We start from the raw sequence: 57,450 nt of genomic DNA on the forward strand, positions 1-57,450 counted from the left end.
GGTGGCTACGACGGGATTCGAACCTGTGACCCCATCATTATGAGTGATGTGCTCTAACCAGCTGAGCTACGTAGCCAAAACCATATTTTTTGCTCTCAACGCTTTGTTGCCTTGTCGTTGGGAACGGCGCGCATTATGCGAAGTTGAGTGAGATCCGTCAACAGTTTTTTTTAATAAATTTCGGAAAAAACCTCGTTCGCTTCCTTTTTAAACAAAGAGGCGTGTTTATGATCTAAAACTGGAAATAAATTAGCTCGCAGTTAGGTGATTTATTTTTGCTCATTTACTTAAGGTATTAAAAAAGCCAGCTTAGCAGCTGGCTTTTAGTGTGAATGAAGTGTTTAAAATTCATTCATTTAATTAAACATTGAAGCGGAAGTGTACAACATCACCATCTTTTACGATGTAGTCTTTACCTTCTAGACGCCATTTACCTGCGTCTTTTGCGCCATTTTCACCATTGAATTGGATGAAATCGTCGTAACCGACTACTTCTGCACGAATAAAGCCTTTCTCGAAGTCAGTGTGGATCTTACCTGCCGCCTGAGGCGCAGTTGCACCAACAGGGATTGTCCACGCACGTACTTCTTTAACACCTGCCGTGAAGTAGGTGTGTAGAGTCAGTAGCTCGTAACCAGAGCGAATAACACGGTTCAGCCCCGGTTCTTCGATCCCCATATCCGCTAGGAATTCTTCGCGATCTTCATCTTCTAGTTCAGATAGTTCAGATTCGATAGCTGCACATACAGGTACAACGACGTTGTTTTCTTTTTCTGCGAACTCGCGAACCGCATCTAGATATGGGTTATTTTCGAAACCATCTTCGTTTACGTTTGCAATGTACATAGTTGGCTTCAGTGTAAGGAAGTTTAGGTAGCCGATTGCTGCTAACTCTTCTTTAGATAGCTCAACTGTGCGTGCCATGCCGCCTTCAGTTAGTACTGGTAACAGTTTTTCTAGTACTGTTAGTTCAAATTTTGCGTCTTTATCGCCGCCTTTTGCCTTCTTCGCGTTACGTTGAATCGCGCGCTCACAAGAATCAAGGTCAGCCATTGCAAGTTCAAGGTTGATCACTTCGATATCTTCGATAGGTGAAACTTTACCTGAAACATGAACAATGTTTTCGTTTTCAAAACAACGTACAACGTGGCCAATCGCGTCTGTTTCACGGATGTTAGCTAGGAATTTGTTACCTAAACCTTCACCACGTGATGCACCAGCAACAAGACCAGCGATGTCCACGAACTCCATCGTCGTTGGAAGAACTCTCTGTGGGTTAACGATCTTAGCTAGTGCGTCTAGACGTAGATCTGGCACAGGAACCACACCAGTGTTTGGTTCAATGGTACAGAACGGGAAGTTTGCTGCTTCGATACCCGCTTTAGTTAGTGCGTTGAACAGAGTTGATTTACCTACGTTAGGTAGACCAACGATGCCACATTTAAAACCCATGATAGTAACCTTATTCAGCTTTGAACGTGTGGAGGCGATTTTGTGCTTTAGATAGGCCATCCTTAATCAGGATATCTAGACAACGAACAGCCTCATCAGCTGCTGCATCTAAAAGCTCTTGCTCTTTAGCTGGCGCTTTACCTAATACAAAACCCGCCACTTTATCTTTGTGTCCCGGATGACCAATGCCAATGCGAAGACGATAAAAATCTTTGTTATTGCCCAGTTTGCTAATGGTGTCACGCAGACCGTTGTGTCCACCGTGACCCCCACCTTTTTTAAACTTAGCGACACCTGGCGGTAAGTCTAGCTCGTCATGAGCGACCATGATCTCTTCAGGTTTAATTTGATAAAATTTCGCAAGCGCTGCGATCGATTTACCTGATAGATTCATGAAGGTGGTTGGGATAAGCAAACGGAGATCCTGGCCATTGACCATAATGCGTCCTGTTAGACCAAAAAACTTTGGTTCGTTCTTCAGTGTAACGTTGTGAACGCGTGCTAATTCTTCTACAACCCAAGCGCCCGCATTGTGACGAGTTCTGGCGTATTCTGGTCCTGGATTAGCAAGACCAACAAGAAGTTTGATTTGTTGACTCAAGGTTAGGATCTCTCTGGAATCTCAAAAAGCGCAGTATGATAGCACAGAATTCTCGCAGTGGGCGACCAAGGGATTTTCTGGTTATCAGTACAAATAAAAAAACACCCCAAAGAGGGGTGCTTTTGAAATCAGTGTAACTGAAATGTTCGGATTAGTTGAACATTGCAGAGATTGACTCTTCGTTACTGATACGACGAATCGCTTCAGCTAGCATGCGAGATAGGCTTAGTGTTGTCACTTTGCCTGTTGCAGCCATCTCTTTAGATAGAGAGATAGAGTCAGTTACGATAACTTGGTCAAGAACTGAGTTCTTGATGTTGTCCGCAGCGTTGCCTGAGAATACAGCGTGAGTAGCGTAAGCGAATACACGCTTAGCACCGCGCTCTTTTAGTGCTTCAGCTGCTTTACATAGTGTGCCACCTGTGTCGATCATGTCATCAACGATCACACAGTCACGACCTTCAACATCACCGATTAGGTTCATTACTTCAGAAACGTTTGCACGTGGACGACGCTTATCTACGATTGCGATGTCGATGTCGCCTAGTGCTTTTGCTGTTGCGCGAGCACGAACAACGCCACCTAGGTCAGGAGATACCACAACAGGGTTATCTAGACCGCGAGCCTGCATATCTTCAAGTAGCACTGGCGTGCCGAAGATGTTGTCTACAGGTACATCGAAGAAGCCTTGAATTTGCTCTGCGTGTAGGTCGATAGTTAGAACGCGGTCAACACCAACGTTAGATAGGAAATCAGCAACAACTTTTGCAGTAATTGGCACACGCGCAGAACGTACACGACGGTCTTGGCGAGCGTAGCCGAAGTAAGGGATAACTGCAGTGATACGGCCTGCTGAAGCACGGCGCATTGCATCAATCATAACAACCAATTCCATTAGGTTGTCGTTAGTCGGTGCACAAGTGGATTGAATGATGAAAACATCGCTACCACGAACATTCTCATTGATTTGAACTGCAACTTCGCCATCAGAAAAGCGAGAAACAGATGCATCACCAAGAGAGATGTAAAGACGATCAGCAATACGTTGGGCTAGTTCAGGTGTTGCGTTACCAGCAAATAGCTTCATATCAGGCACGGTGGAAACCTCGGGTTTGCGTCCAGTTTAAATAGGTCGGTGTGAGGCTGATTGGTATTCAGCCAAAGTCTCTTTTAATGGCGAAATATTGCGCCCTTGAGCGACAAATGCCGAGACTTTATCAGAGAGTTGTGCAAGGATAGTTTCTGCTTCAGATTTGCTCGAAAATTCAGCAAAAACGCAAGATCCTGTCCCCGTCAATCTTGACGGCGCGTATTGTAGCAGCCAAGAAAGTTGCTTATCAACCTCTGGGTAGAGCATTCGTACAATTTTTTCGCAATCGTTTACGCTTGGCGTATTTAAAAGTGTTTCTAGATCTCGTTTTGGGGTGTTTCGCGTTAGATCTGGATGACAAAAAACGTCGACGGTTGCGATAGAAACATTCGGTCTGACGACTAAATACCACTTTTCTTCTGGATAAGCGGGGGAGAGTTTCTCGCCAACACCTTCAGCGAAAGCTGCAAATCCGCGCACAAATACGGGCACGTCTGCGCCCAACTTTAAACCAATTTCAGCCAGTTCATCGTCAGTTAGATTCAGTTGCCACAAATAGTTCAGTGCCACTAGTGCTGTAGCCGCGTTCGATGAGCCCCCACCAATGCCCCCACCCATAGGCAGCACTTTCTGTAGCTCAATATGCGCGCCAAAAGGGCAGTTTGAGTAAGCTTGAAGCGCGGTTGCTGCTTTCCATATTAGGTTGTCTTTTCGCGGAACGCCTTCGATTTCAGGGGAAATGGTGATCTCGCCAGACTCGTTGGCTTTTATGGTCAGTTCATCGCCGTGATCGACGAATTGGAATAAGGTTTGTAACTCGTGGTAGCCATTTTCTGTGCGACCGTTGATGTATAGAAAGAGATTCAATTTCGCTGGTGATGGCCAGCGGGTTGAAAGTTCGATCATTGGGTGATGTTCCATTTTGTGATCACTAGATTTATTTTGACGTCAGCAGTGGTGAGTTTCAGCTTATTTGGCAGTGGTAGAGACTGCTCATGCCATTGAACATCGCCATACCGTTGATAAGCAATACGCCAATCATTTAAACCAATTTGTTTGTTTAACGCTTGCAGTGTATTGGTTGGGGACAATTGGAATTTGTCGGCATCGGTCGGTAGGCCTAATAGCCAGTCAGGCATGTGTTCAACGGGCATCATTAACCCCGTAAGACGGTAAATTAGCTGGTTTGCACTGCGAGAGGAAAGGACCTGATCGTCGTAAGTTTCTACTGTGGCACCTTGTGGGGTGATGGTGAGCTTTAATGCCGTTTGTCCGAGAATCGTAGTTAAACGCAACTGGCTTAGTGCTGAAGAATGTTTCCAGTAGAAATTTAAATTTTGTCTTTGGTCTGGGCCAATATAACCAAGTTTTCCCGTTGCTTGAAAATCTTGGATGGTCTCGAGTCGTTGCTCATGAGCTTGCCATTCAACGCTGGTAACACTTTCAGGAACGGAGGAACAACCAGCGAGCAGTAAGCTCGACAAGAAAAAAAGAATAAAGGAGCGTAACGTCATGTTTGATGGCTTATTAATCAGTTTCGTCGGGAATCGCTCACAACTATAGCATTGAAAAGTCGCAGTTAGGAAAACAAATCCGGCTTACCCTTTCAATAAATGCGTGCTTACAGTAAAATTCTGGACCTATTTTATAACCTATCCCAGAGATACCACGTTAGATGTCCTTGCTTGCTATTGGAATCAATCACAATACAGCGTCTGTCGACTTGCGAGAGAAGGTGGCGTTTGGTCCGGATAAACTCGGCCCTGCACTCGAGCAACTTAGAGAGCACGAAGCGGTTAACGGCAGTGTGATTGTTTCAACCTGTAACCGAACTGAGTTGTACTGCGATGTTAAGCAAGGAGCGCGAAATAAGTTAATCGATTGGCTTGCTCAGTTTCATCAAGTGAGCCGCGAAGATTTAATGCCGAGTTTGTATGTGCATGAAGAACAAGCCGCAATTAAGCATTTGATGCGCGTATCATGCGGGCTAGATTCTCTGGTGTTGGGTGAGCCTCAAATTTTGGGGCAGGTAAAACAAGCATTTTCTGACTCGCGAGATCATCAAGCCGTCGATGCTTCAATTGATAAACTGTTTCAAAAGACGTTCTCAGTCGCCAAGCGTGTGAGAACAGAAACAGATATCGGCGGTAATGCTGTGTCCGTGGCTTATGCCGCATGTACATTGGCAAAACATATTTTTGAGTCGTTATCTGATTCAACCGTGCTTTTGGTTGGTGCGGGAGAGACGATTGAACTGGTCGCAAAGCATTTAGCATCCAACGGCTGCACAAAAATGATTGTCGCGAACCGCACTAAAGAGCGTGCGCAAGGCTTAGCGGATCAATTTGGCGCAGAAGTGATCAGTTTGAACGAAATTCCTGAACATTTGGCGAAAGCGGATATCGTGATTAGCTCAACGGCGAGCCCATTGCCTATTATTGGCAAAGGTATGGTCGAAACGGCTCTGAAGCAGCGCCGACATCAACCTATCTTGTTAGTCGATATTGCGGTGCCGCGAGATGTAGAGTCGGAAGTCGGTGAACTGAACGACGCATATTTGTATTCGGTTGATGACTTGCAATCTATCATCGACAGCAACATTGAGCAGCGTAAAGTCGAAGCGATTCAAGCCGAAGCGATTGTTAGTGAAGAAAGCGCTGCGTTTATGACATGGTTGCGTTCACTGCAAGCCGTCGATAGTATTCGCGACTATCGCAAATCAGCCAACGAAATTCGTGAAGAGTTACTGAGCAAAAGTTTGCAATCTTTAGCGGCAGGCGCAGATCCGGAGAAAGTGCTGCGCGAGCTGAGTAATAAACTCACCAACAAACTGATTCACGCTCCAACTCGCGCATTGCAAAGTGCAGCAGAGCAAGGCGAACCAGCAAAATTAACGATTATCCGCCAAACACTTGGCTTGGATGATCTATAACTCACGCTTTTTATTAAGAAAACGACACTATGAAAGCCTCTATTCTGACTAAGCTAGAAACGCTAGTAGAACGTTACGAAGAAGTTCAACATCTTCTTGGTGATCCTGATGTTATTGGAGATCAGGACAAATTCCGTGCTCTATCAAGAGAGTACTCTCAGCTAGAAGAAGTAACCAAGTGCTTCCAAGCTTATCAACAAGCGCAAGAAGATCTTGTCGCCGCTGAAGAGATGGCAAACGAAGACGACGAAGAAATGCGTGAAATGGCGCAAGAAGAAATCAAAGAAGCGAAAGCGACTATTGAGCGTCTTACTGATGAGCTACAGATTCTTCTTCTGCCAAAAGATCCGAACGATGATCGTAACTGTTTCCTAGAAATTCGCGCAGGTGCGGGTGGCGACGAAGCGGGTATTTTCGCGGGTGACTTATTCCGTATGTACAGCAAGTACGCAGAAAAGCGTGGCTGGCGCATCGAAGTGATGTCTTCAAACGAAGCTGAACACGGTGGTTACAAAGAGATGATCGCAAAAGTGAGCGGCGACGGTGCGTACGGCGTACTGAAGTTTGAGTCTGGCGGTCACCGTGTACAGCGTGTTCCTGCAACTGAATCCCAAGGCCGTGTGCATACTTCTGCATGTACCGTAGCGGTGATGGCGGAAATCCCAGAGGCGGATCTGCCAGAAATCAAAGCAGCAGACCTGAAAATCGATACGTTCCGTGCATCTGGCGCGGGTGGTCAGCACGTTAACACCACGGATTCTGCAATCCGTATTACCCACTTACCAACGGGTACGGTGGTAGAGTGTCAGGACGAGCGTTCACAGCACAAGAACAAAGCGAAAGCGATGGCGGTTCTTGCTGCTCGTATCGTTCAAGCGGAAGAAGAGCGTCGTGCCGCAGAAGTGTCTGATACACGTCGTAACCTTCTAGGTTCTGGTGACCGTAGTGACCGTATTCGTACATACAACTACCCACAAGGTCGTGTGTCTGATCACCGCATCAACCTGACCATCTACCGTTTGAACGAAGTGATGGAAGGTGACCTGCAGAGCTTGATTGATCCTGTGATTCAAGAGCACCAAGCAGACCAACTTGCGGCGCTCGCAGAGAACGGCTAATCGATGAGCCAAGTTCAATCAATTGAGCAAGCACTGAAAAGTGCGACGGCGAAACTGGCAGAAGGCGGCAAAGAGTCGCCTTCTCTCGATGCAGCTGTACTCCTCTGCCATATCCTTGGCAAACCACGAACTTATCTACTGACCTGGCCAGAAAAAGCATTAGAAGCAGAGCAACAAGCAAAATTCGACGCTCTACTTGAACGACGTTTAACTGGTGAACCCGTCGCTTATATTATTGGTGAACGAGAGTTTTGGTCTCTACCGTTCAAAGTTTCTCCCTCCACCTTGATCCCAAGACCGGATACAGAACGTTTGGTCGAAGTTGCACTCGATAAGACCTATGAGCAAACAGGACCTATTTTAGATCTTGGAACGGGGACGGGGGCAATTGCTATCGCACTCGCATCTGAAATGCCAAAACGTCAAGTGATGGGCGTAGATCTCAAGCAAGAAGCGAAAGCACTTGCAGAGTACAATGCTGAGCAGCTAAACATCAAAAATGTGACCTTTGCTCAAGGCAGTTGGTTCGAGCCTATTGCAGAGGGTACGAAGTTTGCTTTAATTGTCTCCAATCCGCCGTATATTGATGAAAAAGATCCACATTTATCCCAAGGTGATGTGCGCTTTGAGCCAAAATCTGCATTAGTTGCTAAGGAGAATGGTTTAGCCGATATCCGCCATATCTCGGATCTTGCTCGTCAGTATCTTGAAGTGGGCGGTTGGCTGGCATTCGAACATGGTTATGATCAGGGTGATGCCGTACGTGAGATAATGCGTGGTTTTGGTTACCAACAAGTTGCCACGGAAAAAGATTACGGCGGTAACGATCGAGTAACGCTCGGTTGTTTTGCCTGTTAATCACGGAAGTCAGCAAACACTAACTAAAAAGAGAAGAAAAATGTACGTAGCTCTAAAACACATACACTTAGTGACGATTGCGCTCAGCGCGACACTATTATCGATCCGATTCGTGTTAATGATGATGAACTCACCGAAGCGAAATAATCGCTTTTTGAAAGTGTTTCCCCACATCGTTGATACTGCATTGCTAGTGTCAGGTATCGCGCTTATTTTCATTACTGGTTTCATCCCGTTTACTGATGCCGCACCGTGGTTAACAAACAAAATCACCTGCGTACTGGCGTACATTGCACTCGGTTTCTTCTCGTTGAAGCTTGCGAAAAACAACCTACTGAAGATATTTGGCTTTTTCGGCGCATTAGGTTGGTTGGTCATGGCTGCGAATATTGCTGTGTCTAAGAGCCCTACGTTATTTGGATAAGACGTCATGTTAGAGTTTTTTGACGAAGATTTTGACAATATACCGTTGGTGGAAGGTGCGCTTGAGCTAAACAAAGCGATCAACCCAGAAACCAAAGTACATTGGGCGAAACAAGAGTTAGAGCGTTTTTACAAAGATGCAGAAGCCACGCTGGTTCATGAAACCGATGAAGAGCAGCGATTTGATGCATTCCTACGACTGTTTTTCCATGAGTGGGGATTCAAAGGCGACGAGCAGGAATACTTTATTTCGGACAACAGCTTTATCGATAAAGTGTTGGAGCGCCGAAAAGGTATCCCAGTTAGTTTAGGTTCGATTTTATTATATCTAGGTAAAAAGCTGGGTTTCCCGTTGAAGGGAGTCACTTTCCCTACTCAGTTTCTGCTAAAAGTCGATTGGATGCATAAAAAGCCAGACTACATTAACCCATTTAATGGTGAGTATGTGGGGGAAAGAATTCTCCAAGCTTGGCTTATTGGGCAAGAAGGGCCGTTGGCTCAGTTAAAGCCAGAACACTTTGAAGAAGCTGACAATCCAACCATTATTGGTCGCTGGTTAGCGTTGATCAAAAGCGCGATGTTACGTGAAGAGCACTACACGCTGGCGTTGCGTTGTACGAACCTTGCGTTAACCTTTGTGCCAGATGACCCATACGAGATTCGTGACCGTGGTTTTATTTTCCAACAGCTAGAGTGCCCTCAAGTAGCGGTGTCAGATTTTCAGTACTTTATTGACCAATGCCCTGACGATCCGGCTTCTGAGCTACTAAAATCACAAGTTAATGTGATGAGTGAAACGCACGTCACACTTCACTAATTTTATCGATGTGCCGAACTGTGGCGTATCGTGGACAGAAAAAGAGAATCAAAATGGAACAGAAAATCGTTAATATCGGCGACATTCAGGTTGCTAACGACAAGCCATTCACCCTATTTGCAGGCATGAACGTTCTTGAGTCTCGTGATCTTGCGATGCAGATCTGTGAGCACTACGTAAAAGTAACGGAAAAACTTGGCATTCCTTACGTATTTAAGGCGTCGTTTGACAAAGCAAACCGCAGTTCTGTTCATTCATACCGTGGCCCAGGCCTTGAAGAAGGTATGAAAATCTTCCAAGAGCTAAAAGACACATTTGGTGTGAAGATCATCACTGACGTTCACACTGAAGCGCAAGCTCAACCTGTCGCGGATGTGGTAGACGTTATTCAGCTTCCTGCATTCCTAGCTCGTCAAACTGACCTTGTTGAAGCAATGGCAAAAACAGGTGCGGTTATCAACGTGAAGAAACCTCAATTTATGAGCCCAGGTCAAGTGGGTAACATCGTTGAGAAGTTCGCGGAATGTGGTAACGACAAGATCATCCTATGTGAGCGCGGCTCATGTCACGGTTACGATAACCTAGTCGTAGACATGCTTGGCTTTGGTGTGATGAAAAATGCATCGAAAGGCAGCCCAATCATCTTTGACGTAACGCACTCACTACAGATGCGTGATCCGTCAGGTGCGGCATCTGGCGGTCGTCGTGAGCAGACAGTTGAACTTGCGAAAGCGGGTCTAGCAACAGGCATCGCAGGTCTATTTATCGAGGCGCATCCAAACCCAGACCAAGCACGCTGTGATGGCCCATCTGCACTGCCGCTAGACAAGTTAGAACCGTTCCTAGCGCAAATGAAATCTCTTGATGATCTGATCAAGAGCTTTGCAGATATCGATATCAAGTAAACGCCAGATGACTGGTGATCAAATGCAATAGCCAACCTCGTGTTGGCTATTTTTTTATCAGATGGCGCATCATTCTCAGCTTCTTGCTGTAAAGGCTCTAGGCCGCTGGGAATGTGCATCAGTGACTCCCAATAAGAAAAAAGGTAAATAAATGAAGCAGCGTCTGATTATTAAAACTGCGTTGAGTGCCGCTATTTTGGCCTCGTTAGCTGGGTGTGCTACGCAACCTGCACCAGAATGGAATGCAGATACAACCTATAAATTGACCGTGCTACACACTAACGATCATCACGGTCGTTTTTGGCAAAATCGATACGGCGAGTACGGTATGGCGGCACGTAAAACGTTAATAGATGATTTGCGTGAAGAAATACAAGCAGAGGGGGGCAGTGTGTTACTGCTTTCTGGTGGAGACATCAACACTGGAGTACCTGAGTCTGATTTACAAGATGCCGAGCCAGATTTTAAAGGCATGAGCAAAATTGGTTACGATGCGATGGCGCTAGGTAATCATGAGTTTGATAATCCATTGGATGTGCTTTTCAAGCAGCAAGAGTGGGCAAGTTTTCCGATGTTGTCTGCCAATATTTACGATAAAAATACTGGCAAGCGCCTATTCCAACCGTACGCGATGTTTAAAAAACAGGGTATTAAGATTGCAGTAATTGGTCTTACAACCGAAGATACAGCGAAACTTGGCAACCCTGAATTCATTGAACAAATTGACTTCCGTGACCCAAAAGAAGAAGCCAAGAACCTAATTGCTGAGCTGAAAGAAACGGAGTACCCAGACCTTATTTTTGCTGTCACACATATGGGACACTATGAGAATGGCAATAGAGGCATCAATGCACCTGGTGATGTAGCGTTAGCTCGTTATTTGAATGAAGGTGATCTGGATATGATTGTTGGTGGTCACTCACAAGAGCCGGTTTGCATGGAAGGTCCAAACGTCATCAAAAAGAGCTTTCAACCGGGTGATGAATGTCAGCCTGATCAACAAAATGGTGCTTATATTGTTCAGGCACATGAGTGGGGGAAATATGTGGGACGCGCCGATTACGAGTTTCGTAATGGTGAACTCTCGATGGTGAGCTACGATCTGATCCCAGTAAACTTGAAAAAGAAAATTAAAGTTGATGGTCAGTCGCAACGAGTTTTGATCCAAGAAGAGATTGAACAAGACGAAGCGATGCTTGAGTTTCTTCGTCCTTATCAAGAAAAAGGTCAGGGCAAGCTAAACGTGAAGATTGCAGAATCTAACGGTAAGCTTGAGGGTGACCGCAATGTGGTGCGTTACCAGCAAACTAACTTAGGTCGATTGATTGCAACGGCTCATATGGAACGTGCAAAAGCAGATTTCGCCGTAATGAATTCTGGCGGCGTTCGTGATTCGATTGCAGCAGGTGACATTACCTACAAAGATGTGCTGACTGTTCAGCCATTTGGCAATATGGTCTCTTACGTTGATATGACGGGCAAAGAAGTATTGGATTACCTAAATGTCGTTGCAACTAAGCCTGTCGACTCTGGAGCTTACGCGCAGTTTGCGGGTATTGCGATGAGTATCAATAATGGTGAGGTAACCAATGTGTTCATTGGGAATAAACAACTTCGCTTAGATGGTAATTACCGCTTTACCGTACCAAGCTATAATGCCGCTGGTGGTGATGGTTACCCTAAAATCGACGATCATCCAGGGTATGTAAATACAGGTTTTACCGATGCTGAGGTTTTGAAGGATTATTTAGAAACACACAGCCCTATTGATGTTAATGAGTATGCCCCTTCAGGTGAAATCACGTATTTAGTTGATACGGCGATTGATCAGTAACCCAACAGATAAAAAGCGATTGACTCAAACTCGCTGATATCATTAACTAAAAGCGCAGATCCAATTCAATCTGCGCTTTTTGTTTTTATGAGGAGAATCTTGATGACTCCGGCCATTAATCTTGCGAAAAAGAAAAAAATTCCACACACGATTCATCAGTATGAGCACGACCCTAGAGCCGATAGTTATGGCTTGGAGGCTGCTGAAGTACTGGGGCAGGATCCGAAAACAGTATTTAAAACCTTGCTGTTCTGCTTGAACGGCGAGCCAAAGAACCTTGCGGTTGCGATTATCCCTGCTGATCAAAAGCTGAACCTAAAACTGGCAGCGAAAGCAGCGAAGGGCAAAAAGGCCGATATGGCTGATCCGGAAATCGCGCAAAAGACCACAGGTTATGTTGTTGGTGGGATTAGCCCACTGGGGCAGAAGAAAGCTTTACCTACTTTTTTGCACGAAAGCGCAGCAGAGCAAGACACCATCTGTGTGAGTGCAGGTAAACGTGGTTTAGAAATCGAGTTAGCCCCGAGAGATTTGCTGAGCTTAACTCGCGGTCAGTTTGCACCTCTTTGTTTGTAAACTCATGACAAATAAAAAGGACGCTCATGAGCGTCCTTTTTTGATCTTGCCTGTTAGTGAAGCGTTACTTCTTCAGACTCAATGTACCACCGGTGCGTTGAGCTGGTTTGCTTGGCTTCGCGGCATTTGGGTTCATGTAATGCTGCTTAGGCTTACTCGGTGATTGAGGCTTGTTTACTGAGTGCTTATTGCTCGATGCATCTGGTTTACGGTGCGATTTTCCATGCTCGCCTTGCGGTCTGCTACGTTCACCTTGTGGTTTCACTTTGTAATGTTCTTTAGCTGGACGTCCGCCTTCATCGTCACGCTGACGACGCTTTTGTTGACCTTTTTTCGAGTTTGGTGCATGACGGAATTCATCAGCATTGTTACCACGGAAAGTTCTTGTCTTCTGGTTACGACGAGCAGTAGAGTCTTGATTTTCTTCACGGCTATCAAACAGCTTCGCATCAGTCGCTTTACGAATATTACGACCTCTAGAGTCTGTTTTTGATGCCTCTTCTGTACCCACCGAACCATCGCACATAGCAAGAATCTCAGCGACTTCATCGTCAGTTAAGTAACGCCATTTTCCGTTCGGAATACCGTCAAGAGAGATATTCATGATTCGAACACGACGAAGCTTAAAGACTTCGTAACCTAGTGCTTCACACATACGACGGATTTGGCGGTTAAGTCCTTGAGTGAGCACAATACGGAAAGAGAACTTAGTCTCTTTCGTTACCTTACAAGGTAGAGTGACGGTATCGAGAATTTTAACGCCGCTCGACATCTGTTTGAGAAACTCACCTGTAATCGGTTTGTCCACGCGCACAACGTACTCTTTTTCGTGGCTGTTGCCAGCACGGAGGATTTTGTTGACGATATCGCCATCGTTGGTCAAAAAAATCAGACCATCAGAGGGTTTATCCAAGCGGCCGATCGGAAAGATACGTTTTTTGTGACCGATAAAATCAACGATGTTTCCAGGTACATCTCGTTCTGTTGTACAGGTGATGCCTGTTGGTTTATTGAGAGCGATATAAATCGGCTTCTCTTTTGCTGCAACTGGCTTACCATCCACACAAACATCATCACCAGGTAGCACTTTTGTTCCCATTTCAGGCTTGTTTCCATTAATGGTGACACGACCTTGTTCAATTAGTCTGTCTGCCTCACGGCGTGAACAAAAGCCCGTTTCACTGATGAATTTATTTAATCGTTTAGCGTTGTCTTGTGACATTTTTGTCTCCTAACGTTTCACAACGGCGAATGAAGTTTCCTTCCCGTGAAAGGGAAGGAAGAATAAGGGCGGGCATTCTAGCATTAGGGTGAAATTTAGCCCAACCGTTTTTGGTGACGTTCGCGAGTTTCTAATTTCTTTTCCGCACTTTTTCTAAGTAGAACGTAAACGGCTCCGGTTCCACCGTGAAAGCGTTGCGCACTATGCACGCACTGAACTTCCCTGATTTGTTGTAGCCAGCTGCTAACAAAGCTTTTCATTAGTGCTGGTGGATTTGAGCGTTCTCCTCGGCCGTGGACAATAACGACCGTTCGTATGTCCATTGATAGGCACTGTTTTAAAAACTTTACGACTTCATCACGAGCTTCTTTCAATGTTTTACGATGCAGATCTAGGCGTGCTTGGATTGGGTATTTGCCAAGACGAAGCTTGCGGTAAACCCCGTCTTGTACGCCATCACGTTTAAACTCAACAAAGTCCTCTGGTTTTAGCATCTCTGCGTGATCAAGTGACAGGTATTCTAGGTCATCTTCTGTTAGCCAGATTGCCGCTTCTCTCTTGGCGAGCTGCGCTTCGGTTACTTGGTGTACTTTTTTGTGTTCGGCGGTGTCTTGAGTGATCGGCTTTACATCGCCCATCATCTGTTGGAACAGATCAAAATCGTCATCGTGAGACATAGTAGTAATCTCATTAAGAACAGGGAGGAATAATAGGATTATATCAATGAGTGGTGCATTGAGATCAAATAAAAAACCGGAGTAGGCAAGTAACCGACTCCGGTGCAAAGCGTTTCTAGAGCTAAGCGAGATCTAGTGAGGAGATTTGTCGTTCATGATCTTGTATATGAAGAAACCGCCGTAAAATAACATCAGACCAATTGCCCCAAAGATTACTATCATTGACGATAGACCCACTGCATTACCAAATAGGAGATCAAGCCAAAAGTCCATACGTTTCCTCCAAGATGTTCCCGACAGGCATAAAACTAAATGGCAGTGCCTTGTTGCACACTGATCTGGATCAATTATGTTGCTAAGGTTAATAAACTGTATTTTGTTGTGAGTTATCAGTCACATTTTACGTGCTAGTGTTCAGTTATTCATCAAACGAATTAAGACCTAAGTTTTTTTTGTAAAAAGCACTTGCGTCACAGTTCAGAATCCGTAATATACGCATTCGTTGACGGGGACAAGTCCTCAGTTAAACATCTCGGTGAATAGCGCAGTTTGGTAGCGCATCTGGTTTGGGACCAGAGGGTCGGGGGTTCGAATCCCTCTTCACCGACCATATTGAGAAAAAGGCTCTACAGAAATGTAGAGCCTTTTTCGTATTTGGTGATATTTATTTGGAGCCAGAGGGTCGGGGTCTGGAATGCCAGTCCAATCGAATCCCTACTTCACCGACCACTTTTAGAAAGCCTGCTCAATGAGCAGGCTTTCGTCGTTTTTAGCGCTAGTAATTTTAGACTTCAATAGTATCGAGCCAAATGGGTTCATCTGACGTTAGAATATGGCACTTCACCGACACGTATTGAGAGGAAGGCTCTACAGAGATGTAGGGCCTTTTCATTTTTTAGAGCGAGTAAATTTATTACTTGATGTCACACGAGATAGTGCTGATAGGGGTTTCAGAAGTTGTGAAGCAAACATAAGCGGTCTTTGGATGGTTTGGACCAACTTTGATGTAACCTGCTTTTAGTTCGTCTTCATCAAACGTGACAGAGTGAGATTTGCTCGAGCTTCCATCAAAGTAAACAGCTTCAAAGCCTTGATTCATCATATGTGCGACGCGATTTCGGGTATGGTTAGTGGAAAAAGTGATGTTCGCACAACGCATCATTGGTTTTTCGGTAATAAGAAACTGGCCACTCTCTTTATCTAGTACCCCGCCTTTTGCTTCCGGGGTTATATCAATAGCTTGAAAATTTTCTACGTTACATGACGGTTTAGCATAAGCAAGCGATGAAGTGAGCATCATACTGCTCACGCATAGGAATAAAGCTTTAAATTTCATATGAGTTATTATGTATCCACATAGGTTAGAGTCGTTTTAGCAGAGGAGTAAACCATTGTCAGTGATCGTGTTAGCGTGATGCCTTGCTATTCATCATTGATGAGGCTGGCTGCCTTCAAATAAATTTCTAAATATGGCACCTAGCTTGGCGGGTTTTACCGAGTGGTTTTATGTCAAAGCCCCTTTTTTTAAGCAGCTCAATCAGATTATCTTTACCAACTAGATGCAAACTGCCGACAACAACGGTATAGCGACCCGAACGTTGAGGTAGGACACTGCCAGTATCAAGTTTTTTTGCCCAATCTCGATTGCGCTCATATAAGAAAGCCTGATTAAAATCTTCTGTTGCTTGATCGGTTAATGATGCCTCGACCAACATACTACCATCACCGCTCTTCCAGCTTTCTATCAAACACTGAACCAATTCTTCCCCACCGTCATATTCTTCAATTGACGAGAGGAGCATCTCTTTACCGCCTTCTGATTGACCTGCTATTAAATCAATTTGGAATTGCACGGACTCCAGTGGAATGACCGGGATTTGTTTTTTATCAGCGAGTCCTATTAAGTGCATGTCGACCCCTTTATCAGAGACATACCCCAGTTTGTTGACTAAAGCGAGTTGGATGGTTAATGCAGCCGTCCATGGTGGAGAATTCAAAAGTTGAGTTTCTGGCAACCCTAAATCTTGTGCTATCTCGACTAAGTGGCGACGTTGAGCCTTGTCTAAAACATCTTTAGAAAGAATGGTTGTTTGTGGGTAAACCAAGCCTTCAGAGTTTCTGACATCTGCTTCGATAATCAACCCAGCGCTTTGGCTTAAGTGTTGAGTAATAGTTTTAGGGAGCGGGTACATCGTTTTATCGCCCACATGCACAGAGCCAATGATCATCAGCTCGGTTTCCCCTTTTTTTGCTAACCAATGTTGCGGTTCTGCATAAGAGGAAAAGGGAGCAAAGGCAACAAGTAGGGATGATATGAGTGTCAAGAGACGAAACATAGAATGGTCCTCAGGTAAGATACCTTTAAACTTTATACGCAAAAATGCTTGAGGTTAAGTGCAATTTCTCTAGTGGGGATATTCGACAAAATCGTCATTTCTAAAAATATTGACGAGTTTTGACGACGAATAAATGAGAGTCACTTCACGAAAGATAAATAGGTCATTCGCTTACTAATGGTTCACAAAATAATTAGGCGTGATCCAAATCTTACAAAATCAGTCGTAACTCATGAATATGAGTGACCTAGATCGCAGCAAACTCGTCAAAACAAGTTGTTCGATTTTGACGTAGCTTGTAACTTCATGAAAGTTAAGTTTTTATGGTTTTTGCTGAGTATCATTTTTTGAACTAGATCACTTCCTATTTCTATTTATTTTACGCTTAGAAATAACTGGTTGTATGTTGAATGCAACTGTTAGGCCCCTCGCATTTGAGGAGCCGCGATGTTTATCGTTGTCGTTTTGAACCACTGACTTTTTTGGGGAAGTAAGATGTTTAAACCTAGTCTGATTGCTGTTTCTGTTATCACCACATTAGCAGGTTGCTCTGCTCTGCAAAGCTCTGAGCAACAAGTTGTAAATTCACTGGCTAATAACCTTGATATTCAATACCAAGTGTTGACTAACCACGGTGCAAACGAAGGTCTTGCTTGTCAGGATTTAGGAGCTGAGTGGGCTTCTTGTAACAAGGTGAACATGACGCTAGTTAACCAAGGTGAAGCGGTTAACTCAAAAGATTGGGCTATCTACTTCCACAGCATTCGTCTGATTTTGGATGTAGATAATGATCAGTTCAAAATTTCTCGTGTAACGGGCGACCTACACAAACTGGAACCAACAGATAAGTTTGATGGCTTTGCGGCGGGCGAAGAAGTGGTACTTCCACTAATTGGCGAATACTGGCAGTTATTTGAAACCGACTTTATGCCAGGCGCTTTCGTGGCTGCACCAAACGCAGAACCTAAGATGATCGCTTCTCTTAACACAGAAGACGTTGCGTCTTTCGTGACTGGCCTTGAGGGTAACAACCTAAAACGTACGCCAGATGACAACAACGTATTTGCAAACGCTGTGTCTCGCTTCGAGAAGAACGAAGATCTAGCAAAACAAGATGTATCAACCACGTTACTACCAACGCCAATGTCGGTTGAAGCAGGCAAAGGTACAGTCGATATCGCGGCGGGTATTGCGCTGCCTAAAGACGCATTCGATGCGACTCAATTCGCAGCAATTCAAGATCGTGCAGAAGTGGTAGGTGTGGACGTTCGTGGTGATCTTCCTGTAAGCATCACTGTTGTTCCTGCAGACTTCACCGGTGAATTAGCAAAATCTGGTGCTTACGAAATGAGCATCAAAGGCGACGGTATTGCGATTAAAGCGTTTGACCAAGCAGGTGCTTTCTATGCAGTACAATCTATCTTTGGCCTGGTAGATAGCCAAAATGCTGATTCTCTACCACAACTGTCTATTAAAGACGCGCCTCGTTTTGATTACCGTGGTGTGATGGTGGATGTGGCTCGTAACTTCCACTCTAAAGACGCAATTCTTGCAACGCTAGACCAAATGGCAGCGTACAAGATGAACAAACTTCACCTTCACCTAACCGATGATGAAGGCTGGCGTTTGGAAATCCCAGGCCTACCTGAGTTGACAGAGGTTGGCGCTAATCGTTGTTTCGATACACAAGAGAAAAGCTGCGTACTGCCTCAGCTTGGTTCCGGTCCAACGACAGACAACTTTGGCTCTGGCTACTTCAGTAAAACAGACTATGTGGAAATCTTGAAATACGCGAAAGCGCGGAACATTGAAGTCATTCCCGAAATCGATATGCCAGCACACGCGCGTGCAGCGGTAGTATCAATGGAAGCACGTTACGACCGCCTGATGGAAGAAGGTAAGGAAGCTGAAGCGAACGAATACCGCCTGATGGATCCTCAAGATACATCGAACGTAACGACGGTTCAGTTCTACAACAAGCAAAGCTTCATCAACCCATGTATGGAATCTTCCACTCGCTTTGTTGATAAAGTGATTTCAGAAGTAGCAGCAATGCACCAAGAAGCGGGTACGCCGCTAACAACATGGCACTTTGGTGGTGACGAAGCGAAGAACATCAAGCTAGGTGCTGGTTTCCAAGATGTGAACGCTGAAGACAAAGTAAGCTGGAAAGGTACGATTGACCTGTCTAAACAAGACAAGCCATTCGCGCAATCTCCACAATGTCAGGCGTTAATCGCAGAAGGCACAGTGAGCGATTTTGCTCACCTACCGAGTCATTTTGCACAAGAAGTATCAAAATTAGTTGCTGAGAAAGGCATTCCAAACTTCCAAGCATGGCAAGATGGTTTGAAATACAGCGAAGGTGAGAAAGCATTCGCAACAGAAAATACGCGTGTTAACTTCTGGGACGTTCTTTACTGGGGTGGTACATCATCAGTGTACGAGTGGTCTGAGAAAGGTTACGACGTGATCGTTTCTAACCCTGACTATGTGTACATGGACATGCCATACGAAGTTGATCCGAAAGAGCGTGGTTACTACTGGGCAACACGTGCAACCGATACGCGTAAGATGTTTGGCTTTGCACCAGAGAACATGCCTCAGAACGCAGAAACCTCTGTAGACCGCGATGGCAACGGCTTTACTGGTAAAGGTGAAATCGAAGCGAAACCTTTCTACGGTCTATCAGCACAGCTTTGGTCTGAGACAGTACGTAACGACGAGCAATACGAGTACATGGTATTTCCTCGCGTACTCGCAGCCGCAGAGCGTGCATGGCACCGTGCAGATTGGGAGAATGACTACAAAGTCGGTGTTGAGTACTCGCAAAACTCTAACCTAGTTGATAAAGCATCGCTAAACCAAGACTACAACCGCTTTGCGAACGTACTTGGCCAACGTGAACTGGCTAAGCTAGAAAAATCTGGTATCGACTACCGCCTTCCAATTCCTGGTGCGAAAGTAGAAAACGGCAAGCTAGCTATGAACGTTCAGTTCCCTGGCGTTGAACTGCAATACTCGTTAGACGGTCAAAACTGGCTGACTTACGCAGACAATGCTCGTCCAAGTGTGAAAGGAGAAGTGTTTATCCGATCTGTATCGGCGACAGGGGAAAGAGCAAGCCGAGTAACTAGCGTGAAATAACCTTAATCCTCTCAGCTAAATTTAAGCAAACCCTCAATGTTATGTTGAGGGTTTCTTTATTTTTAGGGGAAATTAAGTGTGACCAATGTCTAATTATTTTTCATTGATAAATAAGTTTTAGCTTGTAATGGTCAGGGTTATTGTGAACTGGATCGACTTAATCTGCTAAATATCAACAAATTACCTGTTTATGATCACACTTCTATTTTTTGAATCATTATAGAAAAATACGGTAAGTGCCTGTATTTACCATACTTTTATCAGGGTTGTTGAGCGTCGGTTTGAACAAGATCACTTTTTAAAATGTTTTATTTTTCATCGCGAATTAATTGGAACAATATTGCGATCGCCAAGGAGGCACATTCCAAAGTTTGCGATAAAAGGGAAGAGAAGCCCTTTAAAACCGTCGCATAACGTGAATAAATAAAGGCAGTAATTATGAAAAACATTTTTGCACTGAGTGCTCTTTCTCTCGCTTTCGCTTCTAGCGCTTTTGCTGGTTCTTCTTACGTAACGGGTAACGTTCAATTCCACGATGATGGTCGAATCCATGGTTCGGACGTTACGTCTACACTGGAAGCTGGTCATACTTTTGATAACCAATTCGGCGGCTTTACGGTTTACACCGAATTTGATGGTATTCAGTTGGGTAAACTGGAAACAGAAAACGGTGGCGCGGGTAACACAACACCAGCAATCACTGTGGGTGGTGAGCAGTCATTTAACATTACCGATCATTTATGGGTTGCAGCGGGTTACCAACACTTGTTCTCTGCTGGCGAGAACGTACAGTACCGTCCATTGGTTAAGATCGGTTACAACTTCGATAACGGTATCTCGCTAAGTAACCGTACTCGTGCGCATATTGATGCGACAGACGCAGATGCGGATACAGATTACCGTATGGATAACCGTATTGGTTACGTGATGAATGAAGATGTGACGCTAAGCTACAACAACGTCTACATGATTGAAGCGGAAACGATGGACCACGAGCTTCGCGCAACGTGGACACGTAAAGGTGTTCAGCCTTACTTTGAGTTCCGTAGCCAAGCACACGGTGCAGAAAACGCAAGTGGTGATAGCCTAGTTAACAATGCGTTTGTATTTGGTGCCTCTTACGGCTTCTAATCTTATATTTGTCTATTAAGAAAAAGCCCAGCAATTGATTTGCTGGGCTTTCTTGTTATTTGTCGTTGCCTTCGTGGTGGCTATATTCGAACACTTGGCCTTTTTCGTTAAACGCGTAAACAGTGTAGCTGTCTTTTTTATCGCCATACTCCATACCAGGGGAACCCATTGGCATGCCCGGTACCGAGAGCCCTTTTGCGTTACGTGGTGGATTTTCTAAGAATGCTTTAATGTCTTCGGCTGGAATGTGACCTTCGAACACATAACCGTTGATTTCTGCTGTGTGGCAAGAGTAAAGCTGTTCGTTCTTGATGCCTAGCTCGCGTTTTATGGCGTTCATGTCATCGTGCAATTTCTCTTCGACCGTAAATCCGTTCTCTTCCATGTGTTTTGTCCATTCACCACAGCAGCCGCAGTATGGCGATTTGTGGTTAATGACATCAGCTGCCAATACGTTGGCGGATGCGGTCGCAAGCATTGCAAAGGTCAATAATTTCAACTTCATAATAGCCTCAAATATAAGTGGTTATTTTACTGAAAAAAGTCGTAGTCGATTTGCATTACTAACGACAGTAATAGATGACAGCGCCATTGCCGCACCTGCGACAACTGGGCTGAGCAAAAATCCAAATGCAGGATAAAGTACGCCTGCGGCAACAGGGATCCCCAGTGAGTTATAAACGAAGGCACCAAATAGGTTTTGCTTCATGTTTTTAAGTGTAGCGCGCGACAGTTCAATCGCATGTACCACCGCCATTGGTGACGTGTTCAGGATGGTCATTTGCGAACTTTCAATGGCGACATCACTGCCGCTACCCATTGCAATACCAAGGTTGGCTAACGCGAGAGCAGGGGCGTCGTTAATGCCATCCCCAACCATTGCCACAACATGGCCTTGGGATTGAAGTTGCTCAATGTGCTGAGCTTTCTCATCTGGCATTACTTGAGCGATTACTTCATCAATACCAAGTTCTTGACCGATAGCGTTGGCTACGTGTTGGTTGTCACCCGTCAGCATTACCGTTTTGATGCCTTGCGATTTTAATGCAGAGAGCGCTTGTTTTGCATCCGATTTGATTGGGTCAGCAATGGCGATCAGGCCGACTAACTCACCATCGAGCGCAACGGCAACCGGAGTCCATGCGTTCTGAGCGCATTCGTCAATTGCATCCTGAAGAGCCTCTGTTGCAACGTTTTCCGCTTGCATAAATTGAAGCGAGCCAATAAGCAGCGGTTTACCTTGATACGTTGCCAAAATGCCGCGTCCGCGAACGTTTTCAAATTTATCGAGAGTCACTTCTTGTGTGTCGTGCTGATTAGCAAAGTCGCATACCGCTTTTGCTAGTGGGTGCTCTGACTGACGCTCGGCGGCGTACGCTAACCCCAACAGCTCTTCTTGGCTGGTGGTGTGAGTAAACACTTGCTGCACACTTGGTTTACCTTGGGTAAGCGTGCCTGTTTTATCGAACACAACCGTATCTATTTTACTCGCTAGCTGCAGGGCATCAGCATCTTTGATCAAAATGCCGAGTTCTGCGGCTTTACCCACTCCCACCGTAACAGAAAGTGGGGTTGCTAAGCCTAGAGCACAAGGGCAGGCGATGATAAGTACGGTTGTGGTGACCACCAGCATATAGCTCGCTTTTGGCTCTGGGCCAACGGCAAACCAAACAAGCGCGGCCAGTATTGCTATGCCTACAACGACAGGGACAAACACCGATGAAATCTGGTCTGCCAATTTAGCGATGGCGGGCTTGCTGCTCTGAGCGCTGCGCACCATACGAATAATACGTGCGAGCATCGTATTTGCGCCGATTCCGGTAGCCTCTATAGTGAGAGAGCCGTCGGTATTCAATGTGCCTGCGGATACATGTGCCTCTTGTGCTTTTAATACAGGAACGGGCTCACCTGTTAGCATGGACTCATCGATATACGATTCACCATTGATTACCGTACCGTCGACGGGCACTTTCTCTCCCGGCTTGATACGTAACTTCATTCCTAAAGTGATTTCTTCTACCGCGATTTGTTTATCACCTTGCTCAGTGATGACGGTCGCTTGTTGAGGCTGTAAGTTCACCAAAGCCTGAAGCGAGCGCGTTGTGTTTGCTTTCGCTTTGGCTTCTATATAGTGGCCAAGTGAAATCAAACCAATGATCATCGCGCTGGCTTCGAAGTAAACATGACGAGATGCCATTGGGAACCAATCTGGGAAAATTACCACAAGCATAGAATAGAACCACGCTGCGCCAGTACCGAGCGCAACTAAGGTATCCATCGTGGCGCGCTTGTGAGTGGCCGCTAACCAAGCGTTACTAAAGAACAGTTTTCCGGCAGTGGCAAGCAGCAGCAAACACACAATACCGATCGCGCCCCAAACCAATTGGTCATTGGTGTTGCGAATCATCATGTTGCCACCAGCAACACCCCAAATCATCAAAGGGGCACCCACAACAAGGCCGGCAATTGCATCCAACTTAAAGCGTTTTTGCTGTTGACGTTGTTGCTGCGCTTGCTTTTCTTGCTGTGTCGCGGCGTCTTGTAAAACCTCGCCTTGGTAACCCGCTTGTTTGACAGATTGCAAAATAGATTGATGTAACGAATCTGAGTCTTCAGTCACAAACACCAGTGCGCTTTGTTCTGCGAGGTTTACCTGAGCTTTTTCAACCCCTTGTACATTAGTCAGGGCTTTTTCTACTGATGCGACACAGCTTGCACAGGTCATACCTTGAATCAACATCTGTAGCTGAGCCGTGCCTGCTGGTTGCTCGTCAGGCGCTGCTTGGTCGCCTTTTTCGCTTTGATATGTCTGGCTTTGGCGTTGATCGGGAGTGATTGCCTTGTGCTCTTCAGCAACTGAGTTATCAGTAACAGCGCTATTGTTGGCCGTATAGCCCAAGCTGGCAACTAGCTCAATGACTTGTTGCTCGGAGAGTAGGGTACGAATCTCTAAGTGCGTTGTTGAAGCCTCGAAAGAAATAACGTCTTGATGAGAGTCTAATAAAGACGAGAGTTTTTTCACGCAGCCGCCACAGCTTAAGCCTGAAAGGTTTAACTCGTACTGATTTCCTGCTTGGTAACCAAGAGATTCAATTGATGAAACAAGCTCTTTAAGCGAGGACTCGGTTTTGACCTCTACTTGCGTTGGGGACAAAGTGAGGATCTCTACATCGTGATTCGCATGTAAAGCCTTCTCAACTTTTCTCGCACAGCCCATGCAGTTGAGCCCTGATAAAGGTATAACAAACTGATACATAATCTGCACCTCAATAATAGTGATACATTGAGCTTAAACCTTCCTGCAAGGGTAAGGTCAATACCCATTTTGGGCTCACAACAATTTCGTCAAAATCGCTTGAATCACACAAGTTCACCGCCATTTTACTTGCGAGTGATCTCAAGGTTTTTTCTCTCTGAATATAAAGTTCCGTTAAAACACCTAAAAGATGAATGAAGTCGCTCACGCTTTTGAGATGCTCTCAATGTCAGTTCAGTGTCAAAAAGTGCTTTTAACGTTTTTGATTTTTTATATTTAAATTTAAGTTTTTGATTTTTAATTGATTATATTATTTTTGATCTTCTCATTTTGAAGTCGCTCAGATTGCTGTAGGGAAAGTTTTTTAGTGCGAAAAAAGTTTGTCATATTTGCCCCGTCCAAACATTGTTTCAAGTTCCTGCCATGTCCTAGTTAGCGAATTTGAAAATGGAAAAAACTAAAAAATATAGGGGTTAAAAATGTCTTACCTAAAGAAAAGCCTACTTGCTACGGCAATCACAGGCATGATGTTCAGTGGTGCTGCATTTGCTGATGGTGCAAACAGTGACGCAGCAAAAGAGTTCCTAACCAAAGATTCATTCTCTTATGAAGTTTACGGGATCATCGCGATGCAGGCCGCGTACCGCGATTACGATTCTGGCAACAAAGCAACGGACGATGATCTAGGTGGCATGCAGCTAAACAACGAATCTCGCATCGGTTTCCGCGGTAAAAAACAATTTGCTAACTTCGGTCCTACTTTTATTTGGCAAATCGAAGGTGGTTACGTTGACCCTAGCTTTGGCGGCGAGGGTGCAGGTCTTGGTGAACGTGACACATTCGTCGGTTTTGAAAGTGCATCTTGGGGCCAAGTTCGTTTAGGTCGAGTATTAACACCGATGTACGAATTGGTTGACTGGCCTGCATCTAACCCAGGTCTCGGTGATGTTTACGACTGGGGTGGTGCAATCGGTGGTGCTAAGTATCAAGACCGTCAATCAAACACCATTCGTTGGGACTCGCCAATGTATGCGGACAAATTCTCTCTAGATATTGCGGCTGGTGCAGGTGACAAAGCGGGTCTGGGTGAAGGTGATGACTACTGGGGTGGTATCGCAGCGCACTACAAAATTGGTCCAATTCAGTTAGATGCCGCATACGAGGGTAACCGTAACATTAAGATGGAAGGCCAAACGTGGGAAAACAACACATACTTGGTGGGTGCTCAAGGCTGGTTTGATAACGGTATTTCTTTCTTCGCGCAATACAAATACATGGAAGCTGACGCAAGCAACGGCGTGAGTGAGAAGCAAGACGCAATGTCTGCCGCTATCATGTACACCACAGGTGATTGGCAGTACAAACTGGCTTACGCAGCGAACTTTGATCTAGAGCGTGATGGTAAGACAATTAACGATACAGCAGACGATGTACTATCTGCACAAGTTATGTACTTCGTAGACCCATCGGCAGTGCTTTACGTACGTGCTCGTACTCTAGACTTTGGCGACGGTGCATATCAACTGGATAAACCAACAGAAGCGCGTTGGAAATCTGCGGACTACGATGAGTTCTCTGTGGGTGTTGAATACTACTTCTAATAAAGAAGCAGAAAAAAGGGCGGAAACGCCCTTTTTGTCTTGATACTGATTCAAATAAGCCTTTGGAATGACTGGCCTGTAAGTTTCAGAGGCTTATCTAAATTGGTATAAAGTGAGAAACCACGATGAAAAAAACAACGACACTTCTCGGACTTTGCGCAATGCTTTCTGCGCCTGCTTTTGCTGCTCAACTGACTCTGCAAGCTGAACTGGTTCCTCGCGTTCTCAACGGTGAGTTCGTGTACCCTGAGTGGATTTCCAAAAATAACAGCATCGAGCTGAAGGACGGGGAAAATCAGTTGGCGGTGACGGTTGGACAAATTGTCTTTGAAGATGGCAAGCGCCGTAAGTTCGATTCGCAGCCACTGGTATTAGAGTTTGAAGCAGAAAAAGACGCCGAACTATCGCTGACTTACAAAGCGTTCCGTACCATCGAAGAAGCGAAAGCTTTCGAACTCGATCCCAAAGTGGTATTGAAAGACAAACACGGAAAAGAAGTGGAATTCTCTATGGTTCAACTTCGTAAAGGTGGCTTGCAAGGTTTTCGTGATTACGAGCGAGAAGTGGCTGACTATAACAATGCAATGAACAAAGAATCGACCAAGGCAAGCATTGCGTCTTCTCCGGCGGAAACTAAAACAATCAAAGCATCGTTTAATGAGTTAAGCCGTGAAGAGCAGCAAGAATTTATGCAATGGGCGATGCGTAACCTGAAGTAATTTCGTTCTGCACTTTAACAGTAAATAGGAGGGCAGTACCTTTATTGGTGCTGCCCTGTTTGTATTTCTGGTGTCAAACCGATTGTAGAATTGACTTACGGTGGTAAAATGTCGCCACTTTTATCCTTGACATTACAACGAGAGATCTCTCGTTGCTCATTACCCCTAAGGAACTCAAATGACGGTTAAAACTCGTTTTGCTCCTAGCCCAACTGGCTATCTACACGTTGGTGGTGCGCGTACTGCACTTTACTCTTGGCTATACGCTAAAAACCAAGGTGGTGAATTCGTTCTACGTATCGAAGATACAGACCTTGAGCGTAACTCTCAGGAAGCGGTTGATGCAATTCTTGAAGGCATGGAATGGCTAGGCTTGGAGTGGGATGAAGGTCCTTACTACCAAACTCAACGTTTTGATCGTTACAACGAAATGGTTGATAAGCTGCTGGCAGAAGACAAAGCTTACAAATGTTACGCGTCTAAAGAGCTGCTAGATGAAATCCGTGCAGAGCAAGAAGCAAATAAAGAAATGCCTCGCTACGATGCTAACCATCCAAAAATCAAAGCAGCAAACGAAGCGGCAAAAGATGGCGATCCATGTGTTATCCGTTTCCGTAACCCGAAAGAAGGCAGCGTAGTATTTGATGATCAAATCCGTGGTCGCATTGAAATCCGCAACGATCAAATGGATGACCTAATCATTCGTCGTACTGACGGTTCACCTACTTACAACTTCTGTGTAGTAGTGGATGACTGGGACATGGGTATCACTCACGTTGTTCGTGGTGAAGACCACATCAACAATACGCCTCGTCAAATCAACATCTACGAAGCACTAGGTGCGCCAGTACCAACGTTTGCGCACTGTGCAATGATCTTGGGTGATGACGGTGCGAAACTGTCTAAGCGTCATGGTGCAGTATCAGTCATGCAATATCGCGATATGGGTTACCTGCCTGCAGCACTAAACAACTACCTAGTGCGCCTAGGTTGGTCTCATGGCGACCAAGAAATCTTCTCTCAAGAAGAGATGATCAACCTATTCAGCCTAAACGCAGTATCTAAGTCAGCGTCTGCCTTCAACACGGACAAACTGCAATGGTTGAACAACCATTACATCAAAAATTCAGATCCTGCGTACGTTGCAGAGCACCTACAATGGCACCTAGATCAACAAAAACTAGACGTAACGAATGGTCCTGCTATCACTGACGTGATCAAGCTAGTGGGTGAGCGTTGCAACACGCTAGTTGAGCTAGCTGAGCAAATCCGTTACTTCTACGAAGATTTCTCTGAGTTTGAAGCGGGCGCAGCGAAGAAACACTTACGCGGTGTGGCTAAAGAGCCTCTAGAGCTTGCTCTAGCGAAAGCTGAAGCACTGACCGAGTGGACAACAGCAAACATCAAAGATGGCGTTATCGCTGCAGTCTGTGAAGAGCTAGAAATCGGCATGGGCAAAATCGGTATGCCATTACGTGTTGCTGTTACAGGCGGCGGTCAGTCTCCTTCTGTAGATGCAGTAATGGAACTGGTTGGCAAAGAGCGTTGTGTTGCTCGTATTAAGATGGCGCTTGAGTTCATTGCTGAGCGTGAAGCAAACGCATAATTGCTTTGAACTAAACGTTCTTTTGAATAAATAGTCACAAAGCCGCGGTAAACACCCGCGGCTTTTTTGTATCTGAACCTTAGATAATGAGAAACCTTCTCATATGTCGGTGAAGGATGTGGTATTTTGGACCGTAATTCACCTAGGTATGGATAAGATTTTTTAATCCAAACATCGTTGGCATGAATAAAAAACGAGCGATTATATATCAAATATCTGATTGATTTTTATCCACCCTCCTTAAAGTTCCATTTTTGTTGTCTCATTTTTAAGAAAAAACTTTGCTTAAGTTGTAGTGTTCCAGAAAATAAAGCAAACGTTTGCGTCGTGATTGTGTGGGGATTTTTTTGCTTAAGATCACATGTTGTTGAGATTTTTGATGACAATAAATTGACAGAATTGGGATTTTTCTCGCGATTTCTTAGCGTTATAGTTCACCCCGTCAGTGATACCGAGATGGCGATATGTATCACTGAACAGGAAATGTACGTAAGTAGCTTCCATAAAAAAAATGCATGTGCATAAAAAGAAGCTGACTAAGTATCTCACTCAAGGAATGAATAAAAAGAATTGAAATACAACGTCAGTCAGACGGCGCATTTCGGCATCTAACAAAAGAACTTCTTTAGAGGAATCAATAATGAAAAAATTAGCAGCGGTAATTTCAGCGTCTCTACTTATGGCTTCAGCAGCACAAGCAGAAGTATACGTTGGTGGTAAGATGGGTAAGTCATGGATGGAAGACGCGTGTGTAGCGGGCCAGGCTTGTGACAAAGACGACTCTACTCTTGGCGCTTTTGTTGGTTACGAAATGAATAAATACTTCGCAGTAGAAGCAGGTTTCGACAACATCGGTGATTTTGACCAAACTTCTTTCGGTGGCCATGTAGAAGCAATCACTCTTGCACCTAAATTCAGCCTACCAATCACTGAAGACATCGCACTTTACGGTAAAGTGGGTGGCGCTTACGTAATGTTTGATGGTAAAGATGATTACTCTTACCTAGGCGCAGCTGGCCTTGAGTTCAACCTAAGCCAAAACGTAACTGCTCGTGCGGAATACCAAACTCTGACTGATATCAGCAACGATGTAACTCGTGCGACAGGTAACACAGCAACACTGGGTGTTTCTTTCAAATTCGGTGGCAACGATGAGCCAGTAATCGTAGAAGAGCCAGTTGTTGTTGAAGAAGTGGTTGTAGAAGAAGTGGTAGAAGAGCCAGTAGTTGTAACGAAAACATTCGAAACTCAAACAATCGGCACTGGTAGCTTCGATCTAAACAGCACAACTCTAAAACCAGAGAGCGCTGCAAAACTTGATAACCTAGTTGCTTTCCTAAACGAGCACCCACAAGCGAACGTTGAAGTTGTAGGTTACACAGATACTTCTGGCCCAGCAGCTTACAACCTAAAAGTTTCTGAGAAACGCGCTGAATCTGTAGCTAACGCACTTGTTGAAAAAGGCATTGATTCATCACGTATTCAAGCGCGTGGCGAAGGTGAAAACAACCCAATCGCTTCAAACGACACTCGTGAAGGTCGTCAGCAAAACCGTCGCGTAGAAATCGTTGTTCCAGAATTTGAATACCAAGTTCAGCAATAAGCTTCTATCCGACCGTAGTATAGAAGACTAAAGCTGAAAGCCCCAAAGAGTTCGCTCTTTGGGGCTTTTTTATTTCTATTTGAAACGGACTGAAAAGTTAAAAACGGTAAACATCACTTGAGGTCAATGCTGTTTAAGCGCCCCATGAACGTTAGGATTTCCAAGTTGTCTTTATGTGCTTCTAGCAACGCTTTTTTGGTTTGCATGTAGGCGGCAAGCTTGCCGTATTTACTAATAGAGCGAACCACCGTTTTGTATTTGTAGTCACCGTCGTCATTGAACTCTCGCCACTTAGCGATGTAACACGTATCTCGGTTATCTGGGTTTTCAAGAGTGGGGTTAGGCTTGTGAACAATTTTTGGCTCAACGCTGTGTGGGAGTCTGGTCATGAGGTAAGGATCCTTCAAAAGACGTCGCCAAAATTTGCCCCACATTTGCCGGCCTAATTCGTTTCTCAGCTTAATGGCTTTTTGTAAGCCTTTCTTTTCTCCAATACGAACAAACCCAACCGAGCGGTGCAGTACCGTGTCCTCGGGGGTATGGATATGAATCTTAAAGGCAGTCTTGCCTTTAGAAATAAAGCGGTGTCCAGTGTTAGTTATTAAATTGCTCTTAGACATAGTGCTAACTAATAATTTTATTAATAGCTAAAAGGGTAAGCAAAACTCATAGATAATTAAAGTAATAAAATACAAAACTGTAAATAGGGCTTGTTGAAATGATTTCAAGGGGAAGAGATCGGATCAGTAAAAGGTTTTATCTCGTCGAGTAAAGGAGCGAGGCGATCATATTGATTACTGAAGAAATTGTTTCACTCGTTACTTGGAAACGCTCTGTGAAGCTCGAAATAGTGGATACAAAAAAGCCTTAGCTCAAGTGGGAGCTAAGGCTATGATATGGCGCCCCCAGTAGGATTCGAACCTACGACCTGTCCCTTAGGAGCGGGCGCAGTAGATGATTTCACAGAGTTCCACTTGATTTCATTTCTATCTTAACTGTCTGTATTTTAGTGACTTTATCAAATTATCACCAAAATTATAGTTACGTTAGGTTTCGCTAAATTAACTTGTAACATGACCTGTTACGTGACCGCGATTGTCAACCCTTTTGTGGGTTTTGTTCACTCTACAAGCTTCGGTGTTGCAAAAGCAGAATACATAATCATAAACAGAATTAGGAATAATGATTATGTCTACACTACTAACAGTACAAGAGATAAAGAAACAAAAAACACGCGATTATGACTACTACATCTGGGACTCTACCCGAACAAGGGGAACAGGGCGGCTTGGCTGCAAAATCTTAAGGTCAGGTTCGAAGATCTTCTACTTCAAATATTTCTTCAATGGAAAAGTTCGTTTCTTAAAAGTAGGGTGCTTTGAGTCGATGACTCTGGCAGAAGCACGAGATGTCCGAGATAAATACAAGGCGCTATTAGATAAGGGCATTTGTCCGAAAGCGCACCTAGAAGAGCAGGAGCGTCAAAAGCGAGAGCAAGCTCAGATTGAAGAAGAGACAGGCACCTTCGGCCAACTGATCGACGAGTTTTACGCATATTTAAAACGTACTCGAAGCGGTGCTCGTCTAGAACGCAGTTTACAAGCTCATCAAAAACACATTGAAGCTTACATTCGAGGGAAAATTCCAGACGACAAGAAAGTCAACGAGATCACTAAGCCCGAACTGATCAAGCTCATTGGTCAAATTGTCAAAACAGCTCCTGTTCAAGGGGATAAAGTTCTATCTATCATCAGACGTATGTTTGAAATTGCGCTGGATTATGATGATGACCCGATGACGAGTGATAACCCGATAAAGTTTAGGTTAGATAAAAACCCAGCAGCACGGATAAAAAAGCAGAATCAAAGTAAACCTCGTAGAAGAAGCTTGACCCTTGAAGAGCTGGGCCTACTTTTTAGCGATGAGAGTGCTAAATACTTTGACCGCAGGATATTTTTACTGTTAAAGCTAGCTGTTTTCATGGGAGGACAGCGACCTTTGGAATTATTGCTATCAAAGCGAAGTACTTATTTGGCGCACAAGAAAAAGTTCTTCCTCGATGCTGAAGATGTAAAAACTGAGCGTCCAAACTTACTTGTTAAAGGTGTTACTGCTTTAGAAATAATTGAAGAAGTTGAAGAGTTGCGGTTTACCAGTACGATGGAGAGCGACAAGTTATTCTCTGCAAATAACAAGCTTGGGCATATTGATCCAAACGATGTTTCAAAACAGGTTCGCAAATTTTGTAATTTGACTGGTTTTCAGGCTTTTCAGCCGCGAGATCTCAGACGTTCTGTGAAAAACATCATGCTAGAGCACGGTGTAAGTCGAGACCATACGAATTACATTCAGAACCACTCTTACGGCGATGTTGCTGAAACCAACTACATCATATATGCGTTTTATAAAGAGAAGAAAGCAGCATTGAAGTTGCTTGAAAAACTGGTAAACAAAGCGATTGTTAGAGCAAATCAGAATCATGCGAAACTCTGCCATCAAGAAAGTATTAGTGTTCAATCACAGCTGCAAGAAAAAGGCGAATCAGATAACTTGAGATTGTTCAGCTAAAAACAGCTTTTGATATGTTGGCTTCAGCCTTAGATAGGGGGCTTGCAGCCTATGGCTGCGAGGATTTTTGAGAATACTTTGAGGCGGTCGTGGTGGTTACCTTAATGATAAATGAGCTAAACATCGAATCCGCTATCACGTTAATGTCCAAAGGTGTGTTTGAAAATACTAAACACGTTCCAGAATCCTTATCCAGTCAACTAAACCTCTTAATCCTAGCTATGACTGATTACCCCTGTACGCGGGTAAAGTTAATTTTAACTCCTTGAGGGGTTAAAAGTGCTAGTATCCTCTACAGGGGATAATTTACATTAGAGGCAGATATGCTCATAACAAGTTCTAAGCAGCTAGGAATATACTTGCGTGATGTACGCAGGAATCAAAGGCGAAACCAAACCAAAGTCGGAGAGATTGTTGGTCTAAAGCAGACAACTGTATCGAAACTTGAACGTGATCCTGCTTCGTCCAGTATCGAAAGTCTGATGCGCCTGCTGTCATCACTAGATCTTGAGCTACACATTCAAGACAAAGCTGTAAGCCGTGAACAAGCGAAGCTTCGTGACCCTGACGATTGGTAAATCCTATACAACTCTATCGCTAAGTTGTTCTCCCTAGCTGACTCATCATTGCCCCCTTTCCGTGCTGACAACTAGGAAGGTATCCTTCTCAGTTGCTTTCCAGCTCTAAGAAACACTTAGTAATCACATCGCATCCTCGGCCGCTGTAACGAGCCTATGCCCCATTCAGTGTTAACGATGTCGTTGATTAACACTACATGTGAGCTGATTTTCCTTAAATTATCTAATCCTGTATTTCGGTTTAATTTGATTAAGATTGCCTCCTTAGATTCGATTTTTACAGCTATGCTTTAATCGCTATAATGCTAATTCCTATAGTCACTTGTTGGATTTATGAAAGTTAGTTTAAGTATCCGCGCATATACCAAGCGTATGAGTCGCCATGTTCATCATGGCTTCCACCAACTAGTGTTGCCTACTCAAGGTAATATTCATATCGATATGGACGGTTTTAACGGTAAAGTGTCGGTTGGAAACTGCATCGTTATTCGCAAGGGAGTAGCCCATGGCTTTAATGCCGACGATGCTTCCCGTTTTATCGTCGTAGATATTGAAGAGTTACCTTATCAGTTGCTTGACGAAGCCATAGTCTTTTTCTCAGTTACCTCTCCTTTACTAAGCTTTATTCAATTTGCGGAGAAGCAGCTTGAATATCAGGTAAATAGTAAGTTGGAAACATCGATCGTAGGGACCTTCTTCTTATTACTGGAACAACAGGAGTTGTCTCAAACCATCGACTCACGAATCCGAGCTGTACAATCATTGATCTCAGAACAGCTTGAGCAGTCACTGACAATCACTGTTTTAGCTAATGCCGCCTACTTGAGTCCCACACAGTTTAAAAAATTATTTAAAGACAATTTAAGCATAAGCGTGCATAAATACATCACTTTGCAGCGTATGGAGAAAGCCAAAGCTTTACTGACTCATACGGATCTCCCTGTTCAATTGATTGCCGAACGAGTTGGATATAGTGATATTTCGGCTTTTAGTCGAAGGTTTTCAAAACACTTCGGTGTTTCACCAAGAGAGTTCTCTCGAACTTGATTTAAATAGTCTGTTCAAACAACTATTCCGTCTTTTTAGCAAACAATCTTCCTTTCTTTTCTTTTATGCTTTCTACCCAGTAAACGCTTTTAACTAGTAAGAAAACAATGGCTTATTCAGATATCAGTCTGCCCGTATTGGTTATCGTAAAGCTATGTTTATCGTTATTAGACACCTGATTTAAATAGGAAAGAAAATGAAACACATAGAATGGAGTGACTTCCAAAAAATAGATATTAGGGTTGGTACCATTATTGAAGTAGAGGATTTTCCAGAAGCTCGTCGACCAGCCTATAAATTAAAAGTCGACTTAGGTCCCGATTTAGGTGTCAAAAAATCAAGTGCTCAAATTACAGATCTTTATACAAAAGATGCACTGTTGGGTAAGCAGGTGTTAGCTGTTGTTAACTTCCCGCCAAAGCAGATTGGTCCAATTATGTCGGAGTGTCTCGTTACAGGTCTACATTGTCCAAATGGCTCAGTTGTTCTTTCTACAGTTGATATGGAGTTGCCAAACGGTTCAAAGCTGGCTTAACAAAACTCTAAGCCTTCAAAATACTTCTCCTAATCTGACAGAAACGTTTTAGACCAATATAGATAACGCGTTTCTGTCCAAAAATGTGTTGACAACTAGGAAGACACCCATACTGGACTAATTCAGAGCCAAGTAGGCTCTTCGTCGGTTTTAACTGCCCAGAGGTTATCTAAAAGAACGTCATTACTGTCAGGTTTGCTGTTATCGCTCAACTCATTTACTTGAATCAGCATAGGTAAATCAAACGAAGTACCAGTGATAATACAAGAGCCTCTTGAAAGGTTCGGAATTAGTGAGCGAGAGACAGAATCTAATGTACTAATGGTGTTATCCAGCAAAAATAAATCACGGTCGTTAACTAAACGATGGATAAAGAAATTATGCAATTGAGACATAATAGTTGCTGATATATCCGCAGGTCGTTGGCTTGATAGTGTAAGGAAAATACCGAACTTGCGACCTTCTTTAATCAATTCCTCAAACAACTCTAAACGGTAGTCTTTCCAGTTAGCCTGTTCACGCACTGATTGCTGAGAAAGGATGTTATGTGCTTCATCGATTATTAAGTGCAGTGTCTTTTCTGGCGGGCTTTGTTTAATCTGATTTTTGTGAGAATTGTAATAGTGCTTCGTGATAAGAAGGGGAATGATTTTCTTCACGTCTTGGTTGCAATTACGCAGTGAAATGACGGTTAGTGCTTTATTGTCAGTCGTAACACTTGTTTCCACCTTAATCACCTTAGATAACCCTCCTAGCGAGGATTCAGCACGTTTTAATAGTGGTTGAATGTGATCGAATTGAACGAAGTTGTACATCAAATCATTAATCAACTTTAATTTGCAAAGGATTTTAAATTCCTGAAATGCATCAAGGTCATTAATCTGAATACTATCAACGGCACTTTTGAGGTAGAGATTATATTGGCTTTCGTTATTAAAGAATTCAAAACCTGTCCCAACACGGATTTTGAAGTTACTCCCATGCCAACTAACCTCTTTGAGGATATCTATGCTATCAGTGTTCTTTAGAGTGCTTTTGAGGAGATCAAGAATTTCTGGCTTTTGAGATGTAGAAGTGAAGCAGAACTTAATCGTGTACTTTAAGTAACTTAGAGCACTCTGTTGACCAGAGCCATACTTTGAACGTCCTTGCAGGACTCTATTAATAAACGGCTTCTGTGTATTGGTAGTGGCTTGGAAAAGAATTGAAAGCGTCTCCGCATTCCAGAATTCATCTTCTGCCAACGGGAATTGATCGGCTGGTGTATTCGTATTTAGATCTATCGCGTACTTATGTTCCAGTGATACGATTTGATCTTTGATGTACTCCCCATTGAAATCAAGCAGTACAAACTTACTGACAGGTTTGATTTGTTCATGCTTTTCATCGAACAAAGTAGTGAAGAGTTTCGTTAGAGTATTCGATTTTCCGCTACCAGTATTACCGAATATACCAATGTGCGTATTAAACAGTCTCTGCCAAGGTAGGGATATATCGATCCCTTCTTTTAACAATGATCCAATGCAGAAATCTGATTCGGAACTTGATGAATAAACAGTCTTTAGGGCTTGTTCAGGCAACAGGAATGCAGGATCACGGATTAACGGTAAGAACTTGATGCCTTCAAAGAATTTTCCATTTTCAATATAGCCAATAGGGCGAACATGCACTTTTCTAACGTACTCGATTTTATCCGTGTTCTCTTGGAAACGTCTTTCATCTAAGTACTCACCCTCAACGATGCATACGATGTCACGGAAACCACGCTGAATTGAAACGTACTCTCTGATAGAGATACCTTTGTAACGGTGACCTTCATAGAAAATGGTGTCTTTGTTCGATGTCTCATCAACGGTCAACGTAATTTGAATGCCATTTACCGCTGTTACCTCACCAATGAAGATGCTCATGCGTCATCCTCACCAAGTGTTAGGACGTGAGAATTGAAGTAAGATAAGTCTAATGCTTTACCTTCTTCATGGACAACGTACTTGATGTTGTAGAAGTCAGAGAAATACTTCTGCAACTCAGGGATCATAGTTTCTCTGTAGCAACAGATGTATACCTGTAGAGTAGGGTTCGTTAAGGAACGCTTAATCAAGTTTCTGATATGCTCATCAGCAAAAGAGAACCCGAAGGCAATCAATACGCTATTGGGCTTTTCTAACTCGTAACTAAGGTGACGCAGCATTTGATAATAGTGTTCTTCAAATACTGTTTCATGGAACTTCCATTTTGTTGGATTAACGATTGGTAATTTTTCGTATTCTCTGTGGAAGTCATCTTGTATGTTCTCGAATGCCGCTTTGTTCTCATCATCGATAGCCATTGAACACAACTGTTCAACGGTGTGAGATCCACTTTCTAGCATCTCTTTGAAGTCACCGTAGTACATGCTGTCGATTGATGACTCAGAAACGATTTGATCCGCAGAAGAATAGTCAACGAGGATAGAATCATTGTGCTTACGCCAGAAAGCAGAGCCATGAAGATGGATAAGATTGATTTGTCGTTGGACTTCTTTGTTTCGGTCGAAAATACCTGATTCAGTGGTCATGCAATCGAAGTTACGAGCCTCAACGATTTTCTTATGGAAACCACGAGAGCCATCGTTGATGTTAAATCGAATAGATTTTTCTTCGTAAAGTTCATCTGCTGTATAGGCGAGGCAGGAATCGTAGTTCGTGGTGAAGAAATTAATCTTTCTGTCGTAACCTCGTTTTCGACGAAGAATTTCGAGGTTCAATCTCATGAACTTCTTATAATTATCGATGACTATTTGCTCGTCGCCTTCTAAGTTAGTGAAATCAACAGAACTAACAGGTTTAATGCACTCTTCGTAGTAATACATGAATAGCAAGGCTTTGAGGTGTTGAGCGTCAATAGAATCGAACTCAGTAGCCAAAGTTTCAATCGTTTCCCATTTCCCCTCAGTTTGCATGTTCAACGCAAGAGTAGGGAATAGACCTGCTGATGCCCCTGCACCAATCAAATAGTTTATGTTCTTGTCGTGTAGGTCGTTCAGATCGATTTTGGAAGTCGTCATAGGATCAAATGCTCAGATAATTATTAAATTTGTTGATAAGCAACTGTTCTGATATTGAGATTATCGGGAAATGAAATGACGGTCAATTCCCGATAAGTAGTGAGGATATAGTAGGAGTGTGATTAATCATCTACCTTAGAAATGAAGATCTTCATCTCAAGCACTTTGATGATTTTCCTAGTCTTATCTTTGTTCCAGTAGCAGTTACCAAATACCATCAGTCCTGCACCATCTAAATCACGATGCTCTTTGATTTTGAACGATTTAAGTAGTTCATCTTTGAAAGGTGAAATGATTACACCTGTGTCATTACAGATAGGGTTCAGCCAATCGAAATCACGGTCAGCGTGGGAAATTGTTCCCCAAAACATTTTGGGTTTGAATTCTTTACTGTCTTCTAAAGGAACAGCATCAGCAAAATTGACGAATAAGTTCTTAGCACGATACGAAACGTTCTCGTTGATTTTGATTTTTACATCAGAAGTTGCCAAGTTACTACCTGATAGCAGGCTGTGTAACGCTTTCTCCATCCCTAGAACCGATTGTCGAACTTGTGTTGAGGTCTTGGTATGTTTTCTACCTGATGCTCCTGTAGAGTCCTTTGAGGACACTCTTGTTGTTTTCTGTTCTGATTTACTCTTAGGCTTTGGTTCATTGAATCCAAAATCAAATAGAACTTCCTCAGAGTCGGCAACTATTTGGTCTACTTCAATAGCATGCTTAACTATCTTTTTATCTTTTGAAGAAGGTGCGGCCGCATCGCATTCGCTTGTATGATAATTCGAGCCAAAACAGGCTGCATTTCCACTAATACTTTTTCTTCGGTAGAAGGCTTCGGCTCCGCAATCTATGCAAAATAAACGATGACGATACTTTTCAATTTCTATGGCAGTCAGACGTTGGAACTGGTAGATAGAATATACAGGTTCAGCATTAGGGTGGTCACATCTAGCATCCTTCATTAAAACCTCACAAATTAACTAAATTCATACACTTGCGTTATAGTATACTACTCTAGTTTCATATTTTGAAGTAGAGTGTTTTTTAGTCAGTTACATAGGTAAGTTCATGAAAGAATTAGTTTCTGCGTCATCTCAAGCAACAGCGAATCGTTTTCAATCAGTTCTTGCAATCACAGGGGCGTTTATATATGTCAAAAAGCTTATTGCATTTACCCCAGTTTTTAGTGGTCTTTGGATATAAAATCTACACTGCTACTGCAGTGTAGTTGTTCGTGAAAAGGCTTTTAAGGGCTTAAGCCTTTCCTAATCCAATAGATCAGGGCGATCTTTGGGTAAAAGATCAGCCACTTCACAATCGAGAACTCGAGCTAGCTGATAAAGCTTTTCAATTGTGATTCTGACACCATCTTTCTCGACTTTACTTAGGTAGCTTCTGCTAAATCCCGCTTTTAAGCTTGCTTCAGTGCTTGATAAACCACATCTCTGTCTCTGAGCTGCAATGTTTTTTGATATTTCTTTTGCCAGATTGTTCATTTCTTATTCTTTTTCATTACTACTTTATCAAGTGTACATAACTCCATATTTATACGCTATCTAACAACTGATTGACTATATAACATTGGTATAATATATTATACCAATGTTCAGGTGACAGCAGGTATTTATGTATGAGAGTTGGGACAATGCAGTTATACAAAATCGGCCTAAAAAGCCTTAAGTCTCTTGAGACTGACGAATATTTTGACCTGTATAGCTACCAAGCACTGCTTAAACCGATGCTTGATGAGTATTACTGTACTGATGAACAAATTGAGAGATTTAATAATCAGTCTTATCGTATTTTGAAAATACTCGAACAAGAAAGAAAGGTTGTGCGATTAAGTCCCCCTCGAGTAAATAACGCTCAATTTGTTGCCGTCGGGGGCAAAAAAGTCACACAAGAAAAGCATAGAGTCGGCCAAGGGTATTTAGAGCCAGAGCCTGTTAGCGAAGAGCGACAATACCAAGATCAGTTAAACACCAAAATCGTTGAAATTAATACTCAAATAGTTGCACACAAAGAATTGTTGGATCTATTCCCTAGTCACCGAGAACATTTGAACAACGAAATAGAAAAGCTAGAGCGTGAAGCATTACTTAGTGAATATAAACAAGAAATTATGGGGAAGATTATTAATCAAGAGAAACGCTAATCGTACATAAGGGTGGTTCTCGACTTTCGGTCCGTACTTTAGGAACTAGAACCAAGTTCGGAATTGGACTCTCTTTGTAGTCATTCCCATGCGTGGGAATGAGTCAGCGGTTCGACAGCGATTTGTGAGGTGCTATAGGATCTTGCTTTAATTTGTGGGGGTATTTCCGCAGCTTTCAATAACTAGGCTTTGTTCGGCTGCAAACGCTTCGAGAATTGAATCGACGATTTCGACGTAGTTGGAATAGAGACAGAAAAACGAAACATGGGTCTTCTTGCTGTTAATGATAGCGCGAACATTGTTCATTTCATTGCCCACATAAAATTCACCTTTTTGAACGCATTTAACAGCATGCCGTGCATTAAACTTCGTCCTAGATAAAATATTCAATATTTCGCTTGTATCTATTTGTGGAGTAATGACTAAAGATTTATGGCAGTATGGCATCGTGAATTCCTAGAATCTCAATTGAGCAAGATAGCATAACCATTCCCTCGAGTGGGAATGGTTCATCGTGATTTAGAATTAGCTTGAGGGTGTGTTTTCGTTGGTAGTTTTAGAAAACTCGCCGCGTTCTTCTAAGCGACCCTCCAAGTTGGCTTTTTTGATAAGCGTTTCTTGTAAGAGAGCAACAGTTCGCTCTAGTTCTTTTCTCATATTCTGATTTTCAGATTTTAGCTTAGCATTGTTGGCTTCTAATACAGCATTGTTACGCTGGTAACTGAAAGAAGTGTCGGCACTATCCTGTAACTCAGAGACTTTGTTTTCCAACTTTTTTACTTCGACAGTTAAGCGATCATTATCACTTGTGAGATCAGTTAATTGTCGAGGAAGTCCATGTAACTCTGCTAGTTTATCTTGTAGTTCTTCGACTAGCTCACCTGATTGGATTGCTTGTTGTTTCCTTTGCTCAGAAAGGTGTTCTGCTATCTTCACTCTATTTTCGATTACAGTCGCAATGTCTTGTTCAACTGATTGCCATAGCGCAGTAATGTCAGGCGCAGTAAACCATTCAGGAACCTCTCGCAACTTATGATCGAGGTTAGATTGTTGAGACTCTAACACATTACAAGCGATCTGTGCTTTTAAGTATCTACCGCCGACGGCTGTTTGTAATTGTGCGGGGTTTTGGAAGGGCTTTCCTTCCGCTATTGCTTGACTGTACTTTTCATAGAACAGTTCAAAAGGTTTCCCTTTTTCAGGGTTTTGCCCGATGTTAATTAGATCATGCTCGAACTTTAGCTTTGCTTTTGAAAGTAAGTCAGTTGCGTTAGTTTGTAAGTTAGTATCAATATTCATTTACTTACATACCCCTAGTACGATTGGTTATTTGCTTGTTCATCGAGCCATGACTCAATAGTTTCACGCTTCCATCCGACCACTCTTGGACTGATTGTACAAGCCGCAGGGAGACGACCTTCTTTCCTCCATCGCCAGAGAGTAACTTTGCTGATATTTAGGTATGTAGCTAACTCATTTATTCTTATAAATTTTTTATCATTCATCTTATTAAGCTCTTATTTTTGTTATTGCTTGATGTAATCATACGAAAGAGTCTGTACTCTTCGTAGAGAAAGAAAAAGACACAATAGGGTTTACATGGTGGATGAGTTAGCTGCGGCTACGTTACGCAAGCAGTTGTTGAAGAATTTAGAATCATTAGAAGAGCAAGCTAAGATTGAAGGGAGACGACTAACTCAAAAAAAGAACGTAAACGGTATCTCTATATTAATTGCATTTGATGTTGAGCTTGACCAAGGGGTAGCCGCAATTTTTGCTCAAAACATACCATTTTTGACTTCTTTCGAGGGAAAAACACCCGCTACAGTAAAAGAATTTGTTCGGTTTGTTGGTGGGCTTAGTAATACGATTGAAAAGCTGATGGACTTTAGGATATTAGGGACTGGTGATAAGTCCTTGTTGCAACATCAGGAATCAGCAGTAATAGACTATGTAGATGCCATTGAGCAAGTACTTGTTAAAGCCAAAGGATTGACTCCCCAAAAGCCATCGTCTGACAAATCCAAGAAAGATTATACTAAACAAGCTTTACCATTCTGTGCATTATGCTTTAAGCGAGTGAACCAGTCTCCTTTCTATTGTAAAGATCATCACTCTTCTCGAAACGCAACTAAGTACAAAAAAACCACGAGAAGATTGCTTTCTGCTGTTTATCGCCATACTGATGATTATGAGGTGCAAAGCAAGCTAGAAGATCATAAAAGAGGCAAAGAACGCCTGGATGCAAGAACTCTTTATTGTTGGCTTAACTTATTCTCAGTAGAGCCGAGATTGGTGATGTCTGAGCTACTCAAACTGGATCGAGACAATGCAGGCTGGCAAAGCTATGCGGAAGCTATACTGACATTTGCACGGGAGCATTACCCCCATGCTTACAAGCAGGTTCGTGCTACTGGCGACTCTGCCTCTTGTTACGATAAATGGATTGTTGATGTTGCTAGATTGCTTGGAGGGGAAATAGAGGCAAACTTATGGAAAATAAAAGATGCGTATATATGGCTAGATAACTCTAACAACATACAAAAATCTTTGACACTCTTAAATTGTTTACGCAGATATGAAGCGTTTACGATCGTTAATAATTTCCCCGTTCTAAGCGGAGCGAAACAAGGCACCAATACTAACACAGCTAAGCGTGAGCAGTTGAAACAGCTATTAATAGAAAGAGATAACGATCCTTCCATCACGATGAATGAGATTGCGAAAAGACTCGGTGTGTCACGAACTGCTGTATACAAATTGAAGAATAAAATTATTTAGTATTTTAAAGGGTCACCATAAAAATTTGATGTTTAATAATTACAAGTTTGAATATATTCATGCTGGCAAGCAGCATGATTTTTCGTGAAATAACGTCTTTATTAAATATCTTCAATCTTCTTATTTAAATAATAATTATTTTTATATTGTTATTTTTTATTTATTTAACTATTAATCCTTAGGCCTAAATAAAACTACATTCCCTCAAAAAAATATGTTATAACTATTATGACTGTTATAACTATTATAACGGTTATAGCTTTAATATAAGGAGTAAGCCCGAATAATTAAAAATAAATGCGCAAAACTTGCTCTTGTTGATTTTTTTTCGTTGCCGCAGAGCGCAATTGCTGTGTCGAAAACGGCAGTTTTAGTGCTTCGTGTGGCATTTTCTATTGCTTCGCACGTAGAGTAAGCTTTCGTGCATTGGGGTTTGCACGTAAAGCGGTTTTTCGTGCATCAAAAAAATCCACTTTGAGCTTCAATGCTTTTTTCGGGATCGCTGTAGCTGTTTTATGCTTTCAGAAAGCCTTCATCCTGACGATCGATTTGTATTGTTTCTGGGGATATAAAGTTTAAATTCAGGACTAAAATTTTCAGAATAGTGTTCTAGATAACAGCGATAATTCTTTAATCTAGCACTTAACTTATTAAAGTCCTTGAATGACTATTGCCCGCCAATTCAATTGATACCACGGGAGCAGTTAGCTAGGCTACAGAGCTTGGCTCTGTAGCTTTTCTATTAATAGTGAACATTGTTCTACTTCGTTAGTAGGTTAATTCCAGTCTAGATTTCAACTTGGGATGGCAGTTTTTAGATGTATAGCTTCCTAGACGTAAAAAACATCAGTCAGAAGCTAACTATTGCTATTAATTTTCCTTGGTTTTATACGGTTCTATTAATGTTTTTTTAAAACAGAATCTATTTCAATCATAGAGTCAAATAGACTATCTATTAAGCTATTTGTATCTATATCATACTCTTCTCTTAAATTAATTTTAGGTTTAATAGCAAGTTGGACATCTTGTTTAACGTCGTTAAATGATTTGTTTGTATCTTTGCTTAATAGTCGAGTTAGAATAGCACTTAAATTTAACATAAACTCGTTACACGATTTCAATACATTTTCAGCATCTCCTCGTGTTTCATATGTATAGAACATCAATAGTTTATATTCAGATTCGACAAAGTATGTTAAAAAGTAGCTGCAGATTTCTTCAAATTCTTTCTCATCGTCTTGGTATAAAACCTGGTGGTCATTAAGACCTATTCCAGCACGAATCCCTTTTTGAGATGAGTAAAATTTGTTGTTTTGAATATCTTCAATACTATATAGGCATTTTGGTAGCTCTTCGTTTGGGCCTATCATTTGATCCTCAAATTCATAATCAATAAAGCGTTTCCAAATAGACAGGTTATCTTTGAGGAGTATTTTCTTAGTAATTTCTACTATTTCACTATCCTTTGAGACTAAAGTTTTATAATCTCTCAGTTCGTCTCTAGTCATTCCAAATATCGACTTTTTTTCTTCAATTTTATTCATTAAATTTTTTAGGTTAGTGATAGGTTGGTTTGATACATGCCTAATTGATTTATTCTTGATTCTTATCGATTTCAATACATTATTGATATCATTGATAATCTTGTCTCCATTTCTCATTGAGCATAATAAAGGCATAAGAATATATTTCTGAGATTCAACTACATCATTAATAATAGATATTTCTTTACTCAATTGTTCACAACAAGATTCAAATTCGGTAATGAAAGTTGGCGTATTCTCTAAATATTGAATAAATGCTGATCTAGTGGAAATATCTGATATTTCTGAGTTAAAGTCTATTAGATAGTTTAACTCTCCTTCTGGTAATGAATGGTAAGCTTCTTGAATTGAGACAAGGTGTGGATAGGATATGGTGATTGTATTTTGAATGATATCTACACAATTAGATTGAACCTTTTCATCTAAACTCTTAATCTCTAGTTTGTTATTTCTTTTGTGAGTAGTATAAAGCCAAGATAGTGCAGTAGCGACAATGGTTATACTAGTTGCTATATCGAAACCAAACTGAATTTGTTGTGATAAGTTGAGCATTTTTTCCTCATTAAAATTAATTTTATTTAATGTTATTTTTTTAAGTTTCAATACATTATAAAGTATTGGTTGTAAAATGATAGTCAATGACACTACGTTATATTTGGTAATTCGATGGCGTTCAACTAATAAGAATTCTGCTATTTATTACTGAATGAAAAGTATACTCCATTGTAAACTACGATATTTAAGTAAATGAAGTAGGTGGTCGATCCATGATATGGGTGACTCTAAAAAAATATCAAGGCTTACTAAAATAAAGTTTTTTCAAACTAGACTAAATTCTATTCAAGAATCATCCTACTTGAAGATACTGGCTTTAGTACCCGAGAATTATCTTTAATTCTGGATATATTGAAAAGTTGATAACAACAGTCTTGAGAGCTTTTCTTGAGGGAAAATAAACGTTCGTTCCTCAGATGCGAATAAGCATTAATTAGTTTTACAACTAATATATACAACGGAGAAGATGTAAATCATAGATTAAGTATTGCTAACTAGAGTACCACTGGTCATACTTATCGTTATGTTCGCTGATGTATTCTGTATTTTTATGATGCTGAAGGGTAATCAAGGCATTACGTGACCTGTAACGTGACCGTTTTTAGTTAAGAAAAGAAAAGGCTAGTAGTTACTGACTAGCTAGCCCTTTTGATAAATGGCGCCCCCAGTAGGATTCGAACCTACGACCTGTCCCTTAGGAGGGGACTGCGCTATCCAGCTGTGCCATGGGGGCGTAATACCAATAGTTGCAGTTCATTGAACCGTTTTACTGAATGCAAACCTAGCAACTTTGTTTAGGTCTTTATCAATATCACTTTGAACGACTCACTACGGTCATTGGTATAATCAAATAAGATGCGCTGCCTATGATATTCAAAAGTGAGCATATCTCAAGACTTAATGTTTGCTTTTATAGGATCTTGTTCATTACGTCGCCAATTTGAACACTAGACGCTAAATTTGGCTGATCAATCGTCAGCTCGGCTTCGTGTTCGTATATACGAGATACCGTCAATGTAATTTCACTTTGCGATACTTTATTTCTTGGTAATCCGTTTTGGTCGATAAATGATGCGGTGTGCCAAAGTTGCAATTTGTCTCCCTCTTTTACGCCATGCATACGGCCGAGATCCATCGTTACCGTATTGCCGAAGACTGCGACGACCTCTGGCAGCGTAATTTTGCAAGACAGCTCTGACTCTAGATCCAGCATTATATTGCGACTAACGCGTAGCATCATCTCGCCATAGGTCGACGCCCAAAAGCGCGCACTGCGAGTATCTACTTGGCTCGTTTTGGCAAAGGGCCAACGCGCCACTTCACGGTAGGCTTTGTTGAAGACTTCATGGCCAGTTTTACCATCAAATACTTTCATCTCTAACGCAAACTGACGATTGATGATGTCATCTTGCAGTAGTTGAGATTCGACCGTCGCAGTGAGATCGGTAATGACTCCCCCAATGATGTATTGTGCGCCGTTGTCTTGCGCGATCATTTGAGTACGAGCGGGATAGTTACTGCTAATTGAATAGTCCGTTGTACCCACAGATACAAAGCTGCGAGAGGTTTGATCCAGCTGGCGATTCACCACGCGGCTAAAATCGTCACCCACTTGGTAAATCTGTCCCATCACCGCTTGTTGTGGTGAGGCAACCTCAATATTGCCGACAAGGAGCGTCTTTTTGTATTGATCGGTGTGGCAACCCGTTGCCGATGGATAAATATCGACGCGAATTTTTACCTCGACTTTACCTCTACGTTTACGTTCAGACTCGACCAAAATGTAACGGACTTCATGGTTGGTAAACTGGTACTCGTTACGGCTTTCTTCTAATAGCGGCATCAAATTGCTAATACTGCCAATATCTGCGCCCGAAAAATTGACGGCTTTGAACAGCGCGTCTTCCAACGCATGGAGCCTTGCCGTCTCTTCTGAAGAAACGATAGTGGCAACGCCTGTTACTTCATACCAAGATGCCATTACTTTAAAAGGCACAAGCATCACTAAAGTGATTGAAAACAGACTGTTTAATATTTTTTTCATTGATTACAACCGTTCGGGTATAAATATTGCTTTAACAATTTCAGTGAAGTTTGGTGGATTTTTCTTCGTTAGGCAAACAAAGAAAAGCAAAGACTGTTCCAATATTCACTTTCTTAGAAAGGAATTAATCAAGAACGGTATCACCTAAGATTATCTGGAGAATCAAACCATGAAAAAGTGGCTTGTCGCCGCATCGATGATGACGCTTCTGACATCGTGCGCGTACTCACCGATTTACAATGGTAAAGAACCGTACTCGGGAAGCCAGTTCATGCTTATGGATAGTCCACGTCATACGATGGACTTTTTCATTGAAAGCATGACCGAAGACCTGATGGTTTCTAATGTGGCGGTATCTGCGCGGACACCGATTGCGATTACCTCGTTTGTTGATCTACAAAATATGGATGCAACAAACTGGTTAGGTAACTCGGTCTCGGAAGGTTTTATCCATCAGTTCCAGCGCCGAGGGTTTAAAGTGGTTGATTTCAAAACTACGGGCTCTATCCAAGTGACGCAGCAGGGCGATTTTGCTTTAAGCCGTGATTGGCAAGATCTGGCGCAAGAGCAACAAATTCAGTATGTACTGACCGGCACGATGCTTCGCCAAGAGGGCGGGGTGCTGGTCAATGCACGTGTGGTCGGTATGCAGAGCCGTGTGGTTGTAGCAACGGCGCAGGGTTTCCTTCCGGCTGACCGTATTGGTCGTGACTTAGATACGTTAAACAGTATCCGTACGCAAGATGGCGTGTTGATTCGCTCAGACCCAACCATTCGTCAGCCGTACACTGTGATTCTGCGTCCATAGGATAGAAGCATGAAGAAGTTATTATTTATTATTGCCACACTGGTATTGGTGGGGTGTCAGCCACTACAACAGATGCGTCAAGATGAAATCTTAGTGGCAGTGGGTTATGCGAGTGTCAGTGAGCAAACAGGCCGCACAGTAGAAGAAAAGCGCGTACGAGCAATGCGCGCATCAAAAATTGATGCATACCGTGAACTGGCAGAACAAGTGTATGGCATGCGCGTTAGTGGACGTGCAGAACTGCAAGACCAGCGTTTAGGTATTGAGAGCACTACAGGTGCGGTTGATGGTGTGATTCGCGGTGCAGAAGTTGTGCGTAGTTATCTTGTTGAGGACAGTTACGTGACAGAGCTGCGTCTTGATATTCGTAAAATGGATAAGCTACGTGATTACGGAGAAGTTCAACAGGTGCCTGAGAAGCGTCAACAAACCTTGTTCTAATGCACTAAGCGCATTACTTCAGAAGACCAGATAATCTTTCCAGCGGCTGATTGGCAACAATGAGTCGCTTTTTTATATCTACATTCTAGAGATGGTGTGGGGTAGGAGTGACGTTTAGGCTTTTATATTGGTGCCAAGTGTCGAAATTGTGTGGGTTTTGCCACCAGCATTGTAGGTCATGCCCACTTTGCCATGAGTTCGCTGAAGCATGTTATTGAGTTTATTGAAACTCAGCTGTGCGCGACTAAGCGATTCACCATTTACTTTGTTGACTTGTTGACAGTCGAGGACGATCGATTGGATTTGAGCAACAACCTGACTTAGGTGCTCATCTTCAGTAAGTTGATTGACGTGCGGGTGAGAGGCGATTCGCTGATCAGTTGTTCTAAGCTGATCAATGAGTGTCATCTTCTGTTTGGCAATACTCTCAATCTCGGTAGAGACACGCGCAGTTATCGCTTGTGTTTCTTGACGCAAAACAGCAGAAAGTGCCTTAGCATTTTCTAGTTGGAAATTGACGAGATCGACTAATGCTGCCATAAAATACTTACCTTCGGCCTAAGTCAGTTAGCTTTTGCCTTGCAATTCGTTTTCAAACTTAATCATGTTGTCGGCCAATTTTTCAGGATCGACTTTGTATGAACCGTTTGTGATTGCTTCTTTGATTGCCGCCACTTTGGCGCTGTCATAGGCCGGAGAAGCTGCCATATCTTTTTGGAGTTTGCTAACGGCTTTGCTTTGCTGGCTGAGTGATACAGCGTCTTGTTGTGCGGGTGCTTTTTTCGATTCAGTCGTGCTGGTAGCATTGGAATCGTTACGCGCAGGTGCACGACTTGTCGTCGTCATCATTTGCCCTGAACGTATATTATCTATACCTGCCATGTTTAACCTTTGCCTTGTATCGTAATACTGGTATCCAGACTATCGACCAGTGCAAAAATAACTTTAGTCATTTTTTGCATTTTTATTGATCAGTTTAAACACGCTACCAGTGGGTATTAAAAATTAACAGTGATTTCCGCAATGCCAGTCACTATGCCTTCTATTATACGCTGTGACTTATCATTTTTCACTCTTACTTGATCGCCAGCAGCACCATCTTGCAATGCTGTGCCTTGTGTGGTGATTGTCATGCCAGAATTCACCGCTTTAATTGTGACCTTTTCATTCCGGCAAACGACACAGACATCATTACGCTCAACAACATCACCTAAGCGAACGTTGCGTTTTAGCTTTGCGCCAACCACTTGATCGTAGTTAGAAAAGCCATCTTTGCGAAAGCGCTGCAGCTCGATCATAGAAGTGGTGACATCCGATGCGCTGACGATTTCTCCTCTCCCTAGCGTTCGTGTTGCGACGATCATTGGCACCGATACTGAGATCCTCACAGGGACATAGACTTTCCAGTCATCCGGTGGGCATTCCACTAGAACATTGATGTTGCTTCGAGTACTGCTGGTGGAAGAAGCTGACGTATCTAGGGGCACTGGGCAATCCGTTGCTTTTATTCTCGAGTCGATATCTGCCGCATTAACAGATAGCTCGCCACCATCAGGCTGATCAACTGTAGCAAGAATATGTTGTTCTGCTGCCGTTTTTATTTGCTCGATCTGATTATCTGAAGCTGAATGAACAAAAAAGCTAAACATACTGAGCAAAATGCCGATAGACTTAGCGTACTTTGTAATTAGCGCTCTACATATTGTCATAGTCAATGGTGTCGAAGTGAAAGTGAAATACGCCATACTGTCTCCCTGGTATCGTGCTTGCCAGTGGTAGAGTATCATTTAAAAACAAAAAGTTTGAGATGGAGATGAGCATATGACGGGGATTCTTGACTCGGTGAATCAGCGTACGCAACTCGTCGGTCAGAACCGATTGGAATTATTGACCTTTCGACTGATGGGCCGACAGCGCTACGGCATTAACGTATTCAAAGTGAAAGAAGTACTGCAGTGCCCTAAGCTGACTTCAATGCCAAATCTACACCCGCTGGTAAAAGGTATCGCTCATATCCGCGGCCATACCGTGTCCGTTATTGATTTGAGCCTGGCAATTGGTGGCCGCCCAACCACTGATCTGGATAAATGTTTTGTTGTTATCGCAGAATTTAACCGTACGATCCAAGCATTTTTGGTATCATCGGTTGAGCGTATTATCAATATGCATTGGGAAGCGATTTTGCCGCCGCCAGACGGTGCGGGTAAAGCGCACTACTTGACCGCAGTGACGAACATCGACAACGAGCTGGTTGAAATCCTTGACGTTGAAAAAATCCTGGCGGAGATTGCGCCGGTTGATGAAACGATGGATTCCGCTATCGGTGAAGAAATCGCGCAAGCAGAACAAGAAAAGCCTATTGTACGCCGTATATTGATTGCCGATGACTCGACTGTCGCGCGTAAACAGGTAGAGCGTGCGATTACATCAATCGGTTTCGAGGTCGTATCTGTCAAAGATGGCAAAGAAGCGTACAATAAGTTGATTGAAATGGCTCAAGAAGGCAATATCTACGATCAAATTTCGTTGGTTATTTCCGATATTGAAATGCCAGAAATGGACGGCTATACCTTAACGGCTGAAATTCGCAGACATGCCGATTTGAAAGACCTTTATGTTATCCTCCATTCTTCATTAAGTGGTGTATTCAACCAGGCTATGGTTGAGCGTGTAGGTGCCAATACCTTCATTGCGAAATTTAACCCAGATGAATTGGGTAACGCGGTTAAATCTGCATTAACACAATAAAAGAGACATTAATGACTGCTATTACAATCAGTGATCAAGAGTATCGTGACTTTAGCCGTTTTCTAGAATCGCAATGTGGCATCGTGTTAGGTGATAGCAAGCAATACCTTGTGCGTAGCCGACTGAGTCCTTTAGTGACGAAGTTTAAGCTCGCATCGTTATCAGATTTGCTACGTGATGTTGTTACAGGGCGCAATCGTGAATTACGAGTGGCCGCTGTGGACGCGATGACGACTAATGAAACCTTGTGGTTTCGAGATACTTATCCGTTCACAGTTTTAGCTGACAAATTATTGCCAGAAGTAGCGGCAAGCAAGCGCCCAATCAAGATCTGGTCTGCAGCCAGTTCATCGGGCCAAGAGCCGTATTCTATTGCAATGACGATTCTGGAAACGCAACAGCGTAAGCCGGGTTTGTTACCAAACGTGTCTATTACAGCAACAGACATTTCAGCAAGTATGCTCGAGATGTGTCGTGCAGGTGTGTATGACAATTTGGCTCTAGGGCGCGGACTTTCACCAGAACGTCGCCGCACCTTCTTTGAGGATGCGGACGGTGGCCGTATGAAAGTCAAAGACAACGTCAAACGTTTGGTGAACTTTCGTCCACAAAACTTGATGGACAGTTATGCACTGATGGGTAAGTTCGACATTATTTTTTGTCGCAACGTGCTGATTTACTTCTCACCGGAAATGAAATCAAAAGTGCTTAACCAAATGGCGAGCAGCTTAAACCCAGGTGGTTATCTGCTGTTAGGGGCATCAGAGTCGCTAACTGGTCTGACTGATAAATTTGAAATGGTGCGCTGTAACCCGGGTATCATTTACAAGCTTAAATAGCGGTATCTCTTCATTGATAAAAAGCCTGACCTAGTGTCAGGCTTTTTTTGTTTGCTGGTTTCCTGCCTTCGAGTGTTTCCACGTTTTCACTTGCTAAATTGAAGCGCGATTTTGCTTTGTTCCCTCATCACGGTGTATCTTTATTAAGTGAACAAAGTGAAACGACATGACATTCCAGTCACTTTGGCTCACTTATTGCTATTCCAATGGGTGATAGCTATTAAGTAGATAGAGCGCTTTATGTTTTTGGCATGCTAATTGCTTTTTGGTTATCAATCACGGTCAGTTCTTAATTGTAGAGGCAAACATGGCTATATCTTTTGACAATGCACTAGGCATCCACCAGCACACGGTGGGCGTACGTGAGCGCAATGCTGAGGTGATTTCCACCAACATTGCACAAGCCAACACGCCTGGTTACAAAGCAAGAGGTTTAGACTTTGTGAAGGAATTGCAAGCGGCAACATCTGGGGCAAGCATTGGTCTTAGTCGTACGGATGGTCGGCATATTCCTGCCACTACAACGTTGGTCGGGGACAAGCTATATCGTCTTCCTACGCAACCTGATACGGGTGATGGCAACACGGTAGACTTGGATTTAGAGCGTAACTTGTTTATGCAAAACCAAATCAGACACCAAGCATCACTCGACTTTCTAGGCAGCAAATTCAAGAACTTAACCAAAGCAATCAAAGGGGAATAATTTAGATGAGCTTATTTAACGTTTTCAATGTGACAGGTTCCGCAATGAGCGCTGAATCCGTTCGTCTGAACACTACCTCAAGCAACTTGGCGAACGCCGACAGTGTCAGCAGCTCTGCAAAAGACACTTATAAAGCGCGCCATGCTGTGTTTGGAGCTGAGTTAAGTAACGCCATGCGTGGCGGTGATACGGTGCCAGTGAAAGTGATGGGCATTGTAGAAAGCGATAAACCGCTGAGTGCGGAGTACAACCCAGACCATCCCCTTGCAAACGAAGAAGGCTACATCTACAAGCCGAACGTGAATGTAATGGAAGAAATGGCGAACATGATTTCAGCTTCTCGCGCATACCAAACCAATGTGCAAGTAGCGGATTCTAGTAAACAAATGCTGCTGCGTACGCTGCAGATGGGTCAATAAGGATAAGGAGGTAGCGTATGGCCGGAATTAACAACGTTGGTCAAAGCGGCTTGTCCTATATCGACCAGCTTAAAAGTCTACAAGAGAGCAACAAGAAGACGGAAGAGAGCACGGGTAAGCAGGACCTAAAACAGGAAGACTTCTTATCATTGCTCACGAAGCAATTGTCTCAACAGGACCCTTTTAAGCCGGTAAGTAATGACCAGATGATTGCGCAAATGGCTTCATTTGCGACCGTTGATGGCATTGGCAAGATGAACACTCAGTTTGAGAGTTTGAACTCGTCAATGACATCAAACCAAGCGTTACAAGCTTCCTCTTTGGTAGGACGTGACGTATTGGTCCCAGGAGCGGCAGGTGTGAAGCAGGACGACGCGCCAATGGCGGCAATGGTTAAGCTTTCACAATCTATCGATAATCTGTTTGTTCGTGTAGAGGATGAAGCTGGCCAACTGGTTCGTACTTTTGAGGTAGGGGCGAAACCAGCCGGCGACACGCGTGTGCTTTGGGACGGTAAAGATGAAAGCGGAAATCCACTGCCTGCTGGCAAATACAAAGTGAAAGCGTCTGGCTTGGTTGAAGGGGAGTCGCAAGAGTTCCCAGTATCGACATATGCCAACGTAAATAGCGTATTGCTCGGCAAAGGTGACGGAAACGTATTACTCAATCTGGCTGGTTTTGAATCGCCAGTTCGACTTGCAGAAGTATTGGAAGTTGGCAAAGCGTAGTCATAGCTCGCTAGATTAGGAGATTTTGGAATGTCATATGTATCTTTAAGCGGTTTGTCCGCCGCACAACTGGATTTGAACACCACCAGTAACAACATTGCGAACGCCAACACGTACGGCTTTAAAGAGTCCCGTGCTGAGTTTGCTGATGTTTACTCTAACTCTTTATTTACTAACGCAAAAACCACGCCGGGTGGTGGTGCGCAAGCAAGCCAAGTGGCGCAGCAGTTCCATGAAGGCTCAAGCATTTACACCAACAACCCAATGGATTTGCGTGTTTCGGGTACAGGTTTCTTCGCCGTGGCGAAGGAGCGTCTGACTCCACAACAGAATGAACTGACACGTAATGGTGCATTCCATTTAAATAAAGAAAACTACATGGTGACCGCGAACGATGAGTTCTTATTAGGTTACCAAGTTGATCCAAGCTCTGGTGAGGTTTCTTCATACGAGCCACAACCTATCAATATTCCTGCTGAATTTGGTAAGCCAAAGCAAACAGCAAACATTGAAGTGGGCGTGAACTTGCCAGCAAACGGCGATTTGAAAGATCCAACTCAGTTTGATTTTTCAGACCCAGATACATACAACCGTTCAACCTCTTCGACTATTTATGACTCGATGGGTCAGTCTTATAAGCTAACGACGTACTACTTGAAAGATCAGACTCAGCCAAACACGTGGAACACTTACTACACCGTGACAGATAAAGAAGGTGAAAAGCCTTTAAATGTTGCGGCAGGTGATGCACAAACGCCAACAGGCCATGTGGGTCATACCATGAAGTTCAACAACGATGGTACGTTGGCGAGCTTGAACAATGGTCAGCCAATTACGTCTGTGGCATTAGGCGATCCGGCGACGAACACGACACCAGTCGATATGAATGGTGCCGATCCTGCGCAGACGCTTAACTTCGGTTTAGGCTCGGCAACACAGTTTGCTGCTCCGTTCGAACTGACCAAGTTCGATGAAGACGGTGCAACAACGGGCTTCCTAACCAAGGTTGACTTCGATGAAAACGGCAGCGTAATGGGGACTTACTCAAACGGTGAAAACGTCACATTGGGTCGTGTCGCGCTAGTACGTGTTCCAAACGAGCAAGGTCTGGATAAGAAGGGCGGTACGCAATGGGATTCAACTCAGTTCTCTGGTGACAAGATTTGGGGTGAATCTAACAAAGGCTCTTTCGGCACCATCAACAACGGTATGCTGGAACAGTCAAACATTGATATGACGCAGGAGCTGGTGGACCTGATTTCTGCTCAGCGTAACTTCCAAGCAAACTCACGTTCGCTAGAAGTGCACAACCAGCTACAACAAAATATCCTGCAGATCCGATAATCTGCATCATCAAGTTAGGCGAGCTTTCGCCGCTTGGCTTGATAACATCATGACATTCATCTGATGCTTAGCCTGAAAATACCTCAGTTCAGGTTAAGCATGCTTTGATCTCTGATTTGCCGCCGTTGCCGCCATGTGGATCAAAACCTTGCCCCTTGTTGCAGTTTTCTGCCACTGAAGCCCCTCTTAATCTTTTGTTTCTTATTTAAATATTTGATAAATAAGCTAATTTTATATTGGCATAACTCTTGCTTTTACTCCGTGTACAGAGAAGTTTTTGGAGTAATTTATGGATCGCGCACTGTTTCTCGCAATGAGTGGGGCCAAGCAAAATATGCAGGCACTACAATTGCGTGCTAATAACTTGGCTAACGTAAGCACGACAGGGTTTCGTGCGGATTTAGCACAGGCTCGCTCAATGCAGGCTTATGGTGAAGGCCATCCTTCACGTGTGTTCAGCATGACAGAGCGTCCAGGGCATAACTTTGCTCAAGGTAGCGTGATTACAACAGGGCGTGATCTGGATGTGACGATTGAAGGCAGCGGCTGGATTTCAGTACTCGATCACACGGGTAAAGAAGGGTTGACCCGTAACGGTAACCTAAAAGTCGATCAAAATGGCATGCTTACTAACGCAAGTGGCCATTTAGTGCTAGGTGAAAATGATGCGCCGATTACTTTGCCTATTCCTCTCTCCAAAATTGAAATCGGTCGAGATGGCACCATCTCTGTGCTTCCTCAAGGTGCCCCGGCAGAAGAATTCCAAGCGGTTGATCGCATCAAGCTTGTTAAGCCTAATGATCAAAGCTTGTTTAAAGACACCAATGGCTTATTTCGCCATAAAACTCCAAACCAACCTTACGAAGCAGACGCGACTGTTAGTCTCCAGACGGGAGCGATAGAAGGCAGTAACGTGAATGCCGTAGGTGAAATGACCGCATTGATTGACTTACAACGTCAGTTTGAAATGCAAGTCAAGATGATGAGCACAGCTGAAGAAATGGATAAATCTTCAGATTCACTGCTTCGTATGAGTTAACAGAGTTAGAGGTTCACTATGCATCCAGCACTATGGGTAAGTAAAACAGGTCTAGACGCCCAGCAAACCAACATTGCCACGATTTCGAACAACTTGGCGAACGCCTCTACTGTGGGCTACAAAAAGAGCCGTGCGGTATTCGAAGATTTGTTCTATCAGAACATCAACCAGCCTGGCGGCCAATCATCTCAGAACACTGAGCTTCCGAGTGGCTTGATGCTAGGTGCGGGTTCTAAAGTGGTTGCGACGCAAAAAGTGCACACGCATGGTAATGCGCAGACAACGACCAACGCACTGGACATGATGGTTGAAGGCGACGGCTTCTTCCAAGTGACGTTGCCGGATGGCAACATCGGTTACACCCGTAACGGTCAGTTCACGCTAAATGGTGAAGGCACGTTAGTCACGTCGGGTTCTGGCTACCCTGTAGAACCTGAAATTGTGATTCCAGAAGATGCGATTTCTATCACTGTCGGTACGGATGGTGAAGTATCGGTTCGCGTCCGTGGTCAGCAAGATAACCAAGTCGTTGGCCAGCTGACCATTACAGACTTTGTTAACCCAGGTGGCCTAGAGCCAATTGGCCAGAACCTTTACTTACCAACGGGTGCCAGTGGCGATCCACAAGAAGGTGTTCCTGGTTTGGACGGTTTGGGTGAAATCCGTCAATCCATGCTGGAAGCGTCTAACGTGAATGTAACGGAAGAGTTGGTCAACATGATCGAAGCCCAGCGCGTTTACGAAATGAACTCAAAAGTGATCTCGTCAGTCGATAAGATGATGAGCTTCGTTAACCAGCAGTTATAACGGTTAAGAGCAAGAATTGAGGAGCTCACGATGAAACGTATTTGTCTACTTGCTTTGATTGCCACGATGTCGGGTTGTGCCATGTTAGAGCCGATTGAAACGGATGAAGTGACACAAGCAACGACGGTGGTTGACGCGGTAGAAGGCGATAAATCGAAAGAAGAGAGCAGCGGTATCGTGGATACACTGCGTGGCAGAAGCGATCCGGTTGCGGGTGATCCTGCATGGGCTCCTATTCATCCGAAAAAGAAACCTGAGCATTATGCTGCTGCAACAGGTTCACTGTTTAGCGCCGAGCACATTACCGATCTTTACGACGATTCCAAGCCACGTGGTATTGGCGACATTATTACCGTGACATTGGATGAGACTACCAGCGCCACGAAAAGCGCCAATGCCGATTTATCGAAAACCAATGAAGCGCAAATGGACCCGCTTCAAGTGGGTGGCGAAGAGCTGCAAATTGGTGGCAAATACAATTTCTCTTATGACTTAAATAACTCAAACTCATTTGCGGGTGACTCTTCTGCTAAGCAGAGTAACAGCATCAGTGGTTACATTACTGTTGAGGTGATTGAAGTTTTAGCAAATGGCAACCTCGTTATCCGTGGAGAAAAATGGATGACGCTTAATACGGGTGATGAGTACATACGTTTAAGCGGCACTATTCGTCCGGATGACATTAGTTTCGATAATACTATTGCATCAAACCGCGTTTCTAACGCAAGAATTCAGTACTCTGGCACCGGTGTACAACAAGATATGCAAGAGCCGGGCTTCTTGGCACGATTCTTTAATGTAGCGCTATAACACGCCG

56 protein-coding genes and 3 tRNA genes are annotated in these 57,450 nt (G+C 43.4%); 33 read left to right on the top strand and 26 right to left on the bottom strand.

From position 1 onward, the window contains the following. Positions 1-2: 2 nt before the first annotated feature. From ACWPOD_RS21160 to lolB, 6 genes are all read right to left on the bottom strand, one after another. A tRNA-Met gene (locus ACWPOD_RS21160) sits at positions 3-76 on the bottom strand. Between the two features lie 284 nt (positions 77-360). Next, the gene (gene ychF, locus ACWPOD_RS21165; RefSeq protein WP_005393178.1) at positions 361-1,452 is read right to left on the bottom strand and encodes a redox-regulated ATPase YchF; all 1,092 of its coding nucleotides are present in this window, start codon (positions 1,450-1,452) and stop codon (positions 361-363) included. 10 nt (positions 1,453-1,462) lie between these two features. Continuing rightward, positions 1,463-2,053 carry an aminoacyl-tRNA hydrolase gene (gene pth, locus ACWPOD_RS21170; protein WP_005384112.1) on the bottom strand — a complete coding sequence of 197 codons (591 nt, stop codon included), beginning with the start codon at positions 2,051-2,053 and terminating at the stop codon, positions 1,463-1,465. 151 nt (positions 2,054-2,204) lie between these two features. Then, complete coding sequence (locus ACWPOD_RS21175; protein WP_005393176.1) at positions 2,205-3,149, bottom strand: ribose-phosphate pyrophosphokinase; 945 nt, start codon at positions 3,147-3,149, stop codon at positions 2,205-2,207. A 27-nt stretch (positions 3,150-3,176) separates the two neighbouring features. After that, complete coding sequence (gene ispE / locus ACWPOD_RS21180) at positions 3,177-4,049, bottom strand: 4-(cytidine 5'-diphospho)-2-C-methyl-D-erythritol kinase (protein ID WP_182035018.1); 873 nt, start codon at positions 4,047-4,049, stop codon at positions 3,177-3,179. Continuing rightward, the gene (gene lolB / locus ACWPOD_RS21185; RefSeq protein WP_005393172.1) at positions 4,046-4,657 is read right to left on the bottom strand and encodes a lipoprotein insertase outer membrane protein LolB; all 612 of its coding nucleotides are present in this window, start codon (positions 4,655-4,657) and stop codon (positions 4,046-4,048) included. The genes ispE and lolB overlap by 4 nt, the downstream gene beginning before the upstream one ends. A 161-nt stretch (positions 4,658-4,818) precedes the next feature. Between lolB and hemA the strand changes: the two genes are divergently transcribed. From hemA to ybaK, 8 genes are all read left to right on the top strand, one after another. After that, positions 4,819-6,075, top strand: a complete 1,257-nt coding sequence (hemA, locus tag ACWPOD_RS21190) for a glutamyl-tRNA reductase (protein WP_005384104.1) — start codon at positions 4,819-4,821, stop codon at positions 6,073-6,075. A gap of 29 nt (positions 6,076-6,104) precedes the next feature. Further along, entirely contained in the window at positions 6,105-7,193 is a 1,089-nt protein-coding gene (gene prfA / locus ACWPOD_RS21195; RefSeq protein ID WP_006743330.1) for a peptide chain release factor 1, read from the top strand. Between the two features lie 3 nt (positions 7,194-7,196). Next, on the top strand, positions 7,197-8,051 hold the full coding sequence (gene prmC / locus ACWPOD_RS21200; protein ID WP_074190989.1) for a peptide chain release factor N(5)-glutamine methyltransferase: 855 nt from the start codon (positions 7,197-7,199) through the stop codon (positions 8,049-8,051). 40 nt (positions 8,052-8,091) lie between these two features. After that, positions 8,092-8,475 carry a SirB2 family protein gene (locus ACWPOD_RS21205; RefSeq protein ID WP_005382225.1) on the top strand — a complete coding sequence of 128 codons (384 nt, stop codon included), beginning with the start codon at positions 8,092-8,094 and terminating at the stop codon, positions 8,473-8,475. A 6-nt stretch (positions 8,476-8,481) separates the two neighbouring features. Then, positions 8,482-9,291, top strand: coding sequence for a SirB1 family protein (locus ACWPOD_RS21210; RefSeq protein WP_456232191.1), 810 nt, complete (start codon positions 8,482-8,484; stop codon positions 9,289-9,291). Positions 9,292-9,344: 53 nt separating this feature from the next. Then, positions 9,345-10,196, top strand: a complete 852-nt coding sequence (gene kdsA / locus ACWPOD_RS21215) for a 3-deoxy-8-phosphooctulonate synthase (protein ID WP_005384095.1) — start codon at positions 9,345-9,347, stop codon at positions 10,194-10,196. A gap of 151 nt (positions 10,197-10,347) precedes the next feature. Next, a complete protein-coding gene (gene ushA, locus ACWPOD_RS21220) occupies positions 10,348-12,030 on the top strand; it encodes a bifunctional UDP-sugar hydrolase/5'-nucleotidase UshA (protein WP_182037320.1) in 1,683 nt (560 codons plus the stop codon). A gap of 102 nt (positions 12,031-12,132) precedes the next feature. After that, entirely contained in the window at positions 12,133-12,606 is a 474-nt protein-coding gene (gene ybaK / locus ACWPOD_RS21225; RefSeq protein ID WP_456232192.1) for a Cys-tRNA(Pro) deacylase, read from the top strand. A 64-nt stretch (positions 12,607-12,670) separates the two neighbouring features. Here ybaK and rluF read toward each other — a convergent pair whose 3' ends face one another. The 3 genes from rluF to ACWPOD_RS21240 form a co-directional block, all read right to left on the bottom strand. Further along, on the bottom strand, positions 12,671-13,828 hold the full coding sequence (gene rluF / locus ACWPOD_RS21230; protein WP_237308554.1) for a 23S rRNA pseudouridine(2604) synthase RluF: 1,158 nt from the start codon (positions 13,826-13,828) through the stop codon (positions 12,671-12,673). 95 nt (positions 13,829-13,923) lie between these two features. Further along, positions 13,924-14,505, bottom strand: coding sequence for a DNA endonuclease SmrA (gene smrA, locus ACWPOD_RS21235; protein ID WP_456232193.1), 582 nt, complete (start codon positions 14,503-14,505; stop codon positions 13,924-13,926). Positions 14,506-14,637: 132 nt separating this feature from the next. Next, the gene (locus tag ACWPOD_RS21240; protein ID WP_005382236.1) at positions 14,638-14,778 is read right to left on the bottom strand and encodes a DUF3149 domain-containing protein; all 141 of its coding nucleotides are present in this window, start codon (positions 14,776-14,778) and stop codon (positions 14,638-14,640) included. 260 nt (positions 14,779-15,038) lie between these two features. Here ACWPOD_RS21240 and ACWPOD_RS21245 point away from each other — a divergent pair. Continuing rightward, positions 15,039-15,115, top strand: a tRNA-Pro gene (locus ACWPOD_RS21245). A gap of 303 nt (positions 15,116-15,418) precedes the next feature. Here the strand turns inward: ACWPOD_RS21245 and ACWPOD_RS21250 are convergent. Together ACWPOD_RS21250 and ACWPOD_RS21255 are read right to left on the bottom strand one after the other, a co-directional pair. Next, positions 15,419-15,841, bottom strand: coding sequence for a hypothetical protein (locus ACWPOD_RS21250; RefSeq protein WP_048626110.1), 423 nt, complete (start codon positions 15,839-15,841; stop codon positions 15,419-15,421). Between the two features lie 127 nt (positions 15,842-15,968). Further along, on the bottom strand, positions 15,969-16,841 hold the full coding sequence (locus ACWPOD_RS21255) for a TraB/GumN family protein (RefSeq protein WP_006743037.1): 873 nt from the start codon (positions 16,839-16,841) through the stop codon (positions 15,969-15,971). 495 nt (positions 16,842-17,336) lie between these two features. Between ACWPOD_RS21255 and ACWPOD_RS21260 the strand changes: the two genes are divergently transcribed. Together ACWPOD_RS21260 and ACWPOD_RS21265 are read left to right on the top strand one after the other, a co-directional pair. Beyond that, entirely contained in the window at positions 17,337-19,988 is a 2,652-nt protein-coding gene (locus ACWPOD_RS21260) for a beta-N-acetylhexosaminidase (protein WP_456232194.1), read from the top strand. A 438-nt stretch (positions 19,989-20,426) separates the two neighbouring features. Continuing rightward, complete coding sequence (locus tag ACWPOD_RS21265; protein WP_005382004.1) at positions 20,427-21,119, top strand: oligogalacturonate-specific porin KdgM family protein; 693 nt, start codon at positions 20,427-20,429, stop codon at positions 21,117-21,119. Positions 21,120-21,174: 55 nt separating this feature from the next. On the opposite strand, the gene ACWPOD_RS21270 is transcribed toward ACWPOD_RS21265, so the two are convergent. Beyond that, entirely contained in the window at positions 21,175-21,624 is a 450-nt protein-coding gene (locus ACWPOD_RS21270; RefSeq protein ID WP_167426820.1) for a DUF411 domain-containing protein, read from the bottom strand. Between the two features lie 21 nt (positions 21,625-21,645). After that, positions 21,646-24,375: a heavy metal translocating P-type ATPase gene (locus tag ACWPOD_RS21275; protein ID WP_104971373.1), complete on the bottom strand. Its 2,730-nt coding sequence runs from the start codon at positions 24,373-24,375 to the stop codon at positions 21,646-21,648. A 479-nt stretch (positions 24,376-24,854) separates the two neighbouring features. On the opposite strand from ACWPOD_RS21275, the gene chiP reads away from it, so the two are divergent. The 4 genes from chiP to ACWPOD_RS21295 all read left to right on the top strand — a co-directional run bounded on the left by chiP (position 24,855) and on the right by ACWPOD_RS21295 (position 29,904). Next, positions 24,855-25,976 carry a chitoporin gene (chiP, locus tag ACWPOD_RS21280; RefSeq protein ID WP_006743034.1) on the top strand — a complete coding sequence of 374 codons (1,122 nt, stop codon included), beginning with the start codon at positions 24,855-24,857 and terminating at the stop codon, positions 25,974-25,976. 125 nt (positions 25,977-26,101) lie between these two features. Next, positions 26,102-26,695 carry a YccT family protein gene (locus tag ACWPOD_RS21285; RefSeq protein WP_048626113.1) on the top strand — a complete coding sequence of 198 codons (594 nt, stop codon included), beginning with the start codon at positions 26,102-26,104 and terminating at the stop codon, positions 26,693-26,695. Between the two features lie 178 nt (positions 26,696-26,873). Beyond that, positions 26,874-28,301, top strand: coding sequence for a glutamate--tRNA ligase (gene gltX, locus ACWPOD_RS21290; protein ID WP_046874282.1), 1,428 nt, complete (start codon positions 26,874-26,876; stop codon positions 28,299-28,301). Between the two features lie 640 nt (positions 28,302-28,941). After that, positions 28,942-29,904, top strand: a complete 963-nt coding sequence (locus ACWPOD_RS21295) for an OmpA family protein (protein ID WP_167426816.1) — start codon at positions 28,942-28,944, stop codon at positions 29,902-29,904. Between the two features lie 113 nt (positions 29,905-30,017). On the opposite strand, the gene ACWPOD_RS21300 is transcribed toward ACWPOD_RS21295, so the two are convergent. Further along, positions 30,018-30,524: a hypothetical protein gene (locus ACWPOD_RS21300; protein WP_031780328.1), complete on the bottom strand. Its 507-nt coding sequence runs from the start codon at positions 30,522-30,524 to the stop codon at positions 30,018-30,020. 568 nt (positions 30,525-31,092) lie between these two features. On the opposite strand from ACWPOD_RS21300, the gene ACWPOD_RS21305 reads away from it, so the two are divergent. From ACWPOD_RS21305 to ACWPOD_RS21320, 4 genes are all read left to right on the top strand, one after another. Further along, positions 31,093-32,472: a tyrosine-type recombinase/integrase gene (locus tag ACWPOD_RS21305; protein ID WP_456232195.1), complete on the top strand. Its 1,380-nt coding sequence runs from the start codon at positions 31,093-31,095 to the stop codon at positions 32,470-32,472. 323 nt (positions 32,473-32,795) lie between these two features. Next, entirely contained in the window at positions 32,796-33,050 is a 255-nt protein-coding gene (locus ACWPOD_RS21310) for a helix-turn-helix domain-containing protein (RefSeq protein ID WP_029835397.1), read from the top strand. A gap of 333 nt (positions 33,051-33,383) precedes the next feature. After that, entirely contained in the window at positions 33,384-34,097 is a 714-nt protein-coding gene (locus tag ACWPOD_RS21315) for an AraC family transcriptional regulator (protein WP_047707518.1), read from the top strand. A gap of 196 nt (positions 34,098-34,293) precedes the next feature. Next, positions 34,294-34,632 (top strand): tRNA-binding protein, encoded by a 339-nt coding sequence (locus ACWPOD_RS21320; protein ID WP_020834997.1) that lies wholly within the window; start codon positions 34,294-34,296, stop codon positions 34,630-34,632. A gap of 122 nt (positions 34,633-34,754) precedes the next feature. Here the strand turns inward: ACWPOD_RS21320 and ACWPOD_RS21325 are convergent, their stop codons facing one another. The 3 genes from ACWPOD_RS21325 to ACWPOD_RS21335 form a co-directional block, all read right to left on the bottom strand. After that, complete coding sequence (locus tag ACWPOD_RS21325; RefSeq protein WP_456232196.1) at positions 34,755-36,542, bottom strand: ATP-binding protein; 1,788 nt, start codon at positions 36,540-36,542, stop codon at positions 34,755-34,757. Continuing rightward, on the bottom strand, positions 36,539-37,678 hold the full coding sequence (locus ACWPOD_RS21330) for a hypothetical protein (RefSeq protein ID WP_456232197.1): 1,140 nt from the start codon (positions 37,676-37,678) through the stop codon (positions 36,539-36,541). The genes ACWPOD_RS21325 and ACWPOD_RS21330 overlap by 4 nt, the downstream gene beginning before the upstream one ends. Before the next feature lie 122 nt (positions 37,679-37,800). After that, positions 37,801-38,640 (bottom strand): hypothetical protein, encoded by an 840-nt coding sequence (locus ACWPOD_RS21335; protein WP_025571344.1) that lies wholly within the window; start codon positions 38,638-38,640, stop codon positions 37,801-37,803. A 106-nt stretch (positions 38,641-38,746) separates the two neighbouring features. On the opposite strand from ACWPOD_RS21335, the gene ACWPOD_RS21340 reads away from it, so the two are divergent. Continuing rightward, positions 38,747-38,881: a hypothetical protein gene (locus ACWPOD_RS21340; RefSeq protein WP_456232198.1), complete on the top strand. Its 135-nt coding sequence runs from the start codon at positions 38,747-38,749 to the stop codon at positions 38,879-38,881. Between the two features lie 62 nt (positions 38,882-38,943). Here the strand turns inward: ACWPOD_RS21340 and ACWPOD_RS21345 are convergent, their stop codons facing one another. Continuing rightward, complete coding sequence (locus ACWPOD_RS21345) at positions 38,944-39,174, bottom strand: helix-turn-helix domain-containing protein (protein WP_025571346.1); 231 nt, start codon at positions 39,172-39,174, stop codon at positions 38,944-38,946. Between the two features lie 149 nt (positions 39,175-39,323). Here ACWPOD_RS21345 and ACWPOD_RS21350 point away from each other — a divergent pair, with 149 nt between their 5' ends. Next, a complete protein-coding gene (locus ACWPOD_RS21350) occupies positions 39,324-39,833 on the top strand; it encodes a DNA repair protein (protein ID WP_456232199.1) in 510 nt (169 codons plus the stop codon). Positions 39,834-40,358: 525 nt separating this feature from the next. Here ACWPOD_RS21350 and ACWPOD_RS21355 read toward each other — a convergent pair. Beyond that, the gene (locus tag ACWPOD_RS21355; protein WP_456232200.1) at positions 40,359-41,132 is read right to left on the bottom strand and encodes a DNA repair protein; all 774 of its coding nucleotides are present in this window, start codon (positions 41,130-41,132) and stop codon (positions 40,359-40,361) included. Between the two features lie 14 nt (positions 41,133-41,146). Beyond that, positions 41,147-41,338: a helix-turn-helix transcriptional regulator gene (locus ACWPOD_RS21360; protein WP_417878077.1), complete on the bottom strand. Its 192-nt coding sequence runs from the start codon at positions 41,336-41,338 to the stop codon at positions 41,147-41,149. Positions 41,339-41,432: 94 nt separating this feature from the next. Here ACWPOD_RS21360 and ACWPOD_RS21365 point away from each other — a divergent pair, with 94 nt between their 5' ends. Beyond that, positions 41,433-42,614, top strand: a complete 1,182-nt coding sequence (locus tag ACWPOD_RS21365) for an HTH domain-containing protein (protein WP_456232201.1) — start codon at positions 41,433-41,435, stop codon at positions 42,612-42,614. An 899-nt stretch (positions 42,615-43,513) separates the two neighbouring features. On the opposite strand, the gene ACWPOD_RS21370 is transcribed toward ACWPOD_RS21365, so the two are convergent. The 3 genes from ACWPOD_RS21370 to ACWPOD_RS21380 all read right to left on the bottom strand — a co-directional run bounded on the left by ACWPOD_RS21370 (position 43,514) and on the right by ACWPOD_RS21380 (position 46,757). Next, positions 43,514-44,797 (bottom strand): hypothetical protein, encoded by a 1,284-nt coding sequence (locus ACWPOD_RS21370; protein WP_456232202.1) that lies wholly within the window; start codon positions 44,795-44,797, stop codon positions 43,514-43,516. Positions 44,798-45,369: 572 nt separating this feature from the next. Then, a tRNA-Arg gene (locus ACWPOD_RS21375) sits at positions 45,370-45,446 on the bottom strand. A gap of 177 nt (positions 45,447-45,623) precedes the next feature. Next, positions 45,624-46,757, bottom strand: coding sequence for a flagellar assembly protein FlgT (locus ACWPOD_RS21380; RefSeq protein WP_167426815.1), 1,134 nt, complete (start codon positions 46,755-46,757; stop codon positions 45,624-45,626). A gap of 169 nt (positions 46,758-46,926) precedes the next feature. Here ACWPOD_RS21380 and ACWPOD_RS21385 point away from each other — a divergent pair, with 169 nt between their 5' ends. Then, entirely contained in the window at positions 46,927-47,565 is a 639-nt protein-coding gene (locus ACWPOD_RS21385; RefSeq protein ID WP_005382013.1) for a FlgO family outer membrane protein, read from the top strand. A 9-nt stretch (positions 47,566-47,574) separates the two neighbouring features. Beyond that, a complete protein-coding gene (gene flgP, locus ACWPOD_RS21390) occupies positions 47,575-48,006 on the top strand; it encodes a flagellar assembly lipoprotein FlgP (protein ID WP_047009552.1) in 432 nt (143 codons plus the stop codon). Between the two features lie 114 nt (positions 48,007-48,120). Here the strand turns inward: flgP and ACWPOD_RS21395 are convergent, their stop codons facing one another. The 3 genes from ACWPOD_RS21395 to flgA all read right to left on the bottom strand — a co-directional run bounded on the left by ACWPOD_RS21395 (position 48,121) and on the right by flgA (position 49,751). After that, the gene (locus ACWPOD_RS21395) at positions 48,121-48,546 is read right to left on the bottom strand and encodes a flagella synthesis protein FlgN (RefSeq protein ID WP_046874280.1); all 426 of its coding nucleotides are present in this window, start codon (positions 48,544-48,546) and stop codon (positions 48,121-48,123) included. Positions 48,547-48,573: 27 nt separating this feature from the next. Further along, the gene (gene flgM, locus ACWPOD_RS21400) at positions 48,574-48,888 is read right to left on the bottom strand and encodes a flagellar biosynthesis anti-sigma factor FlgM (protein ID WP_005382018.1); all 315 of its coding nucleotides are present in this window, start codon (positions 48,886-48,888) and stop codon (positions 48,574-48,576) included. 116 nt (positions 48,889-49,004) lie between these two features. Continuing rightward, complete coding sequence (gene flgA, locus ACWPOD_RS21405; protein WP_005393139.1) at positions 49,005-49,751, bottom strand: flagellar basal body P-ring formation chaperone FlgA; 747 nt, start codon at positions 49,749-49,751, stop codon at positions 49,005-49,007. Between the two features lie 76 nt (positions 49,752-49,827). On the opposite strand from flgA, the gene ACWPOD_RS21410 reads away from it, so the two are divergent. The 9 genes from ACWPOD_RS21410 to flgH all read left to right on the top strand — a co-directional run bounded on the left by ACWPOD_RS21410 (position 49,828) and on the right by flgH (position 57,443). Then, positions 49,828-50,754 carry a chemotaxis protein CheV gene (locus ACWPOD_RS21410; protein ID WP_005382022.1) on the top strand — a complete coding sequence of 309 codons (927 nt, stop codon included), beginning with the start codon at positions 49,828-49,830 and terminating at the stop codon, positions 50,752-50,754. 11 nt (positions 50,755-50,765) lie between these two features. Further along, a complete protein-coding gene (locus tag ACWPOD_RS21415; protein ID WP_005393137.1) occupies positions 50,766-51,593 on the top strand; it encodes a protein-glutamate O-methyltransferase in 828 nt (275 codons plus the stop codon). Between the two features lie 307 nt (positions 51,594-51,900). After that, positions 51,901-52,296: a flagellar basal body rod protein FlgB gene (flgB, locus tag ACWPOD_RS21420; protein WP_456232203.1), complete on the top strand. Its 396-nt coding sequence runs from the start codon at positions 51,901-51,903 to the stop codon at positions 52,294-52,296. Positions 52,297-52,301: 5 nt separating this feature from the next. Continuing rightward, complete coding sequence (gene flgC, locus ACWPOD_RS21425) at positions 52,302-52,715, top strand: flagellar basal body rod protein FlgC (protein WP_005393132.1); 414 nt, start codon at positions 52,302-52,304, stop codon at positions 52,713-52,715. Positions 52,716-52,732: 17 nt separating this feature from the next. After that, the gene (gene flgD, locus ACWPOD_RS21430) at positions 52,733-53,443 is read left to right on the top strand and encodes a flagellar hook assembly protein FlgD (protein WP_005393125.1); all 711 of its coding nucleotides are present in this window, start codon (positions 52,733-52,735) and stop codon (positions 53,441-53,443) included. Positions 53,444-53,473: 30 nt separating this feature from the next. Beyond that, positions 53,474-54,787: a flagellar hook protein FlgE gene (flgE, locus tag ACWPOD_RS21435; protein WP_005393123.1), complete on the top strand. Its 1,314-nt coding sequence runs from the start codon at positions 53,474-53,476 to the stop codon at positions 54,785-54,787. A gap of 289 nt (positions 54,788-55,076) precedes the next feature. Then, positions 55,077-55,826: a flagellar basal-body rod protein FlgF gene (gene flgF / locus ACWPOD_RS21440; protein ID WP_005382031.1), complete on the top strand. Its 750-nt coding sequence runs from the start codon at positions 55,077-55,079 to the stop codon at positions 55,824-55,826. A gap of 18 nt (positions 55,827-55,844) precedes the next feature. Continuing rightward, entirely contained in the window at positions 55,845-56,633 is a 789-nt protein-coding gene (gene flgG / locus ACWPOD_RS21445) for a flagellar basal-body rod protein FlgG (RefSeq protein WP_005382032.1), read from the top strand. A 30-nt stretch (positions 56,634-56,663) separates the two neighbouring features. Then, positions 56,664-57,443 (top strand): flagellar basal body L-ring protein FlgH, encoded by a 780-nt coding sequence (gene flgH, locus ACWPOD_RS21450; RefSeq protein ID WP_006743029.1) that lies wholly within the window; start codon positions 56,664-56,666, stop codon positions 57,441-57,443. Positions 57,444-57,450 lie beyond the last annotated feature (7 nt).

It is taken from the genome of Vibrio sp. JZG120 (assembly GCF_053890955.1).

Bases quoted from the DNA above. Each gene is read 5' to 3' on its own strand.
- ACWPOD_RS21275 (WP_104971373.1), bottom strand. From the start codon at position 24,375: ATGTATCAGTTTGTTATACCTTTATCAGGGCTCAACTGCATGGGCTGT.
- ACWPOD_RS21255 (WP_006743037.1), bottom strand. From the start codon at position 16,841: ATGTTTCGTCTCTTGACACTCATATCATCCCTACTTGTTGCCTTTGCT.
- lolB (WP_005393172.1), bottom strand. From the start codon at position 4,657: ATGACGTTACGCTCCTTTATTCTTTTTTTCTTGTCGAGCTTACTGCTC.
- ACWPOD_RS21340 (WP_456232198.1), top strand. From the start codon at position 38,747: ATGAAAGAATTAGTTTCTGCGTCATCTCAAGCAACAGCGAATCGTTTT.
- ACWPOD_RS21410 (WP_005382022.1), top strand. From the start codon at position 49,828: ATGACGGGGATTCTTGACTCGGTGAATCAGCGTACGCAACTCGTCGGT.
- ACWPOD_RS21295 (WP_167426816.1), top strand. From the start codon at position 28,942: ATGAAAAAATTAGCAGCGGTAATTTCAGCGTCTCTACTTATGGCTTCA.
- ACWPOD_RS21325 (WP_456232196.1), bottom strand. From the start codon at position 36,542: ATGAGCATCTTCATTGGTGAGGTAACAGCGGTAAATGGCATTCAAATT.
- kdsA (WP_005384095.1), top strand. From the start codon at position 9,345: ATGGAACAGAAAATCGTTAATATCGGCGACATTCAGGTTGCTAACGAC.
- ACWPOD_RS21380 (WP_167426815.1), bottom strand. From the start codon at position 46,757: ATGAAAAAAATATTAAACAGTCTGTTTTCAATCACTTTAGTGATGCTT.
- ACWPOD_RS21265 (WP_005382004.1), top strand. From the start codon at position 20,427: ATGAAAAACATTTTTGCACTGAGTGCTCTTTCTCTCGCTTTCGCTTCT.
- ACWPOD_RS21330 (WP_456232197.1), bottom strand. From the start codon at position 37,678: ATGACGACTTCCAAAATCGATCTGAACGACCTACACGACAAGAACATA.
- ACWPOD_RS21395 (WP_046874280.1), bottom strand. From the start codon at position 48,546: ATGGCAGCATTAGTCGATCTCGTCAATTTCCAACTAGAAAATGCTAAG.
- ACWPOD_RS21345 (WP_025571346.1), bottom strand. From the start codon at position 39,174: ATGAACAATCTGGCAAAAGAAATATCAAAAAACATTGCAGCTCAGAGA.
- hemA (WP_005384104.1), top strand. From the start codon at position 4,819: ATGTCCTTGCTTGCTATTGGAATCAATCACAATACAGCGTCTGTCGAC.
- ACWPOD_RS21300 (WP_031780328.1), bottom strand. From the start codon at position 30,524: ATGTCTAAGAGCAATTTAATAACTAACACTGGACACCGCTTTATTTCT.
- ACWPOD_RS21250 (WP_048626110.1), bottom strand. From the start codon at position 15,841: ATGAAATTTAAAGCTTTATTCCTATGCGTGAGCAGTATGATGCTCACT.
- ACWPOD_RS21315 (WP_047707518.1), top strand. From the start codon at position 33,384: ATGAAAGTTAGTTTAAGTATCCGCGCATATACCAAGCGTATGAGTCGC.
- ACWPOD_RS21210 (WP_456232191.1), top strand. From the start codon at position 8,482: ATGTTAGAGTTTTTTGACGAAGATTTTGACAATATACCGTTGGTGGAA.
- ychF (WP_005393178.1), bottom strand. From the start codon at position 1,452: ATGGGTTTTAAATGTGGCATCGTTGGTCTACCTAACGTAGGTAAATCA.
- ACWPOD_RS21360 (WP_417878077.1), bottom strand. From the start codon at position 41,338: ATGAATGATAAAAAATTTATAAGAATAAATGAGTTAGCTACATACCTA.
- flgC (WP_005393132.1), top strand. From the start codon at position 52,302: ATGAGCTTATTTAACGTTTTCAATGTGACAGGTTCCGCAATGAGCGCT.
- flgH (WP_006743029.1), top strand. From the start codon at position 56,664: ATGAAACGTATTTGTCTACTTGCTTTGATTGCCACGATGTCGGGTTGT.
- flgF (WP_005382031.1), top strand. From the start codon at position 55,077: ATGGATCGCGCACTGTTTCTCGCAATGAGTGGGGCCAAGCAAAATATG.
- ACWPOD_RS21305 (WP_456232195.1), top strand. From the start codon at position 31,093: ATGTCTACACTACTAACAGTACAAGAGATAAAGAAACAAAAAACACGC.
- prmC (WP_074190989.1), top strand. From the start codon at position 7,197: ATGAGCCAAGTTCAATCAATTGAGCAAGCACTGAAAAGTGCGACGGCG.
- prfA (WP_006743330.1), top strand. From the start codon at position 6,105: ATGAAAGCCTCTATTCTGACTAAGCTAGAAACGCTAGTAGAACGTTAC.
- flgB (WP_456232203.1), top strand. From the start codon at position 51,901: ATGGCTATATCTTTTGACAATGCACTAGGCATCCACCAGCACACGGTG.
- ACWPOD_RS21355 (WP_456232200.1), bottom strand. From the start codon at position 41,132: ATGAATATTGATACTAACTTACAAACTAACGCAACTGACTTACTTTCA.
- ACWPOD_RS21385 (WP_005382013.1), top strand. From the start codon at position 46,927: ATGAAAAAGTGGCTTGTCGCCGCATCGATGATGACGCTTCTGACATCG.
- gltX (WP_046874282.1), top strand. From the start codon at position 26,874: ATGACGGTTAAAACTCGTTTTGCTCCTAGCCCAACTGGCTATCTACAC.
- flgG (WP_005382032.1), top strand. From the start codon at position 55,845: ATGCATCCAGCACTATGGGTAAGTAAAACAGGTCTAGACGCCCAGCAA.
- ACWPOD_RS21365 (WP_456232201.1), top strand. From the start codon at position 41,433: ATGGTGGATGAGTTAGCTGCGGCTACGTTACGCAAGCAGTTGTTGAAG.
- chiP (WP_006743034.1), top strand. From the start codon at position 24,855: ATGTCTTACCTAAAGAAAAGCCTACTTGCTACGGCAATCACAGGCATG.
- ispE (WP_182035018.1), bottom strand. From the start codon at position 4,049: ATGATCGAACTTTCAACCCGCTGGCCATCACCAGCGAAATTGAATCTC.
- ACWPOD_RS21350 (WP_456232199.1), top strand. From the start codon at position 39,324: ATGCAGTTATACAAAATCGGCCTAAAAAGCCTTAAGTCTCTTGAGACT.
- ACWPOD_RS21415 (WP_005393137.1), top strand. From the start codon at position 50,766: ATGACTGCTATTACAATCAGTGATCAAGAGTATCGTGACTTTAGCCGT.
- flgP (WP_047009552.1), top strand. From the start codon at position 47,575: ATGAAGAAGTTATTATTTATTATTGCCACACTGGTATTGGTGGGGTGT.
- ACWPOD_RS21205 (WP_005382225.1), top strand. From the start codon at position 8,092: ATGTACGTAGCTCTAAAACACATACACTTAGTGACGATTGCGCTCAGC.
- ushA (WP_182037320.1), top strand. From the start codon at position 10,348: ATGAAGCAGCGTCTGATTATTAAAACTGCGTTGAGTGCCGCTATTTTG.
- ACWPOD_RS21335 (WP_025571344.1), bottom strand. From the start codon at position 38,640: ATGAAGGATGCTAGATGTGACCACCCTAATGCTGAACCTGTATATTCT.
- rluF (WP_237308554.1), bottom strand. From the start codon at position 13,828: ATGTCACAAGACAACGCTAAACGATTAAATAAATTCATCAGTGAAACG.
- flgA (WP_005393139.1), bottom strand. From the start codon at position 49,751: ATGGCGTATTTCACTTTCACTTCGACACCATTGACTATGACAATATGT.
- ybaK (WP_456232192.1), top strand. From the start codon at position 12,133: ATGACTCCGGCCATTAATCTTGCGAAAAAGAAAAAAATTCCACACACG.
- ACWPOD_RS21310 (WP_029835397.1), top strand. From the start codon at position 32,796: ATGCTCATAACAAGTTCTAAGCAGCTAGGAATATACTTGCGTGATGTA.
- flgE (WP_005393123.1), top strand. From the start codon at position 53,474: ATGTCATATGTATCTTTAAGCGGTTTGTCCGCCGCACAACTGGATTTG.
- ACWPOD_RS21240 (WP_005382236.1), bottom strand. From the start codon at position 14,778: ATGGACTTTTGGCTTGATCTCCTATTTGGTAATGCAGTGGGTCTATCG.
- ACWPOD_RS21320 (WP_020834997.1), top strand. From the start codon at position 34,294: ATGAAACACATAGAATGGAGTGACTTCCAAAAAATAGATATTAGGGTT.
- ACWPOD_RS21270 (WP_167426820.1), bottom strand. From the start codon at position 21,624: ATGAAGTTGAAATTATTGACCTTTGCAATGCTTGCGACCGCATCCGCC.
- flgM (WP_005382018.1), bottom strand. From the start codon at position 48,888: ATGGCAGGTATAGATAATATACGTTCAGGGCAAATGATGACGACGACA.
- flgD (WP_005393125.1), top strand. From the start codon at position 52,733: ATGGCCGGAATTAACAACGTTGGTCAAAGCGGCTTGTCCTATATCGAC.
- smrA (WP_456232193.1), bottom strand. From the start codon at position 14,505: ATGTCTCACGATGACGATTTTGATCTGTTCCAACAGATGATGGGCGAT.
- ACWPOD_RS21260 (WP_456232194.1), top strand. From the start codon at position 17,337: ATGTTTAAACCTAGTCTGATTGCTGTTTCTGTTATCACCACATTAGCA.
- ACWPOD_RS21285 (WP_048626113.1), top strand. From the start codon at position 26,102: ATGAAAAAAACAACGACACTTCTCGGACTTTGCGCAATGCTTTCTGCG.